The sequence below is a fragment of the Brevundimonas sp. genome (genome assembly GCF_016463485.1).
GTDB lineage: Bacteria > Pseudomonadota > Alphaproteobacteria > Caulobacterales > Caulobacteraceae > Brevundimonas.
Map to the genome: position 1 here is coordinate 110245 of NZ_JAEMRD010000001.1, position 45072 is coordinate 155316.

The window sequence follows — 45072 nt, forward strand, 5'->3', positions numbered from 1 at the left end:
CGCCTTCTCCAGGATCAGGACGGATTTTCCCGCCGCCCGCATGACGAGCGCCGCGCACATAGAGCCCCCACCGCTGCCGACCACCACGAAGTCGAACTGTTCGTCGAACGTGCTCATGTCTTGATCTCCAGACTGGGGGGCGGGCGAGGCTAGGCGCGGCTTCGCGGCAGACCGAGACGTCGCTCGGCGACCATGCTTCGCAGGACCTCACTGGTGCCGCCGTAGATCGACGTGGCTGTCGAATGGCGATAGCCCTTTTCGACCAGTCCCAGGCCAGAGTTGCCTCGTACCAGCGAGCCGGGGGCCGCGAGGTCCAGCAGGTCGGCCGACAGGTCGATGAAGGTCTGGGTTCCGAAAACCTTGGCGGCGGGTCCATAGGCCAGGTCCTGCTCGCCGGCGAGACGGGTCCAGAACGCGCGCGCCGTCAGTCCCTCAGCGATGCACGCCGCGCCATAAACGCGGGCCAGCCGCGCCAGGGTCGCAGGATGTTCGATGACGCATGAGCCATCGCGCTGTTCCTCGCGCGCCCAGGCCGTCACGGCGTCGATCATCTCGCGCATCTGAACGAAATAGTAGCTGCCGCCCTGTTCCATGGTCAGGGCGATGGACATGGCCTTCACACCGCCGCCGACTTCGCCGAGCCGGTAGCGATCGGGTGTCCGGACGTCGGCGTAGAAGGTCGCGTTGGTCAACTCGTCCATGAAGGTGTGAACCGGATGGATCTCCACGCCTGGTAGATCCAGCGGGACCAGGAACAGGGTCAGCCCCTTGTGCTTGGGGACGTCCGGGTCGGTCCGCGTCAGCAGGAGGACATAGTTGGAGATGTCCGCCCCCGAGGTGAACATCTTCTGGCCGTTGATGACCCAGTCGTCGCCGTCGCGCACCGCGCGGGTCTTGGCGGCGAAGACATCGGATCCGCCCGAAGGCTCGGTGAACCCCAGGCAGGACGTCGCCTCGCCTTTTGCAATCCGGAGCAGGACCTCGTCCTGCAACTCGGGCGAGCCCAGCTTCTGAACGAGGACGCCGGCCATGCTCGTCACGCCCCGGGAAAGCCCGGCGTAACCGAGCTCCGTCGATACAGCGTGGATGGCCCTTGTGGTGTCTGCATCGGCGTCATGCCCACCCCATCGGGCCGGCCAGTCGGGGAAGAGCAGACCTGCCTGGCCCATCGCGCGATGAACCGCCCAGTCGTGAGCCTCGAAATTCTGCTCGCCAAAATTCACGCGATCCGGGTCAAGCAATCCCGACAGGATTTCGCGGGCCTGGTCGGCGAGCGGGCTTTTGTGGTTCGGCGTTTCGAAATCGACTTCGACCGCGCCGGGATCGGGCAGGCTCGTCGTTTCGCCAAGAAACAGCCTTCTGCCGGCACGTTCCAGCTGGGCTTCGGGATCGCCCAACGCCTGGCTCCAGGACTTGGCGCGCCGGTGGTAGAGTTGGATATCGTATTCGTTGGTCAGGCCATAACCACCGAACGTATGGATCGCATGAGCGACACTGTTGCTCGCCGTCCTGCTCGCCCACCAGAGTGACAGGGCGATCAACGCGCCCGCGTCAGCCTTTTGATCCGCGACGCCTCGCAGCGTCCACCACAGCAACAACTGGGCTCCATCCGCGTCGATCGCGTCGACGGCCAGAGGATGGGCGATGCCCTGGTTGGCGCCGATCGGCTGTCCGAAGGCGATCCGCTCGCAGGCGTAGGCGGCGGCCATCGTCAGCGCCTCCTGGGACAGGCCGACCAGGGCCGCGGAGGTCAGAAGTTTCCATTCCTCGATCCCTGCGGCCCAGACGGCACCGGCGTCGGCATTGCTGGCGAGCACGATCCGGTCCCCGGAACCGGGGGTGAAGGTCGCCAGACCGGAACCTCCCAGAGTATGAGGGGCTTCAAGGGCCTGGGATGGCACCTCGATCGCCAGGGTCTGGCCATCGAATGTGAGGATACCGCTCGCCACAGCGGCACCCGGAACCAGCTGGGCCTTGCCAGGCTCGACCTGGTTGAGAGCCAATGTGAGGACGGTCTCGCCGTCACGCAGCTTCTCGATCCACTCCGAGGCTGTTTCGCCGCCGATTTCCCCAAGAATACGAAGGGCGACGACAGACTCAGCCAGCGGAGCGGGGGCCAGGCGTCGACCCGCCTGCTCCAGCATGAGGCATGCGTCGAACAAGCTCATGCCACCACCACCGGCTTCAGCGGACAGTCGCATAAAGGGCAGCTCGAGACTGATCAATTCCCGCCAGAAGTCAGGATCGAACCCGACCGGCTCTGAGGCGCGGACCCTCGCCACGGTCGACTCCGCAGCGAAGAATTTCTCGAACATCTCCTTCACGGGAACGCTGTCGGCCGGGAGGCTCAATTGCATGGTGTTACCCTTTCAAGCGCCCGTAAGGCCCGCGAGACGAGGCGCCGTTACACCCCTTTCGATGCCAGCACAGCTATCGCGCATGCACCGGGGCGACCAGACGCCGACAGAGACATCGTGGCGGCGATTGTGGCGAGCGCCGCGGCCCAGGAACGCGCTCTGACGGTCTTTCGTCTCGACCTCAAAGGCCGGCTGGGCGAGGTTTGACAAGGATGATTGCAGTGCGACGCCTTTCCGGCGCCGGCACAAGCAATGAGCCGCAAAGGTGTGAAACCATCTCCAGATCTCCCCCGACCGCGACGGAGCTTCTAGGCCTCGACATCGCTGGAGAGGACCGCTTTCGCGCGCGGGTGAACCTGGACAATCTTGCGGGCGTGACGTTCGGAGGGCAGGCTCTGGGCCAGGCGCTCGCAGCGGCCGGGCGTACCGCCCCCGACTGGCCGGCCTCCAGCCTGAGTGGCTACTTTCTGCGCGGCGGCGTCATTGATCTCCCGATTGAATTCGAGGTCAGGCGTCTGCACGATGGTCGGCGTTTCGCGTCCCGGTTCGTAGAGGCGAGCCAGCTGGGGCGGCCGATCTTCAGCATGTTGTGTTCATTCCACGACCCCGATGCCGGCGTATCGCACCAGACGGTCACGGCGCCGGACGTGGTCGGTCCCGCCGGCCTGGCGAACCTGCAACAGTTGGCCGTCAGCCAGTCAGACCTTCTGGCACCGGAGGTGGCAGGCATCTTTCAAAGGCCCTTTCCGATCGAAGTGCGCCTGATCGATCCGGGGTCGCTGCACCAGTCGACTGGCGAGCATCGACGCGATTTCTGGTTTCGGATGCCTTCGGCTCAAGATGTCGAGCTGCCGCGAGATCATCAGGCTCTGCTGGCGCTCATGTCCGACTACTGGTTGCCGGGCACGATCGCTATGGGCCATCAGGGCGTCCGGACGCTTCGTTCCGTGGCATCACTCAATCATTCCATCTGGTTTCATCGCCCGGCGCGCGCCGATGCGTGGCTCCTGTACACCACGGAGAGTCCCTGGGCCGACGAGGGGAGGGGATTGTCGCGCGGGCTGATCTTCGACCAGCAGAAGCGGCTTGTCGCGACGGTGACCCAAGAGGCGTCCCTGCGATGGATGTAGATTTCGACTCATGAACAAGGGGCTGGCCATGAACCGCCGAAAGATCGTCCTTGCCCTCGCGTTTGCCGCCTTGGCGGCCTCGGCGGGCCCTGTATTCGCAGTCGCACAAACGCCGGTGCCCGCCGGCGACAGCGCGATCTTTGCCCCGCGATTGGTACCGTTGGCGGGAGTCCAGAATTTTCGCGACATAGGAGGTTACCGCACCCTGGACGGACGCCATGTGGCCTGGGGTCGGATCTATCGGTCGGCCGAGCTATCGCATCTGACACCAGCCGATCTTACCGCTGTCGCAGGGCTGAATATCCACACCATCCATGACCTCCGCTCGGTATCGGAACGGCGAGCCGAGCCGACGGCCTGGGCCGGGTCCGGCGCACCCACCATCCTCACGCGAGACTATGACCTGGACCTTTCGGCCATGGCAGGTCTGTATCAGGGCACGCCCACGGTCGACGGCGCGCGCGCTGCGTTCGTCAATCTGTATGCGACATTCCTCGACACGCAGCGTCCACAGCAAGCGGCACTGTTTGACGTGCTACTGAGGAACGACGGCGCGAGCCTCTACCACTGCACGGCGGGAAAGGATCGCACTGGGCTTGCGACGGCCATGATCCTCTCCGCCCTGGGCGTGCCGCGTGAGACCATCCTCTACGACTATGAGCTGTCGAACCGCTATTTCTCGGGAGTGAGCCCGGCCGGTGCCTCCGATGCGAGTCAGGCGCGACGTCAGGCGGGGACCGGTCGTCTGCCGCCTGACGTCTCCGCCGTGTTCATGCGGGTGGATGCCGCCTATCTCCGCGCTGTCTTCGCGCAGATCGACCGGGACTACGGGTCTATCGAAAACTATCTGGACCAGAGACTGGGCGTCGATGCTGACGACATTCGTCGTTTGAAGGCACTCTACACCGAGTAGCCATCAGCCACTTGACTCCGTGACGGCCGGGCGCACACGAAAACGGGCGACCCTGGGGCCGCCCGTTCCTAAGTCGCTTGCCTTGATACCAGGTCTAGAAGTCGAAGATCAGGTCGAGACCGAAGGTCCGTGCGCGCTGGAACGCGGACGACACCAGGAAGTTGGAGAATCCCAGCGGGAAGGTCGGCGAGTCGTCGTCCGTCAGGTTGCGGGCCCACAGGGCGAGCTCAGCCGTGCCGCCGCCCAGCGAGATGTCCTTGATCGAGGCGCGAGCGTTCACGATCCAGGTGGCGTCCGAGTGGTCGATCAAACCAAAGACCGGAATGGCCGCGCTTTGCACTGGATTGGAGTAGGTGCGTTGTTCCGAGCGCCAGGCGGCGTCGGTCCGGAAGAACAGATACGCATTGCCCCAGATCGGCGCGGTTTCGTACTGGGCCGAAAGGTTCGCGGTGTAATCCGGGACCAGGGTCGGCAGGAACTGGCCGGCACCGACCGAGGCCTGCAGGATCGGGTTTACGGGGCCGAACTCGACGTCGGTGTAGCCGAAACTGCCGTTGAGGGTCAGACCGTTCGTAGGAACATAGGTCACTTCCAGTTCGACGCCCTTTGCTGTGGAATCGCCTTGCTGGATGACGAGCGTGCCCAGGTCCGGCCGCCCGACGTTCAGGCCGGCTGCTGCTGCCTGGAGGTTCTCGTAGTCCACGTGGAAGATGGCCAGGTTGGTTCTCAGGCTGCGATCGAGGAAGTCTGCTTTCAGCCCGGCTTCAAATCCCTTTGCGATCTCCGGCTCGAAGCCGACACCACCGACGGAACCCCCGGACACGAACGACCGGGAATACTTGCCGTAGATCAGGATGTCGTCGTTGGGCTTGTAGTTCGCGCCGATGGTGTACGACGGCTGGGTGTCTTCATAGTCGAACGGGGTGACCCGGATCCCGGTGAACGTTCCGGCCGTCACCGAACCCGGCGACGCGGGGGTGAAGACGCCACCGGCTTCATAGCTGCCCGACTTCTCGTCTTTGGTGATCCGATAGCCCGCAACGATGTCCAGTTTCGGCGTCAGATGAAAGTCGCCCTGTGCATAGGCGGCGATCGAGGTGGCCTCGTTGTACGAGACCGATTGGTTGCCGATCGGGATACGGCCGGTCGTCGGCAGTGTCGTGAAGCTGGCCGTTCCTGGAAGGCCGAGCGGGCTGCCTGAGCGGCCCTCCTGGTGGTAATACAGTGCGCCGACCGTCAGCGAGACGAAGTCGTTGTCGAAGTTGACCTGAAGCTCGTCACTCCACTGATCGCCGTCGTCCTGGGTATTGGCTCCGACAACCAGGAAGCGCGAACCCACGAGGGGGGCGAGGCCTGCTGCAAAGGCGCCGATGGTCGCGCCCTGAACCGCCGGCGAAGCCAGGGCCAGCGAGGGGTTCTGGGAGAAGGCCACGAAGGTGGCATAGGGCACCAGAGCCGCAGAGGTGAACGTCAGGCCGCCCAGTCCGTCCAGCTGAGTGGTCGCGTTCAGGTAGGACGAACGGTACGAAGCGATATTCTTGATCGTGATCGCTTCGTTGACCTGGAAGGTGCTGGTCAGGCTGTGGCCGCTGTTCCGCTGCTCGGCCGGAACCGTGAAAGAGTTGTTGACGACGTCCGGACGGACCATCGCAGTGTTTGCGATCACCGGTGTCGTCTGGCTGGTGAGCAGGGCGTTCAGGAACGACCCGATCAGCGGGGCGGCCGCATTGATCCCAACGAAGGACGTGGCGTCCGGCGTATAGTTGTCCTCGGTGTGGTCGAACTTGTAGACCGTGCTGAAACGCTCGTTCGGCTCGAACCTCACCGCCACGAAGAACGAGTTCTGGTCCTTGTCGCCGAGGGTCTGCGGCGAAGTCTGGAGACCCAGGCCGGATTCCGGAGCGGTACGATCCCAGACCGTGCCAGCTCCGAGGTTGCGGGCATCACCGCTACGCTCGTTGTGGACATAGCTGAAATAGGCGCTGAACGGGCCCCATGTCGGGGTGTCGATGCTGGTCCGTGAACGGCGCTGGTCGTAGTTGCCGATAGTGAATTCCTGACGGACGCCGAACACACCGTCGGGATCGCGTGTCGTAACGCTGACGGCACCCGCCGTCGCGTTACGACCGAACAGCGTGCCCTGGGGACCGCGCAGCACCTCGATGCGCGACACATCCGGCACGTCGAAAATCGAACCCTTCGGATTGCCGATATAGACGCCGTCCAGATAGATCGAGACCGCCTTGTCCGAGCCGGGAACCACGCCGTAGCTGACGGCGCCGCGCATCGAGAATGCGGGGGTCTGCGAGCCACCGGCCGCAGGGCGAACCGTAACGTTGGGGGCAAGACCGCTGAGGTCGGTCACATTGGTGATCCGGTTGGCTTCCAGCGCTTCGGAGGTGATCGCCGTTACGGCGATCGGCACGTCCTGAAGCCGCTGCTCGCGCTTCTGGGCGGTGACGATGATGTCGTCGACCTGATCCGACCGTTCGGAAAGTTGCGGATCAGGCGCGGTCTGCGCCTGGGCTGCGCCGACGAGGATCATACTCGTCACCAGGGCGGTGCCGATCATCAATCCTGTGCGCGTTCTCGTGTCTTGCCTCTGGTTCGTCATGCGTCTCTCCCTCGATGACTTTTGAAGTTGGCGTTTTTTAATCAATGCCTCACAGGCATTGTATTTATTCTGAGGCCCGATTTGCGCCTCGCTTCGCACACTACATTACATGGTTCGGCACCGGGAGGGATTCTCTTGCGCATCGGGGGGGCGATTTCTGGGGCCCCGGTCGAACTCCTGAATCCGTCAGGTTGGTTCAGGCGGGAAGGTAGCGATCCCACTCGAAGGGGACGATGACGAAGAAGGGGGCCGCCAGCAAGGGCTCCACCTCACCACTGGACCAGCGCTCCGTCACTTTGGCCCTCAAGGCCTCGCCAGTTGCAACAGGGTCGGCGTCGAGGAAGCAGTAGGTGATGCGAAGCCCTCGTGCGTCGGAGTTGTATGGCGCGGGTGCCTCCAGTCCGTCGAACCACCAGACGCCCGCGACGCCGGGGATATCGACGAGCGAAGCAGGAGAGGCCTGGCCGCGCTCGATAATCAGATAGACACCGAGCGCCGGTCTCCAGGGGATGACGTCCGCGCCGGCCACCGCCCTGGCGGCCGCAACCTTGCCGACGAGTTCAGAGGTCATGAAGCCGACGCTGGGAAGGCGGATCGGCATCCGTCCCCCTTCGTTCAAGGCATTACCCAGAACGTTGAATCCAGGAATGCCACCCTCGTCGGTGAACATATAGGTCATCACATGGTCAGCTGCGTCGTAAGGCTCTGCACTGGCAGCGCGAGCCGCGCGACAGGCCGGCGTCGAGACCAGGCGCAAGGCGTTGCGTATTTGCGGAAGCCGGTACTGCTCGGGCCGGTGATCCAGCGAGTGCCAGGCGATGTACTCCGCATCGCGGCCGTCTGGGTGTCTGGCCGACAACGAGAAGAAGACGAACCGGACGGCGGTCTCGCCGGTGCCGAGCACGTCGGGAAGCTGTTCGGATGGCGTGCCGTGAAGGATCATGACCGGGTTTCAATCTGCTTGGGTAAGGGGGCGTGATGCGCTGTCACTCGGGACGTGCGGGTACGTCCGTGGTCAGTGCCGTTGGGTCCAGGACGCCACCCGGCGAAGTCCGCACCTGCGTCCGCTGCAACCGGCGGCGGGTGAACACCCACTGACCATCACGTTTTTCATAGGTCTCGTGATAGAAGCCGAAGCCATGGAGCCAGTGGTCTTCGCCGTCCTGCTTCCAGAAGATGTTGTCCTCCATCGCCCAGATGCCTTTCGCGACGGTCGATCCGTCAAAGGTGATTTCCGGCGTGTGAGAGTGGTGGACGGTGATCCTCGTGTGGTCGAGGATGCGTTTCACGTTTGCGATCATCTCGTCAGCGGACGTCCATGATGGAAATCCGTCGTTGTGCGACTGATGATCAGGGGCGTGAAGGGACAGGTAGGTGCCCCAGTCCTTGGTGTCGACCGCACGATCGCGCCGGGCCTTCAGCAGCTTGATGTCTTCGATCGCCAACAGCCGTTCGATGTCGGTCATCTCTGTCATGATGACCGTCCTTGCCGCGCGCCCCACCGTTCGCTTGTCTGCTTTGCGGCAGTCATGTTTCGACCATCGGACGGGGCGGAAAGTCCGCGCCTGGTGACGACGCCGTGTGGAGATACTTCAGCAACCGGCTAGTGAATAGCCATTCGCCAGCACGCTTCTCATAGGTCTCGAAATAGTGGCCGAAGGCGAGAAACCAGTGATCAGTTTCGCCCTGCTTCCAGAGGGAGAGACCTTTCATCGCCCAGATCCCTCTAGCCCTACTCGCGGACTCGAAGGTGATTTCCGGTGTGTGGGAATGGTGAAGCGTAGTCAGGTTTTTCATGATCTCGCGGACGTTGGCGATCATTTCCGCAGCCGTGGTCCAAGCGGGATAGTCGCCGTTGTAGGAATGGTGGTCGACGGCGTGAAGGGACTCGTACAGAGCCCAATCCTTGGTGTCGGCCGCGCGATCGCGCCGGGCCTTCAGGAGATGGATCGCCTCTAGCGCCTTCAGCTTTTCCAGGACGGAAATTTGCAATACATCGCCCCCGTGTCATTGTATGATTACACCTGTTAGCTTTCGTGGCAAGCGGGGACAGGTGCAGTTGGGTTCGCTACTGTGACCACCGAGGTAACGCCTCGGCCTCGCGCAGATTGCACCGACGCCAGCTCATTTTAGGGATCCGTCATGGCTATGACCCTGGACCTGAACCGCTCAACGACGATCTCCGATGACGAGACTCTGCTGGCTGAAGTGCCGCTGCGTGTCGTTGATCAGGAGAAGATTCCGTCCCGGCGATACTACGATCAGGCCTTCTTCGATCTCGAGCGTGAAAAGCTCTGGCCGCACGTCTGGCAGGTGGCCTGCCGGCTCGAGGAGGTGGCTGAGGTCGGGGACTATGTCGAATACAAGATACTCGACCGATCGGTCATCGTGGTCCGCACCAAGACCGGGGTTAAGGCGTTCCACAATGCGTGTCGGCATCGTGGTCTCACGTTGGTCGAGGGCGCGGGCAACTGCAAGACCAAGGGCTTCGTATGCCCCTTCCATGGCTGGCGCTGGAACATGGAAGGCGAGAACACCTTCGTCTTCGGCAAGCAGATCTTTTCCGAGGAATTGCTGGACAAGGCCGAGCTCAGCCTGGTCCCCTGTCGCCTGGAGACCTGGGGCGGCCACGCCTTCATCAATTTCGACGACGACGCGCCGTCACTGCTCGATTCACTCGGGCCGGTGGCCGAGCGCCTGGGCATCCGCAATCCCGAAGGGTTGAGGATGGAATGGTGGTACGCGACCGAGCTTCCCACCAACTGGAAGCTCGCCATGGAGGCCTTCATGGAAGGTTACCACACGATGAAGACCCATCCGCAGCTGCAGGATCTGTCGGCGTTCAATCCGTATGGACCTGATGCGGACGGCCCGACGCTCATTCAGAAAGACCTGGATTCCCGCGGACATATCGACCTGTTCACGCGCTTCCTCGCGCGGTTGAGCAGCGGGATGGCGGGCATGGTCCATTCGAGTGAGGTCAAGATCGCCGAGAGCCTTGCGGACATGGAACTGCCTGAGGATCCCATGGCGGCCTATGGGGTCTTCCTCGATCGCCTGAAGACCGAGATCCATCAGCAGGGTGTAGCGAACGGCCTGCCCATCCCGGACCTTAACGCCGCCGACATCGCCAACCCTCACCGGACGGTCGAGTTTCTGTTCCCCCACTATTTCCTTCTGCCCTTCTACGGTTCGATGTCGGCCTATCGCATCCGTCCGCTGACCCCGGAGACCTGCCTCTTCGAAATCTGGTCTCTGGCCTTCCTGCCGGACGATCCTGCGCGTGAACCGGTAAAGGCCCCGATCGTACTTCCCTACGACAGCCCTGATTTCCCGGAGATCCCCCGTCAGGATTACGAAAATCTCCCGCGTCAGCAGCGCGGCCTTCATGCCGTCGGCTTCGACTACATGCGGCTGTCAAAGGAGGCCGAGGGGCTCATCAGCAACTACAATCGTCTGATTGACGGCTATCTGGCCGAACTGGATCCCGCGAAACTCGCCAAGGCCCAGCACCTCACCAACGATGGCTTTGAACACCCGATCGTCGACATCGGCTTTTAGGGCCTCAGGCGGAGAGGGAACAACCGGACTGGTGTTGGAATCGATGGCGACGCAGGATGTATTCGGTGGCCAAAGGGCCGCAGTTGGGCCGAAGACCACGATCAATGACCGAAGCAGGGCTCAAGCGACAGCGGAATCTTCGCGGTGAAGGGGGTCGCCTGAGGCAGGAGGTGGTCGAGGCCGCCATGCGGATTCTGGATCGATCTCCGGGGAGCCAGCTCAGTCTTCGCACCGTCGCCAAGGAGGCCGGCGTAGCGGCTCCTTCGCTCTATCGGCAGTTCGATGACGCTTCGGCCATGTTGAGCGAGGTGGAGCGCGAATGCTGGCGGCAGCTTGGCCTGGAAATGTCTGCAGCCGCCGAACAGGTCCAGGAGGAGCCGCCGCTTTCGCGCTTGCAGGAACAACTCGGCGCCTATGTCCGGTATGCGATGCAGCGGCCTTCTCGATATCAGCTGCTGTTCGCCACCCAGCTCTCCGGCGATACCGACGTCGACGGGCCAGTAAGACCCGCCTACCGTCCGGTCTTCGAGACCATCGAAAGTCACGCGCTTTTGGGCGGCAAGCTCCCCACGGCGGATACCGCCTCGTCCGCCATCCTGACGATCTCGCTGGCGCATGGCCGTATCGCTTTGGCCCATTTGGCCCCGGCGCGACCGGGCAACTCTGCCCCCTTGGTCGAGGGTTTCATACGCGAGACCCTTGGCCGGCTGTTCGCTGACTGACGGAATGGACCGCCTGCATTGCATTCCTCTAGCATCCGAGCTAACACCTGTTAGCTAAGAGGGCCGCGTAGCCCCGTGATGCGGTTGGGCAGGACCCGGGAGAGATCGATGACAGGACGCTTGGGCCGCCTCTCTGGCAAGGTCGCGATCATCACGGGCGCCAGCAAGGGTACGGGCGCCGTCATGGCCAGGCAGTTCGTGAACGAGGGCGCCAAGGTCGTCCTGGTGGCACGACGTGAAGCCGAGGTGCTCGCGGCCGCAAAAGAGGCGGGTGAGGGCGCGATCGGCGTGCGGGCCGACATCACCAACGAGGACGATATCCGCATCATGGTCGACCGGGCGCTCGATGCGTTCGGACAGGTCGATATCCTGCTCAACAACGCCGTCATTCCCGGGCAGGACAAGTTTGTCTGGGAACAGACGCTCGAGAACTGGAACGCTGTGATCAGCGTCGCCCTCACTGGCCCCATGCTGTGTGCGCGCGAGGTCTTGCAGCGCTCGATGTTGGAGCGGCGGACCGGGTCCATCATAAATTTCTCATCGACGGCCGGTTGGACCGGGATGCCGCGCAAGTCCCACTACGTTACGGCCAAGGCGGCCCTGCGCGCGCTTACGAAGGTGATTGCGACCGAGGCCGGCGAGTTCGGAATCCGCTGCAACTGCCTGGTCCCCGGGGGGATCGAGACCGACCTCTGGAAAAACTGGGGCGTCCGGATGGCGGCAGAACAGGGCATCAGTTTCGAGGACTGGAAAACCAAGGCCCTTTCCGAGGTGCCGTTGCGCACGATTTCCCAGCCGGAAGACATCGGCAACCTGGCCCTTTTCCTGGCCAGCGACGAAAGCCGAACCATCACCGGACAATCCATCAACTGTGACGCCGGTGGCGTCATGGTGGGCTGAGGGCAAACGTCATGACGAGTGAACATTCGACGCTAGAAGCCCGGCTGCAGAAGCTCGAGGACCAGCTTGCCATCTATCAGGTGGTCAATGGCTATGGGTATGCGGTCGACGGTCTGAATGCCGCAGCTGTCGGGGCCTGCTACACGGATGACGGCGTCTACGCTGTCGGCGACATCGGGGAGATGAAGGGGCGGGAGACCATCGAGGCCATCACGCGTGATCCGGGCCACCTCGCCTATGTCGGCGCCGGCTGCGCGCATATGTCGACCGTGCCGCATGTCCTGGTGGAGGGCGACAAGGCGATCGCCACCTGTCACACGATGGTGGCCAGGCACGGCGACGACGGCTTCTTCATCGGTCGGCTGAGCGCGTCGCGCCTTGAGCTCGCTCGGCAATCGGACGGCGCGTGGAAGATTGTCCATCGCCAGAACAACATGCTGGATGGCGATCCTGCCGCCTCCCGATTGCTCGGCCGCCTGAAGGAGGGCCCGGGGCAATGAGTGCACAACCGCCGATCCGTGTCGGAATAGTGGGGGCCAACGCGAAGCGGGGCTGGGCGCGTGACGCTCACATCCCCGCGCTCCGAGAACTCTTGGGGGATTTTGTCCTATCGGCCGTCTCGGCCCGGACTCAGGTCTTGGCCGAGGAAGCGCGCGAAGCCTACGGGGCCGAGGCAGCCTTTGGGGATTCACTCGAACTGGCCCGCAGCCCCTCGATCGATCTGGTTTGCGTGGTGGTCAAGGTGCCCGAACATCGCGCCGTCGTCCTCGCGGCCCTGGCGGCAGGCAAGCACGTCTATTGTGAATGGCCTCTGGGTTGCGACCTTGCAGAGGCGCAGGAGATGGCCGCAGCAGTCGGTCCAGGGAGCCATGTGATGATCGGCCTACAGGGCCTCTCGTCTCCTGCGGTGCGCGCGGCGATTGATCTTGTACAGAGCGGCTCCGTCGGGCGTCCGCTGGCGATGAGGGTGTATTCCCCCACGGCCGGATGGGGCACTCAAGCACCGCCGCACTACGCCTATCTTCAGGACAAGCGAAACGGCGCAACCCTGGAGACCATCGCGGGCGGTCACACCCTGGCAGTGATGGAGGCGCTCGTCGGTGCGTTCGTCGAGGTGGATGCGCGCAACAGCATACTACACAGTCAAATCGATGTGGTCGGGGAGGGGGCTGTCGAGCGGACCTGCGCCGATCACATGATGGTCCTGGGGCGTCATGCCGGGGGCTGTGTGTCGACCCTCGAAGTCGCGGGGGGCGTCACCGGAAAGCCCTTCCGGCTGGAGTTGGACGGCGACGCGGGATGGATTCGCATCACCGGGGATTTCGTCGGTGGGTTCCAGGGGGGCGTTCTGACGCTGGAGACCAGCGTGAACGATCCGCCGCCGGTCGTTGCGACTACAGACCTGACCGGGCCGCCGGCGAACCTAGCTGAGAGCTATGCGCGCCTGGCCTCGGACATCCGCGCCGGACAGCGAACAGTCCCCGACTTTGAACGCGCGGTTCGGCTGAGCCGACTGCTTGAGACCATCGACCTAGCATCGACGTCCGGCCACCGGACGACAGGAGCACCGACATGAAGTTCACCATGGCCATCCCCGTCGGCGATATCACGCCCGGCGAATTTCAGACCATAGAGGCGATGCGCGAGATGGCGGTCGCGCTTGAAGCGGCGAAGGTCGACGCCTGCTACCTCACCGACCATCCGGCCCCTTCAGCGGAGTGGCTGCACGCCAATGGCCATGACGCGGTCGATCCGTTCACGACATTCGGCTTCCTTGCGGCGATGACGACGCGGTTGAAGTTCCACACCAACATCTTGGTCATGCCGTACCGAAATCCATTCCTGACGGCGAAGGCCGCCGCCACCTTGCAGGTTCTGTCGGGTGGTCGGCTGATCCTCGGCCTGGGAGCCGGTTACCAGAAGATCGAGTTCGAGGCCCTGGGCGTGGACTTTCACAAGCGCGGCGCGATTTTCGACGAAGGCCTCGAAGTCCTGCGTCTGGCATGGGCCGGGGGCGCCGTGGTCAAGGAAGGCCGCAACTTCATTGCCCGAGGCAACGAGCCCCGGCCCACGCCCGACACCCAGCCGCCCGTCTGGATCGGCGGCGGCAGCGACAAGGCCGTGGAGCGCGCTGCCAAATGGGGGGACGGCTGGTCGCCGTTCTTTGCCGCGCCCGGCATGACTTCCCTCAATCAGGAGTCCGGCATCCATTCGGTCGAGCAACTGAGTGGCAAGATTTCGGATCTCCAGGAGATGAGGGCCGCCCAGAACAAGGCGGGGCAGTTCGATATCTGCATCGGACCGCAAGAGAAGCTGGTGTTCGGCGCGAAGGACGGAATCCAGAAATATATCGATGACATCGGCGAGCTCGCATCCGTGGGCGTAACCTGGGCCATGGTCGAGCCCCCACACCCGAGCCGACAGGCCTATATTGAACACGTGCAGTGGTTCGGCGAGGAGATCGTCGGTCGCCTATTCCCGTCCAGCCGGTCCGATACAGCGGCGTCGCCCGGAGAAGAGTGGTGACGACAGTCTTCTCGTTGCGCCAGCGGAGCATGTGAATGTCGGGCTTCGCGTCAGACCTGTCCGCCGGGGCGATCGCTGCAGTGTTGGAGGCCACACCGCTGCACAGCCTGGTCCGCGACGCCGAGGCCCTGACGCTGGCGCATCACGGAAGCATGGTCACCTATTCGCGCAAAGTGTTCATCCCGCTCACACGTCTCTGCCGAGACGTCTGTCACTACTGCACTTTCGCCACGACGCCGAGCCACGTCGAGAGCGCCTATCTGGATCGTGAAGCCGTGCTGACGATTGCGCGGGCGGGAGCCAAGGCCGGCTGCCGCGAAGCTCTGTTCACGCTCGGCGATGTCCCCGAGGCCCGCCATCCGGCCGCTCGCAAGGCGCTGGAAGCCCTTGGTCACGAGACGACGCTCTCCTATCTGCGCGAAGTGGCTCAACTGGTCCTCGACGAGACAGGGCTGTTGCCTCATCTCAATCCGGGCCTGATGAGCGATGCAGACTTTGCCGCGCTTCGGCCGGTCGCGGCGTCCATGGGCCTGATGCTGGAGTCCACGTCAGAACGCTTGGGTCAGCGCGGTGGCCCCCATTTTGGATCGCCCGACAAGGCGCCGGGCAATCGCCTCGCTTCGATCGAGGCGGCGGGCCGTGCGGCCGTGCCGTTCACCACCGGGTTGCTGATCGGCATCGGCGAAACCCGGGCCGAGCGGATCGAGACCCTGGTCGCGATCCGCGATCTGCATCTGCGTTACGGTCATATCCAGGAAGTCATCGTCCAGAATTTCCGGGCCAAGCCCGGTACGAAAATGGCGGATCATCCCGAGCCCTCGCTCGGCGATCACCTTTGGACGGTCGCGGCGGCCCGGTTGATCCTGGGCGGAGAGATGACGATCCAGGCTCCGCCCAACCTGCAGTCCGACGCTCTGCCGCAACTGCTCGCGGCCGGGGTCAACGACTGGGGCGGGGTGTCGCCCGTCACGCCTGATCACGTCAATCCTGAAGCGCCCTGGCCGCACCTGGATGCCCTCGCCAAGGTCACGGCCTCTGCCGGACGGGTCCTGGTCGAACGTCTCGCCGTTGCGCCCAAGTTTGCCCTTGAGGCGGGCCATTGGCTGGATCCGAAACTGGCCACCGGCGTCCGCCGCGCCGTGGATGCCCGAGGACTACCGTTGGTCGAAGCCTGGCGCGCGGGAGGCGTCGAGCCTGCGCCCTCGATCCTGCAGACAGGCATCACGACGTCGTCAAGGCGGATCGACGAACTCATTGCGCGGGCATCAGTCGGCGAACGGCTCGACGTGTCCGACATCACAACGCTGTTTCTGGCCGATGGACCTGACGTTGCGCGCCTGTGCGCCGCAGCGGACGAGCTTCGTCGTCAGGCGTCGGGCGATGCGATCACCTATGTGGTCAACCGCAACATCAACTACACCAACATCTGCCTGTACCGCTGCACCTTCTGTGCCTTCTCCAAGGGCGGCACACGGGACCTGCGAGGGCCGGCCTATCTGGTCGAGGATGCCGAGGTCGGGCAGCGCGCGGCAGAGGCGGTCGCCCGTGGCGCTACCGAGGTGTGCATGCAGGGCGGCATTCACCCGAAATTTGACGGGTACACCTACCACCGACTTCTGGGCGCCGTTCGCACCGCCGCCCCCGATGTGCATATCCACGCCTTCTCGCCGCTGGAGATCAGCCACGGGGCCAGCAGCCTCGGCATGCCTCTGGACGCCTATCTCGCCTGGCTGAAAGAGGCCGGTCTCTCGACCTTGCCGGGCACCGCCGCCGAGATCCTCGACGATGAGGTTCGCGCGCTCATCTGTCCGGACAAGGTCAACACCCAGGAGTGGCTGGACGTAATGCGGGCCGCCCACGAGGTGGGCCTGCGCTCGACCGCCACCATCATGTTCGGCCATGTCGACAGCTATCATCACTGGGCGAAGCATCTGTTGGCCATCCGCGATCTGCAGGAGCAGACGGGTGGATTCACCGAGTTCGTGCCTTTGCCGTTCGTGCATATGGAAGCGCCCATGTGGCGCAAGGGCGGCTCTCGTTCGGGCCCCAGTTTCCGCGAGGCCCTGCTGATGCACGCGGTCGCCCGGTTGGTGCTGCATTCCTTCATTCCGAACATCCAGGCCAGCTGGGTGAAGATGGGGCCGGATGGCGTGGTTGCGGCCTTGCGAGCCGGTGCCAACGATCTCGGCGGGACGCTGATGGATGAATCGATAACCCGGGCCGCCGGCGGCCGGCACGGCCAGCTTTGCGGTGCCGAACAGATGCATGCGTTGGCTATCAGGGCCGGTCGGCCCCTGGTTCAGCGCACCACGACCTACGGGAGCGTCGCCAGCCGCGCGCCCCTCACAACAGGAGCTTGACGTGAGCGAGACAGATATCGGCACAATCGCAGTCATCGGTGGAACGGGGGCTCTTGGTTCCGCCATTGCCCGACGACTCGCAAAGGCCGGCCGGACGGTCATCGTGGGGTCGCGGACGCTGGAAAGCGCTGCATCGGCCGCTGAAACCCTCGGGTTCGGAATCACCGGCCTTGCCAACGAAGACGCCGCCGCCGCTGCCGACATCGTGATCGTCACGGTCCCCTTCGCCGCCCAGGGCGATACGCTGCGCCAGATCGCGCCTCATCTGACCGGCAAGATCGTCGTCGACACCACGGTGCCCTTGGTCCCGCCAAAGGTCATGCGCGTCCAACTGCCGCCTGAGGGGAGCGCCGCCGTGCGGGCTCAGGGGATCCTCGGGGATGGCGTGACGGTTGTCTCCGCCTTCCACAATGTGGCGGCCCACAAGCTGATCAAGGATGAGGATGTCGCCTGCGACGTTCTGGTGTTCGGTGACGACAAGGCGGCGCGCACAAAGGTGATCGGTCTGGTCCGCGACTGCGCCCTGCGGGGGTTACATGGCGGGGCCCTGGTGAACTCGGCCGCCGCCGAGGCCATGACCTCGCTGCTCATCTTCATCAACAAGACCTATGCGGTCGACGGCGCCGGGTTGCAGATCACGGGAACCCTGACCGAGCCGGCCGACTGAGCATGGGCGCGCGGTCCGTCGAGATCCATCCGCTTGTCGGAATCGGGGAAGTCCGGCCGGGCGACATCCTCGAAGACCTGCTCGTCGCCGCCCTGGATGAGGCGGGCCTGACGGTGACAGGCCACGACATCCTCGTCGTAACCTCCAAGATCGTGTCCAAGGCCGAGGGCCGCCTTGTCGATCTTGTGACCGTTCGGCCGGGAGATGAAGCGCGTCGTCTGGCCGACATCACGCGAAAGGATGCGCGGCTTGTCGAAATGGTCCTCGGCGAGTCGGACTCGGTGGTTCGCGCCGTTCCCCACGTTTTGATTACTCGTCACCGCCTGGGATTGGTGATGGCCAATGCCGGGATAGACCAATCCAATCTCGGGAACGCCATGGCCGATCAGGTTCTGCTCCTGCCCCTCGATCCTGACCAGTCAGCGGATCGTTTGAGAACAGCCATGGCGAAACATTTTGGCGTCGCTCCGGCCATCGTCATCTCCGACAGTTTTGGCAGGCCTTGGCGACATGGCGTCGTCAATGTCGCCATCGGGGCAAGCGGACTTCCGGCGCTGCTGGACAAGCGTGGGGAACCGGATCGTGACGGACGCACACTGGAGGTGACCCAGATCGCCTTGGGCGACATGATCGCAACGGCGGCCGGACTGGTGTGCGGCGAGGGCGACGAGGGCATTCCTGCGGCCCTTGTCAGGGGCTATCGATGGAGCGGCCAGAGCTTTCCGGCGACTGCACTTGTCCGGCCTGCTGAACAGGACCTGTTTCGGTGAGCGGGCGCACCCTTGTCCTGACCGGCGGGGTCGGCGGCGCCAAGCTGGTGCTCGGACTTCAGCAGGTCGTGGAACCCTCCAGCATCACCGCCATCGTCAACACGGGCGACGATTTTCGCCACCTCGGCCTGTGGGTCTCACCCGATATCGACACCCTGCTGTACACCCTCAGTGGACAGGCCAATGCAGCTCAGGGGTGGGGACGCGAGGGCGAAACCTGGGCCTTCATGGACGCCCTTAGACTGTTGGGGGGCGAGGACTGGTTTGCCCTGGGGGACGGCGACCTGGCGCTTCATGTTCTGCGGTCGGCTCGGCTGGCGGCAGGAGACACCCTGACGACGATCACGGCCGATTTCGCAAGCGCCTGGGGCATCGGCGCGCGCATCCTGCCCATGAGCGATCAGCCGGTATCGACTCATCTCGATACCGAGGAGGGCGACCTGGCCTTTCAGACCTATTTCGTCGAGCAGCGGTGTCTTCCTGTCGTCCGTCGCATCAGTTTTCAGGGCGCGGCTGCCGCCCGGCCCGGGCCCGATGTTATCTCCACGATCCTGGCCGAAGACGTGCAGGCCATTCTGATCGCGCCGTCCAACCCCTATCTGAGCATTGACCCGATTCTGGCGGTTCCGGGCATCCGAGACGCCCTCCATTCAGCGCGGGCACCCGTGGTGGTGGTGTCGCCCGTCGTCGACGGTAATGCCGTCAAGGGGCCAACGGCCAAGCTCATGCGAGAACTCGGGAGTGCTGTGTCGCCCGAAGCCGTGCTCGCGCACTATGGGGATGTGGTTGACGCGATGCTGGTCGACGAGCGCGACGCCGTTCTTGACCTCGGCGTGCCCCATGATGTCTGCGACACCCTAATGCACACCCTGGCTGACCGCGCGCGGGTGGCCAGGGCGGCGCTGGCGTTGGCGGACCGGCTGCAATGACCGCCTGGACCGCTCTTGTGCCGATCAAGGCGGCAGGTCGGCGCAAGACCCGGCTGAGTCCGGTGTTGAGCGAGGATGCGCGAGACGAACTCGCGGATCGCATGCTGCACCGAGTGCTGGCTGCGCTGGCCGCCTCACCGTCGGTGAGGGAGGTCATCGTGCTTTCGTCGGTGCGCCCGAAGGGTTGGCGCGGGCGATTAAGCATCGATCATGGGCGCGGCCTCAACCCGGAACTGGCGGCTGTTGCCCGTGGCATTGCCGGCCGGTTGATGGTTGTCCACGCAGATCTGCCGACCCTCGCCCCGGATGACGTGGAAGCCCTGGTCGAGATGGGCGAGGGCGGCGTCGCCATCGCACCAGATCGTTGGTCACGCGGGACCAACGCCTTGGCCGCACGCGAAGCCGGCAACCTAAGGTTCGCCTTCGGTCCCGACAGTCTGGCGCTTCATAGGAGCCTAATGCCGAGCGCGGCGATCGTGCGCCGACCTGGCCTCGCTCTCGACCTCGACCTTCCACTCGATCTGGAGGACGCCGTTGAGCAAGGATTTCTTCCACCTACGTCGCCCGGGGCAAAGGCACCGACCGCGTTTGACATTTCACTTCAAGCTTTCACCTGTTAGCTTGATGGTTCTCGTAATGCTCGGGTTTGGTAGGTCGATAGTCCGGCCATTCGGCAACGGGCGAAGGAGCGGCCACGGGTTTCACATCACAGGAAGCGACCCGGCTGACCGGGTGTCTTCAGTCACAATCAAGGTCAGCAGGAGACGACGGACATGACGGACGCCACCCCCCCGATGCAGCATGTGCCGGCGCGGGATATTCCCATCCCTGCTTTTCTGAGCGACATCGCCCGCGCCTATCTGGGTCCGGGCATGCCTAGCCCACCCTATCCGCCGATCGAGGACAAGGCGGCTTGGCGGGCGCTGGTGTCGGCGACCGATGAGGCTGTGTTGCCCTTCCTGAGCGGCATGATGGCTCATTTTCAGGCTGAGGTGGAAACCCGGGACGCCGATGGTGTGCGCGTCTACGATATCCAACCGCAAGGCCTCGCGTCGGACAGTCGGGGCGTCGTCCTCGACCTGCATGGGGGCGGGCTGATCATGTGCGGCGGGGAGCTGTGCCGCATGATGGGTATCGGTTCCGCAGCGCGCCTCCAACGCAGGGTCTGGGCGGTCGACTACCGGATGCCGCCGGACCATCCCTATCCAGCCCCCCTAGACGACTGCATCTCAACCTATCGCGCGCTGTTGAGTGTGGTGCCCGCGACCGACATCATCGTCAGTGGAGGATCGGCCGGCGGCAACCTGGCTGCCGCTTTGATCCTGAGAGCCCGGGACGAAGGTCTGCCCCTGCCGGCCGGTCTGGTTCTGGCGACACCCGAGATCGATTTGACGGAATCTGGCGACAGCTTCCACACCAACAACGGCGTTGACCCGGGGCTCAGAAGCCTCATGCCGGTCAACCTTCTTTATGCCGACGGGCACGACCTGAACCATCCTTATCTGTCGCCATTGTTCGGCGATCTGACCAAGGGGTGGCCTCGGACCATCCTGACGACAGGCACGCGCGACCTCTACCTCTCGAATACGGTTCGGATGCACCGCGCCCTGCGGGCTGCGGGCGTGTCGGCGGAACTGCACGTCACCGAAGCCGGCCCGCACACTGGCTTCCCCGGGGCACCAGAAGGCCTGGCGATCGACGAGGAAGTCCGGCGGTTCATCGCAGAATGCCTCGGCTGAAGTCCAGATCTGCGGGCGGCCATCAAAAGCCGCCCGCTGGCCTAGAACAGCGACGTTGGCACGACATGGATGACCGAGGGCGTCTCGGTCATGAACGGTCCAGCCATCGCCACGAACTCTGCGAAATCTGCGGATTTGGTGAAGATCTCGGTGTGGTCCTCGACCGTGTTCCATCCGATCCTGAGTACATAGCGGCCGGGCGTCTCGACCATCCGCTCAAGCGCCAGGCTGGTGCAGCCCTGAGCTCTGCGGAAAAGCGGCGCGGTCGCTGCGATGGCGGCCTCGAACGCCACTGCTTTTTCGGGCGCGACCTGAATCGTGGCTTGTTCAAAGATCATCTGGGCGGCCTGTTCGCGAAAGGGGTTGAGAGTCGTTCAGCCCGTGAAGGCGGTGACGATCGTGCGGCAATCCGCCAGGGCGCGTTTGGCCCCACTGATCAGGAACAGGCCAGCCGCCGAGACCGGAATGAACCGGATGCCGCGGGCCAGCAGTTCCTCGACTTCGGACGCATCCATCGCCGCATTACCGGCGACCTTGCCGTGCTTGCGGCAGGCCTCCACGATCTTTTCCATCGCTTCCACCACCGGCGGAGGCGGCGAGGAGGCATAGATTTGTTCTTTGGGCAGCCCCATGCTGACGGCCAGGTCGGCCCCGCCCAGCAGGACTCCGTCCACGCCCGGCGTTGCGACAATGGCCTCCAGGTTCTGCATCCCCTCGACCGTTTCGATCATCACCATGCAAAACGGATCCTGGCTCAGCGGGTCGCCGCCCAGAGTATTTCGCGCCGCCCCAATCGATCGCGTGCCATGCGGAGGAAACCGGGTGGCGTCCGCCACAAACTTCGCCTGGTCTGCAGTGGACACCATCGGCACCACGACGCCGATCGCGCCGATATCCAATGCCCGCCCGATTTCCGCAGGATCATGCCCCGTGACGCGAACGAGCGAATGGGTTCCTCCCAGCTGCAGCGACTGGAGCAGGGACAACAGACCGTCCCAACTTGCCGTACCGTGCTGAAGATCGACGATGACCCAGTCGAAGCCGATCGCACCGCAACGCTCTGCAATAAGGTTGCACCGGATGCCGTACCACGTGCCGAGAGTGGCCGCCTCGTTCTCCAGCGCCCTGCGTATCGGGTTCATGCGCAACTCCTGCTGTGAGTTCGGTCCGCCTGCATAAGCGTCTTCCATCCCCGCGACCGCCGATCGTCCATCAGGGCCCGTACAGGTATCACGCCCGATCAGACCCGGCTCCGATATCGGCCGCAGCGGTGGCAAGGCATCGTACGGGCGGTAATCGCGGCGCGGTCGTTGCCGTCACTCGCAGGCCCGCAATAAAGGTCCAGTGCGGTCCGTCGGCCGGTTTTTAGGTCCTTGTCACCTGAGACTCGCGGTCAGGCCGAGCTCTCGAAGGACCTTGGACGCGCGCATCTCCCCTAGCGCCCTCGCACCCAGGATACGCCATGATCAACGATCCGCTGCTTCAGCCTTTCCAGACCAAGAACCTGAAGTTCAAGAACCGTATGGTCCATGCACCGACGACCATGAACATGTCGGATCCGACCGGACACGTCACCGGAAAGATCACCGGCGCTTATGAAAGCTTCGGGGCAGGCGGGTTCGGCGCGGTTTGCGTCGGTGCCACATGCGTTCGCCATGACGGGCTGATCAACGAACGGATGCTGGGGCTGTATGACGACACCTACATCATCGGACAGCGCGACCTGGTTGAGGTGATCCACAATAATGGTGCGCTTGCCGGTATCCAGCTGTTCTACGGTGGCCTGATCCCCGGCGTCGGCGCATCCTTCCCTATCGATCCCGGCAAGGGCTGGATCCCGGGCACCGTGGCCTGGGGGCCGACAGCGGCCTATGCGATTGGGAACCGGGAGCCGGGCGTGGTTCCCACCGAGGTCTATCGCAGCCTGGTCGAGGATTTCGCCCAGGCCGCCCGTCGGGCTCGCGAGGCCGGATACGACTACATCTCATACCATTTCTGCCACGGATCCTTGCCGCACGTGACGCTATCGCTGCTGGCCAACAACGGACGAAACGACGAGTATTCGGACCATTTCCTGTTCTGCGAGCAGATCATCGAGCGGACCCAGGAACTCTGCGGCAAGGATTTCCCCCAGTTCCCGCGCATGTGCTGCGACGAGAACTACGAGGGCGGCTACGACATCGATTATTTTGTCGAGCACTATGCGCCCCGTCTCCACGCCCTCGGCGTTGAGGGGATCGATGCGACCTTTGGCTCGATGTTGCCGGCCAAGGACCGCAACCCGGAATTGAGTTCGGGCGAGATGATCGGGGGGGGCTTCTACACCCCCAATCTTGTTACGCTTCCCAGCGTCGAAAAGCTCCGAGCCGGCCTTCAGGCCAAGGGCATCGATATGCCCCTGATGGGGTCGTGCAACATCAATACGCCCGACCAGATGCGCACGATGATCCGGCCGGGCGCCGCCGATCTGTTCGCCTCCTGCCGCCAGTCGCTCGACGATCCGGATTTTCCCCGCAAGATCGCCGAGGGGCGCGAGGAGGATATTCGGAGGTCGACCCGCACAGGTGCTTCGCTCCTTCAGGGCAACATCTTCAACAAGGGGTGGGCCGGTTCGGCCCAGAACGCGAACTTTGGACGCGATCGGGAATACAGGATCACGCCCACCCACAGGCCGCGAAAGGTCGCGATTGTCGGTGGTGGATCGGGCGGTATGGAATACGCGATCGTCGCTGACGCGATCGGTCATGACGTGATCCTGTTCGAGAAATCCGACAAGCTTGGCGGCGTGATGAACTGGGCCGGCAACTATCCTCATCTGCCCAACATGGAGCAGATCGCCTACCAGCCCGAGTGGCACCGCACCATGATCGCAAAGAGCAGCGTCGAGGTCCGGCTGGGCCAGGACGTCGATGCCGAACAACTGATTGCCGAAAGACCCGACGTGGTCGTGATCGCGACCGGGGCTCGACCCATGCAAGTGCAAGCTGAAGGTCTCGACGAAGCCCTGGAGGGCGGGTTCGCGCTCCTGATCGATGACGTTCTCAAAGACAGGTCGGTCCTGCCCGCAGGCCCCATTGTCATCTGGGGTGCGGGCGAAGGGATCGAGCTCGCACTGGACTTGGCGCGGGCGGGTCATGACGTTCGGCTGCTCGACCCCAAGGCGACGCTGGCTCCGGCTCCCTATATCGGTTCGCGGTCCAAGGCTGTGATGCGTTGGGCGGGGCAGGCCGGACTGACGTCCGAGCCAGGCATGACTCTGACGTCGGTTGGCGGCGGGTCGGTCCGCGTCGCTCACCCGGATGGGCGGACGGAAGACATCTCCTGCTCCGCGCTCATAATCGCCCCGGGCCGCACGGCGTATGATCCGCTGTCCATGGCCTTGTACGGCACAGGGATCACCGTTCAGGTGATCGGCGACGCCCGCTCGCCACGATCCTATGGCAATGCGATCCACGAAGCGGCCTATCTCGCCCGAAATATCTAAATTGATGATTGATCCTGTCTCCGCCGCCGAGGCCGAAGCCGCCGTCCGCACCCTGATCCGGTGGGCCGGGGACAATCCAGACCGCGAAGGCCTGCTCGACACCCCCGCCCGCGTCGCTCGGAGCTAGAGGGAGCTTTTCGAGGGCTACGAAGGCGACCCTAGGGCTTATCTGGAACGTACCTTCGAGGAAGTCGGAGGCTACGACCAGCTCGTCGTCTTGAAGAATATCCGCTTCGTCAGCTTCTGCGAGCATCACATGCTGCCGGTCGTCGAGGTTGCCCATGTCGGCTACCTGCCCACGGATCGGGTAGTCGGCATCTCCAAGCTGGCGCGCGTCGTGCGCGGCTATGCGAAACGACTACAAATTCAGGAGAAGATGACGGCCGAGATCGCCACGGCCATCGAGGAGGTCCTTCATCCCGCCGGCGTCGGTGTGGTCATCGAGGCTGAGCACAGCTGCATGACACTGCGCGGGATCAATGCTCCCGGTGCCAAGCTGACCACCTCCAGCCTGCGGGGCGTGGTGCGCGATGATCCGCGCACGCGCGAGGAGTTCCTGCGTCTGACGCGGTGACACCGTATTCCGGCGTCCAAGCGATCCTCTTTACCCAGAGAACCCCAACACCGGCCCCGCTGCAGGAGTGCATCTGTTCAGGATCACCGGCGGCTAGAGGCGAAAGAGCGGCCAGATCGCCATGCCGAGGCCGACCAGGCTTGTCAGAAAAATGAGCGTGCGAACCTTGGGGATTCCAGCCGCATAGACGGGGAGGTATACGAGCCGCGCACCGAGCCAGATCCAGCCGCCGATCGCAGTCCAAAGATCGCCACGGCCGCTGACGACCACGCCGAGCAGAGCGATGACGGCAATCGGCAACGTCTCCAGGTAATTCGATTGAGCGCGCACGAGACGTCCGGCACCGGGATCGAGCGGGGCGAGGACATCATCACGAGCCCCCATATTCCAGTCGACGCCGTACTGTTTTGTTTTCAGGTGAGCGGCTGCGAAGATGTGAACCATCAGCAGAACGGCAGCCAGCGCCAAGATGAGGAGTTCAGAATTCATGGCGTCGCCCTTCGATAGGATCAGATTGGAAGATCGTCCGGGCAAGCTGTCAATCCAGGCCAAGTCGTTTATCGGGGCGGCGATGGGCACATCCGGCTTGACCGAGGCGCGGGTTCGGGAGCGCGCTCCACAGGGCTGGAGACGACCATGACGCCACAGTGCGCGATGACGCCAGAGATGACGCTGGGCATCGACTTCGGCACGACCAATACGGTGGTCGCCCTGACGGGCGTGGACGGTGCGGTCGCGGTGTTACGGTTCGCAGCTCCGGACGGCGATCTGACCGCCTTCCGCTCGACCTTGAGCTTCCAGATCCATGAGGACGCCGACGGCGTGGCCGAACGGGTGGTGGAGGCCGGTCCCTGGGCCATAGACGCCTACGTCGAGGATCCGCTCGACACCCGTTTCATTCAGTCATTCAAGACCTTCGCCGCCAGTCCAGCCTTCACGGAGACCGTCATCGACAACCGCCGATACGGCTTCGAGGACCTGCTATCGTCCTTCCTGCTCCGGTTGCGTCAGCGTGGTGGGCCGGCAATGTCCGTGCTCCCAGCGCGGGTTATCGTTGGACGGCCGGTGACCTTCGCCGGTGGATCGGACGAGCAGCTGGCGCTGGATCGTTACGAGACCGCCTTCGCCCGGCTGGGGTTCACCGACATCCGCTATGCCTATGAACCGGTTGGAGCCGCCTTCTTCTTCGCGCGTCAACTCACGAAAGCAGCCACGGTCTTGGTCGCCGACTTTGGAGGAGGCACCAGCGACTTCTCCATCGTGAGATTCGAACCGTCGGCCTCTGGCCCGAGCTCTACCGCTCTGGCGCGCGCAGGGGTGGGAGTGGCTGGGGACGCCTTCGACTACAGGATCATTGACCAGCTGGTATCGCCGGAGCTGGGCAAGGGCGGCGAGTACCGCAGCTTCGAAAAGGTGCTGCCCATTCCCCAGCGGTACTACGCCGCCTTTGCCCGCTGGGATCAGCTCGCCCTTTTGCGGGCGTCTCGGGACATGAAAGATATCCGCGATATCGCACGTAACGCCCTGCAGCCTGAAAGGCTGTTTCGACTGATCGAGGTACTGGACGATAATCACGGCTACGCCCTCTACCAGGCTGTATCCCGTCTGAAGATGGATCTGTCACGCAACGAGGTGGCGACGTTCCGCTTCGAGGCCGGCACGATCCGGATCGAGACGCCCGTCGCCCGATCGGACTTCGAGGGCTGGATCGCTCCAGAGCTCGCGGCCATCGAACGCGCCGTCGACCAGGCCATCGCCATGTCACATCTGGAGCCACACCAGATCGATCGCATCTTCTTGACCGGCGGATCCTCTTTTGTACCGGCCGTACGCGACATCTTCCGACGCCGCTTTGATCCCAATAGGATCGAAACTGGCGGCGAGTTCGAGTCGATCGCGGTGGGCTTGGCCCTGATCGGTCGCGAGCCGGAACTCGAGCTGTGGACCGAGCGGCAAGAGAGGGGCGGACAGGTCGCCTAATCCTGTCACGGGGTCGTTCTCGTCGGAGGTGGTCTGATGGCCATGGGGGCGACGTCACGCTCGTCCTCGATCGTAAAGGCCCCGGCCGGCGCGAGATCTTCGAACCAGGCAATGGCTCTGGCGCGGGTTCGCGCGCCGTCATCGTGGTCGATCAGGACGGGATGGCTGGGATGATCGTCTTCGACCAGGGACGCCGCGCCAGGCGGCACGTGCAGGGTGGGCATGGGTCGCTCTATCTCGGGGGTGAAGGACAACGCGCGGAACGGCGCTGCGGTCAGGGACGCGACACTTTCTCCGATCTCTGACGTTGGCCCCGGATGAGCAAGGCCGACATCCCGCGAAACGACCAGCAACCGTCTGTGACGTTGGACGGTCGTTACCTGATCCGCGGCGGTCTGTGGCGCCGCGCCGATCCCGCCCTCACGCCCGACCAGCGCGGGGCACGGGTGCATGAGCTCTTGGCGGCCCGCCGCGCGGTTCGGGATGCCCTGGGGTATCCAGACGCCGATGCGCTTGCGGCCGCACGCGGGCGCGTCGACGCGGCCAAGACACCGCTGGGCGAGCGTGGGCCGGTGTGGTGGAGCGACGGCGCGCCGGACCTCAATCGCAACATGGCGAGAACGACGCACTATGCGGCCTGGTTCGAAGCAGTCGAGGACAGGCGCGCGAACTGGGCGCGAGCGCGGGCTTCGTCGTAGATAACCTCGGCCTGACGGGGCTGGGCGATCAGGTTAGAACTGGGTGACGGAAAACCGGTCGGACCGCACCCGTCGCCACAGGTCTATGGGTTCAGCGGCTTCTAGCCGCGTCCATTTTCCCGGTTCGTTCGGATGCTCTGGTTTGCGCATTGTCGAACGATAGCCAAAAGATGGCCATGGGCGGAGGGGACGCGACGAGCCCGGGACACGGTGGGCTCCCGGTGATGTTCCTTTTACGTTCGCTGCCCGGGCGTTGATGCCGGCAGGCGTGCCTGGAGGTTGGATAAATGTGCCTCGGTGTACATCGCTTTGATAGGGTCGGGCATGTTCAGACCTTGAGCGCGGCAGCGGCTAGCGCCTCTGCCAAGCGAGTTAAGCGGCCGAACGGAAGGCGATCTTCGTGCAGAGCCAAAAGCTCGAACACCGGTGAAACGAGCCGGGACACGCTAAGGGTTGGGGCACCCCATTCTGAAAAAACGTTCGGTGTTTCTCCAGCGTCCGATAGCGCGTCCTCAGACTGCTTACAGACTGCACACATGTCGGCGGCGTCGCTTAAAACTCAACTAAAACAATGGCCACTGCTAGGTAGTAGGCGGCCCGTCGCCGCCTACCGTCAGAACCGGAAGCTGGCCCGCAGCAGCAGGGTGTAGCGGACGTAGTCCTCGATCATCTCGGCATCGGCGCTCACCGTCAGCATCCCCAGGTCGTTGCCGACCGCCAGACGGATGCCCGCCAGGGGACCGCCACCTTCGATCGAGGCCGGCGACAGGGTGTATTTCGAGGTGCCGGAGGTGAAGCGCGCGATCGTCTCACCCGCATCGACCGAGACGTTCTGACGCCAGCCGAGGCGCAGCTCGGGCCGGATCCAGCCGTTTTCGCCGAAGCCATAGCCGACGTTGACCGCCGCAACGGTCGAGAAGATGTGCCCCGTCCGCTCGTCGATCTCCAGATCGAACCCGGAGCCCCCGCCGGTCTCGGTATGGGCGTCCTCGCTCAGGCCGAAATACTCGGCATAGACCTCGGGCCGGATATTCAGGCGACCGAAGTTCCGCTCGTAGGAGGCACCGCCGGCCAGGGCCAGGGTGAAGCCGTTCCAGCTCGACTGGTTGTTCAGGTACAGGTTCTCGGCGACCAGCGACCGCGTTGAATCGAAGGTGGCGTAACCGCCCGCCGCCCGCGCCCAGGTCGTCCAGTTGCGACCCTGGGCCCGCCAGTAGAGGCCCAGTTCGACCAGGCTGGCAGACAGGACTTCCTCGGCCTCGGACTCGGGATCCTCAATGTCGGAGGAGGTGAAGGCCAGGGAAACGCCCAAGGCACCGAACCCGGTGCCATGCTCGATCCCGCCGGCGACGCCGAAGCCCTCGGAGCGGAAGCCGTAGGTGTCGGTCTTGTCCTTGTCGGCGTAGAAATTGATTTCCTGCAGCCAGGCGCTGGTTTCGCCGACGCCGGCCGAGGCGTTGCGCCCCGTCAGCGCCCGCGTCACCGCATCGACGCCCGAGGCCAGCGACAGCAGCGGTCCGCCCGAGTGATCGGGCAGCATCTGCTCGTACAGATCGATGAAGCCCTCGCGTGTCGTCTGTCCGAGGAAGGCGCTCAGCAAGGTGCTGTTGTCGTCGATCGAGGCATAGATGACGTCAAAGGCCGAGGCTTCGACCGGGATCAGTCCGGCCTCGGAGGCAGTGCGACGGCGCGCATCAATATAGACATCGGCGGCCGCGATATCCGCGCCGGCGCTGACCACATAGAGATACGGCGAGTTGGCCTGAATGCCGGTCTGGTTCAGTGTGCCGATGGTCAGGGTGTTGGCGTCGATGATGGTGAAACGTTGCGGCGACTGCAGCAGCGAGGTGAAGCGGATGCCCAGGCTGGCCCCGTTGGCCAGATTGGCGGCACCGTTGACGCGGAAGCCGCCGCTGGCCCCGGTGCCGGCATTGAGCCCCACCAGAAGGGTGCCGGTCGCGCCGACATTCAGACTGGTCACATTCGTTCGCGACGCCTGTTGAGCCTCAAGCGTACCGTTGGCGATGTCGATGGCGAGCCGGCCGTCGCTGTCGGTGATGGCGCCGCGAACAATGGCACCGCCCGAGATGTTCAGCTGGTCCGCGCCGGCTCCGAATGAGATGTCGCTGTTGACCTGGCCGTTCTTGATATTGACGCCGTCGTCCCCGGATCCGAGCAGAATGGCACCGAGGGTGAAGGGCTCATCGACGTCATCGACGCCGTCATTATCGGTGTCGTCTTCGGTGCTGGCCGTGGGGCTGAGCACGCCCGTCTGGGTGAAGTTGACCCCGGTCGTATTGGCGCGGGCATCTAGCGCGATCGCCGTGCCGGTGAGGGGCGCGCCGGCGGCGTTGGCGACCAGGTTGGCCTGGAGCGAGCCGGTGTTGAGCACCGCAGTCAGGGTGCCGCTGAGATCCTGGATTGCGGTCAGGTTGGCGGTCCCGCCGCCCGCCGTGGCCAGGATGTTGCCGTTGTTGGTCAGGGTCGCCACGTTGGCACCGCTTTCGATGCGGATGGCGTTGACGCTGTTAGCCAGCTCGGTCGCCGCCGCGGCGGTGATGAAGCCGTTGTTCAGGATGGTCGGCGTTGTGACGCCCGACCCGACGCGCAGGGTCGTGGCATTGGCTGCATTGGCCAAGGTGCCCAGGGTTCCGTCGTTGCGCACGCCACCGGCGATCGACACGGCCTGGCCACCGGTGACGCCCAGTCGAACCGCGTTGGAATCGATGTTGGCGTAGACGCCGTTGCCGACGATGGAGCCGCGGTTGATGAAGCCATAGGCAGCCTCGCCCGTGCCGACGGCACCCAGAGTGACCGTCTGGGTCGTCGAACCGACCGTTACGGCCGGTGCGGAGCCGAAGCTGGTGATCGAGGCGGAGCCCTCGCTGCTGTCGAGGCGGCCGTCGGCATCGTCGTCATTCGACGTGCTGTCGGACTCGGTGGGTTGGGTGTCGAACACCACGCCGCCGCCGACGTTGCCGGCCACGATCACCGTCGATCCGCCCTGCAGCAGGTCGTCGGCGTCCAGCTTGGCGACAAAGGCGTCCGTACCGAGCGACCTGTAGCGATAGCCTGACGAGGTGATCGCGCCCTGGAGCGTCAGACGGCCGCTGACATTGCCCTGAATGGCGACCGCACTGGTGCCGCCGCCGTTGGAACTGATGGTGCCGTCGAGTGTGACCGAGCCAGTGATCGGGGCCGTCGTCCGAACGCCGAACGAGTTGTCGCCGAACGTGGTCAGCGTGCCGTAGCTGTTCAGATTGCCGATCAGGGCGGTGTCCACGGCGATACCGGCGGAATTGTTGCCCTCGACCTGCAGCGTGCCGCTGGTGTCCAGCAGGATGTTTCCGGTTACTGCGCCGGTTCCGGCCAGGCGGATGCCGTAACGGCCTGTACCGGTGGCCCAGGGCCCGTCGACGTCGCCGTCCGTGTCGGTATCCGGGTAGTCGCCCAGGCTGTCGCTGACCAGGATCTGGCCGCCGATGGTCACGCCCGTGGTCACGCCGCCGTTGACCAGAACACCGATCGAGCCGTCGGCCGAGTTCTGAATGTTGATGTTGGTGCCGGAATCGACCGTCAGCGTATTGTTGGAATCGATCGTGACGCCGGTTCCGGACGTCAGGTTCAGACCGCCGCCCGTGCTGAAACGAATGTTGTCCGCCGCAGTGCCGGTGGCGTTGGAAGTCAGGATGGGCGTGGTGCGCACGGTCGAGATGACGACGTCCGCGCTGGCCCCGGAAGCGACCAGCAGCGGAGCGATCGCTGCGGCGGTCGCGAGCAGTTTACGCATTCGGAAAAAGACCCCTGTGGACACGACGCGCGCAAACGCTGTGGCCCCTCTAACAGGGGTCGCGTCGGCATGCTTCAAGTTTCGCGAATTTGAGGCGATTGCAAGGCCTGAACACTGTGTTTCAAAGCGCCACGCCGGGGCGCGGCCGAATGCATCGTCTCAAGACACACCCTCTTGAGCTTGACCGTGGCTGGGTCTAGGGGCGCTTATGGTCACGCGTAAATCATCCGGACGCATCCAAACTCGAAGGTCAGGCGTTGCCCGGCCGACACCTTCGGAGACCTCCCCTGTGAGCATGATCGACCACGACGTGCAGGAAAGCGAACTGCGTCTGATTCCAGGCTTCGACGACGAGGTCGCCGATACCTTGCGGGCCTTGAAGGCGTCCAGCAACGATCCGCGTCCGCGTCTCGTCGACACTACCATGCTGTACGCGCCGCGCTCCGGAGGCGTGAAGCGCTATCTGCTGTCCAAGAAATCGTGGCTGGAAGCGAACCGTCCGGGCATCGCCCATTCCCTGGTCGTGCCGGGCGCGACCCACTCGGCGGGTGACGATGGCATCGTCAAGCTGCACGCGACGAAACTGCCGTTCGGAGACGGTTATCGCTGGCCGACGTCGGTCAAGCGCTGGGGGGCCTGGGTTGCCTCGCTGAAACCGTCGATCATCGAGGCGGGCGATCCCTATACGCCGGGGCAGGGCGCGCTTGAGGCTGGCCAGCGTGCCGGGTGCCCCGTGGTGGGCTTCTGCCACTCCGACCCGGCGGGACTTGCCGCACTGCATTTCGGCGAGTGGGCCAAGAAGCCGGTCGAGCGGCGCTGGGCCAGGCTGTTCGGCCAGTTCGACCGGGTCATATCGCCCAGCAAATTCATCGCCGAGCGGCTGATCGAGGCCGGCGTCGGCAACATCGTCATCCGGCCGCTTGGCGTCGAGATCGACACCTTCCGCCCTGACCGGCGCGACCGCGACTGGCTGCTGAAGCGGCTGGGGCTCGGCGCGGATGCCAGACTGCTGTGCTTCGCGGGCCGGCCGGCCAAGGAAAAAAACATCGATGTCCTGATCGAGGCGGTCCAGAAGCTGGGTGCGCCCTATCATCTGGTCCTGGTCGGTGCCGGCACCGGGATGCCGCCCGAGGACCGGGTCATCGCCCTGCCTTATGAGCGCGACCCGCGAGCGGTCGCACGGATCATCGCCAGCTGCGACGCCTTCGTCCACGCCAACGACAAGGAGCCGTTCGGCCTTATCGTGCTGGAGGCCATGGCCTGTGGCCGGCCGGTCGTGGGGGTCAATGCGGGCGGGGTCGCGGAGACCGTGGACGACAGCGTCGGCCAGCTTGCGACCTCCGCTGATCCCACCGAATACGCCGCCGCCATTGAGGCTCTGTTTGAGCGGGACATCGAGGCGATCGGTGCGGCGGCGCGCGTCCGAACGGTCGAGCGTTTCGCCTGGAACCGCGTCTTCGAGGATCTGTGCATGGTCTATGGCGACGTGAGCGGGCAGAGCGCCTTCGTCCAGCCGGCGGAGACCTGGGCGGTTCACTGAGCGCTGACAAAGTTCGGCGCGCCGCCAGCAGGGGGTGGCGCGCCACTTCTCGTTTCGATTTTCATGAGAAGTGGCGCGAGTGACGGGACTCGAACCCGCGACCTCCGGCGTGACAGGCCGGCACTCTAACCAACTGAGCTACACCCGCATTCCTCGCCGCGAAGACAGTGCGTCGCGGCGAGGGGCGTCGTTTAGGCGGGGGGTGCTTGCACTGTCAAGCGACCCCTCGTCATAAAATCGCGATCAGCGTTGTGCGGTCGCGATCGAGGGTGCCGCAGCGGGTTGAGGCGGGCTTTCGGGCCCCAAAATTCCGCCGTCCACAGGGGGCTGCGCGGCGATGGCAGCGGCCGGCACGTCGTAGTGGACGCCGACGCCCGGCCCCAGGGGCAGATCCAGCGCAACCCAGGCCGCCACCATGATCAGACCTGCCACCAGGAAGGACCCCGCATAGGGCAGCATGGTGGCCATCAGCGAGCCCAGGCCAAACCGGGGATCCCAACGCTGGGCGAAAGCGAGGATCAGCGGGAAGTAGCTCATCAGGGGTGTGGCGATGTTGGTGACCGAATCGCCCATCCGATAGGCGGCGGTGGTCATTTCCGGGCTGATCCCCAGCAGCATGAACATGGGCACCACGATCGGGGCCAGCGCCGACCATTTGGCCGAGGCCGAGCCGATGAACAGGTCGAAGAAGCACGACACCAGCACCACCGAGATCAGCAGCAGCGGCGTCGGCATGGCCAGTTCGCGCAAGGACGCGGCGGCGTTGACGGCCAGGATGGGGCCCAGACCCGACCAGTTGAACATGGCCACGAAATGGGCGGCGAAGAAGGCGAGCACGATGTAGGGGGCGAGCACCGCTATGCCTTCGCCCATCATCCGCACCAGATCGCGGTGGCTGCGGATCGTGCCCGCACCGGCGCCGAAGGCCGCGCCGGTGACGAAGAAGGTGACCGCAAAGAATGCGGCCAACGAGCGGTACAGGGGATTGAATTTCTGGGCCGGCTCCGCCTCCGGGTCGATGAAGGGCGAGCCGGGCAGGGCGGTGATCAGGGCCCACAGGGCGATCATGGCTAGAAGCGCGAGGCCAGCGAACAGCAGGCCGCGCTTCTGTAGCGCCGTCAACGGCTCTCGCTCTTCCTGGGCGGGGGGCGCGACGCCCGCGGGCGGAAGCCACCGGCCGAGGCGCGGCTCGATCACACGATCGGTGATGAACCAGACGATCGGTGTGAAGACGATCACGACCCCGATGATGAAGAACCAGTTGCCCGCGATGCTGACCTGATAGGACGGATCGATCAGATGGGCAGCGGGCTCGGTGATCCCTAGGATCAGGGCGTCCGATGCTCCGGGAAACAGATTGCCCGCATAGCCCCCGGAGACGGCCGCGAACCCGGCAGCCAGCCCCGCCAGCGGATGCCGACCGGCGGCGGCGAAGATTACGGCGGCCAGCGGGATCACGACGACATAGGAGGCGTCCGAGGCATGGTGCGAGACCATGCCGACGATCACGACGACGGGAGTCAGGATCAGTTTTGGCGCATTCAACAACGCACCGCGAATGGCGGTCGTGAACAGGGCGGTGCGCTCCGCCACCGCCGCGCCGTAGATGATGGTGATCACGATCCCCAGCGGGGGAAAGTCCGCCAGCGTCCGGGGCATGCCGATAATCAGCTTCTCCAGGTTCTCCGACGACAACAGGCTCTGGGCGATCAGCGTGTCGCCCGTCACCGGATTGACCGCCTGCCAGCCCAGCCCGGCTCCGACGATGCTAAGCGCCATCAGCCCCACGATGAGCCACAGGAACAGGAAGACGGGATCCGGCAGCCGGTTTCCTGTGCGCTCGACAAAGCCGAGAAAACCCTTGTTGGGCGGCAGGACGTCGGTGGGGGTCTCGCTCATCAGGCGGGCTCGAATAGTTGATCCGTGAAGCGCTGGCGCGGCTCGCGCGGCATCGACGCCTGGGCACTATTCACGATCGGGCCGATCCGATCCAGTCGCAGCATAGGGCCTGTCGCCGCAGGGTCTTGATCGCCAATCGGGAGCGCCCGGACGGCGATTCAAGGCCGTCAATTTCTGCGAACCATTCTCAAGAAAATCCCTTTTGCCGCATGGGTTTGAATGGCGACGATCTTGGGTCTAGAAAGCGCCGATTCCGCCGTCCTCCCCAGCCTGCGGATCGCCGCACGAGGCCCCGTCGTCCATGAATGCTTTTCTACTCCAGTACCTGCCGATCGTGATCTTCATCGGGATCGCGGCGATCGTCGGCGTCCTGTTCATCGTCGCCGCCCTGGTCATGGCGCCGTCCAGCCCCGATTCCGAAAAGCTGTCGGCCTATGAGTGCGGGTTCAACGCGTTCGACGACGCGCGGATGAAGTTCGACGTGCGGTTCTACTTGGTGTCGATCCTGTTCATCATCTTCGATCTTGAGGTCGCATTCCTGTTCCCCTGGGCCGTGTCGATCTTTGATCTGTCCAAGGGCGGGATGATCTTCGCCTTCTGGTCGATGATGGTCTTCCTGGGCGTGCTGACCGTGGGCTTCGTCTACGAATGGAAGAAGGGCGCGCTGGAGTGGGAATAGTGGACAACAAGCTGCCCATAATCGGCCGTGGCAACACCGGCGCGTCGCCGGTGCTGAGCCCGTATGGCCAGGGCGCGCGCTCGACCGTCGAGGGCTATGACCCCAAGCTGCACGACAAGTTCTTCGAGGCGGTCAATACCGAGGTCACCGAGCAGGGCTTCCTGACGGCACCGCTCGATGATGTGATCCAGTGGGCCCGCACCGGCTCGCTGATGTGGATGACCTTCGGCCTGGCCTGCTGCGCCGTGGAGATGATCCAGGCCTCGATGCCGCGCTATGACCTGGAGCGGTTCGGCATGGCCCCGCGCGGCAGCCCGCGCCAGTCGGACCTGATGATCGTCGCCGGCACCCTGACCAACAAGATGGCCCCGGCCCTGCGCAAGGTCTACGACCAGATGCCGGACCCGCGGTATGTCCTGTCGATGGGCAGCTGCGCCAACGGTGGCGGATATTATCACTACAGCTACAGCGTCGTTCGCGGCTGCGACCGGGTTGTGCCGGTCGACGTCTATGTGCCGGGGTGCCCGCCGACGGCGGAGGCGCTGCTGTACGGCCTGTTGCAGCTGCAGAAGAAGATCCGGCGCACGGGGACGATCGAGCGATGAACGCGCTGGCGAAACTGCAGGAGATCGAGACCACCCTGACGCCGCTGGGCGCGGAGATGGTCGGCGAGCTGGGCGTTCAGGCCCAGGTGGCGTTCGGCGAGTTGACTTTGATCGCCGAGCGCGATGCGATCGTGAATGTGTTGACGGTGCTGAAGGACCGGTTCGGCTTTCATCAGCTGTTGGACATCTGCGGCGTGGATTTCCCGGATCGCGAGGAACGGTTCGAGGTCGTCTATCACCTGCTGTCGATGACGCGGAATGCGCGGGTGCGGGTCAAGGTGACGACCGACGAGGTCCAGCCGGTGCCTAGCGTCATCTCCGTCTTCCCTTGCGCCGACTGGTTCGAGCGCGAGGCGTTCGACATGTACGGCATGCTGTTTTCGGGTCACCCCGATCTGCGTCGCCTGCTGACCGACTATGGCTTTCAGGGGCATCCGCTGCGCAAGGACTTCCCCATGACGGGCTATGTCGAGGTCCGGTACGACGAGGAGCAGAAGCGGGTGGTCTATGAGCCCGTCAAGCTGACGCAGGAATACCGCAACTTCGATTTCCTGAGCCCCTGGGAAGGTGCCGACTATCCGGCCCCCGTCCTGCCAGGCGACGAGAAGGCGGTCGGTTCGGCGGGATCGCCGTCGGGAGGCAAGGTCTGATGGCCGACGGTCACGCTATCCAGAACGCCACGCCCGACCTCGCCTCGCTAGACGTGTTCGAGGACGACCTGGGCCGTATCGACGGCCGGACCGCGCACGCGCGTGAGATGGACGATCGCAAGTTCACGATCAATTTCGGCCCGCAACATCCGGCCGCCCACGGCGTGCTGCGCCTGGTGCTGGAGCTGGACGGCGAGATCGTCGAGCGCGTCGATCCGCATATCGGCCTGCTGCATCGCGGCACCGAAAAGCTGATGGAGGCCCGAACCTACCTTCAGAACGTGCCCTATCTGGACCGGCTTGATTACGTCGCGCCGATGAACCAGGAGCACGCCTTCTGCCTGGCCATCGAGCGGCTGCTGGAGCTGGAGGTGCCGTATCGCGCCCAGCTGATCCGGGTGCTGTACTCGGAAATCGGCCGGATTCTGTCGCACCTGCTGAACGTGACGACCCAGGCGCTGGACGTCGGTGCCCTGACCCCGCCGCTGTGGGGCTTCGAGCAGCGCGAACAGCTGATGGTCTTCTACGAGCGGGCCTCGGGATCGCGACTGCACGCCAACTATTTCCGGCCCGGCGGGGTCCATCAGGACCTGCCGATGGCCCTGATCGACGACATCGCGGCCTGGTGCGCCCAGTTCCCGCAGAAGCTCAAGGACATCGAGGATCTCGTCACCGAGAACCGGATCTACAAGCAGCGCAACGTGGAAATCGGCGTGGTGTCCAAGCAGCAGGCGCTGGATTGGGGGTTCACCGGCGTCATGCTGCGCGGCTCGGACATCCCGTGGGACCTGCGCAAGTCGCAGCCTTACGAATGCTATGCCGATCTGGAATTCGACATCGTCGTCGGCAAGAACGGCGACTGCTGGGATCGGTACCTGTGCCGCGTCGAGGAGATGAAGCAGTCGATCCACATCATGGAGCAGTGCATCCACAAACTGCGCAACTGCCCCGGCGAACCGGTCATGAGTGAGGACAACAAGGTCGTTCCGCCGCGTCGTGGCGAGATGAAGCGGTCGATGGAATCCCTGATCCACCACTTCAAACTCTACACCGAAGGCTTCAAGACCCCCCCGGGCGAGGTCTATGCCGCCGTCGAGGCGCCCAAGGGCGAGTTCGGCGTCTATGTCGTATCCGACGGCACCAACAAACCCTACCGCGTCAAGATCTCCGCGCCCGGCTTCCGCCACCTCCAGGCGATGGACTGGATGAACCGCGGCCACCAGCTGGCCGACGTATCTGCGATCCTGGGTTCCCTCGACATCGTGTTCGGCGAGGTCGATCGGTAATGTCGGTGTCCGCCTTCCTCATCGTGATCTGCGTTGTCCTGGCCGGAGCGGCACTGCTCGGCGTCGTCATCCTGGCTGTTGCGACGGACAGCAAGATCTCGCGTCACCCCGGTGGACGCAGAGGGTTCGTGCAGGACCAGTTTCTGATCTTGAGCCCGCTGCTGTCCCTCGGAGTGATGATGAGCCTGAAGGCGTTCACGACCCTGGATGAATCTCCGTTCTGGCTAGGAGCCTGGGGTCTGATTCTGGTGGCGACGTTCGCGGTGCTCTGCCTTCCGGTCGTGAAGCGGGCGCGTGAGCGGCTGTCGGCTGCGAACCGGTTTCCGCCCCGATGAGCGCCTTCGCCGTGACCCCCGATTTTACCCTGTTGCAAGCCATGGTCTTCGCGGTGCTGCTGACGCTCGGCGTCGCCGTGCAGTTCTTCTTCTCGCCGCGTCGCCGTGAACTGATGGGCAACGCCAAGTTCTCCCTGGCGTCCGCTGTGATCGCCACCCCCGGGGTCGCGGGGGTCACGCTCGTGCGTGGGGCCTATCGCGCCGGCTATCTGGCGGAGGGCAGGGGCTTTCTGGAGGCGAACCTGCGCTCGATCGTCTGGATGAGCGGCTTCATCTTTCTCAGCCAGATGGCCGTGCGGTTCCTGCCGCCGCTGTCCTGGCTTTCCCGCGACCTCTCGAAAGCCGGAAAGGCTGTCTGGGGCGCGCGCCTGAACCGTTGGATGGGTAGAGCATGAGCGTGCGTCGTCTCGCAAAGGTCCAGCCGGCCTCCTTCGCCTTCTCCAAGGCGACGAAGGCCAAGTGTGACTGGTGGATACAGAAATACCCCGCCGACCGGAAACAGTCGGCGGTGATCCCGATCCTGTGGCTGGTGCAGAAGCAGGAGGGCTGGGTCTCGGAACCTGCCCTTCGCGCCATCGCCGACCTGTTGGGCATGGCCTACATTCGGGTGCTCGAGGTCGCGACCTTCTACACGATGTTCATGCTGGAGCCGGTCGGATCGGCCGCCCTGATCCAGGTCTGCGGCACCACGCCCTGCATGCTGCGTGGCTCGGGCGAGCTGATGAAGGTCTGCAAGGACCGGATCGGGCCGAAACAGACCCTGTCGGCCGACGGTAAGTTCTATTGGGAAGAGGTCGAATGCCTGGGCGCCTGCGTAAACGCGCCGATGGCCATGGTGAACGACTACTATTTCGAGGACCTGACGGCCTTGGACATGAACGCCATCATTGACGGGTTCGCGGCGGGCAAGCCGCTGAAACCCGGCCCCCGCGTCGACCGGGTCAACTCGGCACCTGAGGGCGGGGCGCTGACCCTGACCGATCCCAAACTTTACGACGGTTCGGCGGCCAAGCCGATCAAGACGCTGCCGAACAGCGATCCGGTGCCGGCATGACGTCGTCCGACACAGAAACCGCAGCACGCGTCGCCACCTACCGAGCGGAACTGCGCACGGTCGGCCGGACCCAGCGCCTCGCGGGCTTTGGGCTGGTGCTGCTGGGTGCCATCCTGGTCTGGCTGGCTACGCGCGCAGGCGACCTCGCCGGCATGGTGCAACTGTCCGGCTATGGCGCGCTTGCCGCCGGTTGGGCCTTGATGCTGACCGCCATCTTCCTGCGCACCCGCTATCACCGCCGTCGTCTGCGGGAGTTGAATTGAACATGGTCGGTATTCTCGAAGACAAGGATCGCATCTTCACCAACCTGTACGGGCTCCAGGACTGGGGTCTCGAAGGGGCGAAGAACCGCGGCTGCTGGAACGCCACGGCCGATATGCTGGCCATGGGCCGCGACTGGCTGATCACCAACGTCAAGAATTCGGGCCTGCGCGGGCGCGGCGGTGCCGGCTTTTCGACGGGTCTGAAATGGTCCTTCATGCCCAAGGAGCTGAAGGATCGTCCTCATTACCTGGTCGTCAATGCCGACGAGTCCGAGCCCGGCACCTGTAAGGACCGGGAGATCATGCGTCATGATCCTCACCTGCTGATTGAAGGGTGTCTGATCGCGTCGTTCGCGATGCAGGCCCACGCCTGCTACATCTATCTGCGCGGGGAATATGTGCTCGAGCGCGAGCGCATGGAGGCTGCGGTCAAGCAGGCCTATGAGGCGAACCTCATCGGCAAGAACAACGTCCACGGCTGGGATTTCGACGTCTACATCCACCACGGCGCGGGCGCTTACATCTGCGGCGAAGAGACGGCCCTGCTGGAGAGCCTGGAGGGCAAGAAGGGCCAGCCGCGCCTGAAGCCGCCGTTCCCGGCCGGTGCCGGCCTGTACGGCTGTCCGACGACGGTGAACAACGTCGAGTCGATCGCGGTGGTGGGCACGATCCTGCGCCGCGGGGCCGACTGGTTCGCGGGCTTCGGCCGGGCGAACAACACCGGCACCAAGCTGATGTCGATCAGCGGCCACGTGAACAAGCCGTGCAACGTCGAAGAGGCCATGTCGATCCCGCTGCGTCAGCTGCTGGAAGAGCATTGCGGCGGCGTTCGCGGCGGCTGGGGCAACCTGAAGGCCGTGATCCCGGGCGGGGTCTCCGTGCCCCTGATCACGCGCGAGATGTCCGAGACGGCGCTGATGGACTTCGATTCCCTGCGCGACATGAAGTCGGGCCTTGGGACCGCCGCCGTCATCGTCATGGACAACGACACCGACCTGGTGAAGGCGATCGCCCGCATCAGCTATTTCTACAAGCATGAGAGCTGCGGCCAGTGCACGCCGTGCCGCGAAGGCACCGGCTGGATGTGGCGGGTGCTGGAGCGGATGGCGGTGGGCGAGGCCGATCCGTCCGAAATCGACCTGTTGCTCGACGTCGCGTCCCAGGTCGAGGGTCACACCATCTGCGCCCTCGGCGATGCGGCTGCCTGGCCGGTCCAGGGCCTGATCCGGCATTTCCGCCACGAGATCGAGGACCGCATCCAGACCTATCGCACCCGCCGCGCGAACTTCGCCGGCCACGCGATCGCGGCGGAGTAGGGGCTTGGGTTCGATCCTCGGACGGCTGGCTGTGACGGGGTGCCTGATCGCCCTGTTGAGCGCGTGCGCCACCAGCGCACCGCCCGCGGCCGCTGCCGTTCAGGTCGTCGATCCCTTCGCCACGCAACGGCCAACCGCCGCCGCCGTCGGCGTGAGCCAGCCCAGCCAGTTCGCGCCCGGTAGCTGGATAAACGGCTCCTATGTCGATCATGTCACCCAGTTCGCCATCCTGCCGTCTCAGCCCGGCGGCATCGCCATGGTGGGCGACAGCATCACCGACGGCTTCCGCTGGAGCGAGGCCTTCCCGGGTCGCAACATCCGCAACTGGGGCATCGGCGGCGACACCAGCTTTGGCCTTCTGGGTCGGGCCGGCCAGATCATCGCCACGCGGCCGGCCAAGGTCTTTATCCTCATCGGGACCAACGATCTGGCCAGCTATGAGCAGACGCCGGACGACATCGCCGCCAACGTCGACACCCTGGTCGCGCGCTTCAAGGCCGAGCTGCCGACCGCAGAAATCTACGTTCAGTCCGTGATGCCGCGACAGCCCGAGTTCCGTGAGCGGATCGAGGCTCTGAATACGCAACTGTCGGCGAACGCGACGGCGCGCGGGGCTCGCTACATCGATGTCTATGCGCCCCTGCTGACCGGCGACCGGCTCAACCCGGCCTATACGATCGACGACCTGCACCTGACCGGCCAGGGCTATCAACGCTGGCTGTCGGTCATCGGCGGTTGCCTGACGGGCGAGGGGCGATGCGGATGATGCGCGCCCACGCCATGGTGTTGCCGGTCGGTCTGGTTCTCGCGGCCTGCGAGGCTGCGCCCGAGCCCGCGCCGACGCCGTCCGAGCGGGTATCGGCCACGGTTCCGGTCAGCGACGCGGTGGTCAAATCCTCGCAGGCTCCGCTGTCCGCGGCCGACCTGCGTCGTGTGTGCCGTGCCGGGCTGGCGTCAGTCCATGGTCAGGATGTAGATGCGGTCCAGGTCGACAGCCTGGAAGGCGTTATCGTCAACGCCTCGTGGCGCGCGCCGGTCGACGGCGGCCGGATGCGCGCGCAGTGCCGGGTCGACGGCGACCTGATCACCTGGAAACCGGTCGATCGACCGGTGGCCGAACAGAACCGCTGGATGAACCAGTCCGGCGACCCCGTGGTCCGCTTCGTCCTCGACGACGCAGCGGTCACAGTCATGACAACCCTCCCGGATGGGACGATCTCGACGGACGAATACGCCGTCGCGGTTCAGGAAGAGGCTCGCTGATGCCCGTCGCCAAGGTCAACGGCGTAGACGTCGAATTCGAAGCCGGCATGACCGTGCTCCAGGTCGCCGAGCGCGCGGGTGCCGAGATTCCGCGCTTCTGCTATCATGAGCGGCTGTCGATCGCCGGCAACTGCCGCATGTGCCTGGTCGAGGTGAAGCCCGGACCGCCCAAGCCTCAGGCCTCGTGCGCCCTGCCGGCCGCCGAAGGCCAGATGATCTTCACCGACACACCGATGGTAAAGAAGGCGCGCGAAGGGGTGATGGAGTTCCTGCTCATCAACCATCCGCTCGACTGCCCGATCTGCGACCAGGGCGGCGAATGCGACCTGCAGGACCAGTCGGTCGGCTACGGCCGCGACGGGTCGCGCTATTCCGAGAACAAGCGCGCGGTCGAGGAAAAGGCCATGGGCCCGACCGTCAAGACCTTCATGACGCGCTGCATCCAGTGCACCCGGTGCGTTCGGTTCATCAGCGAAGTGGCGGGCGTGCCGGACATCGGCATGATCTCACGCGGCGAGGACGCCGAGATCACCACCTACCTTGAAAAGAACATCGACAGCGAGCTATCGGGCAACGTCAACGACCTGTGCCCCGTCGGTGCCCTGACCCACCGGCCGTGGCAGTTCCACTATCGTCCGTGGGAGCTCAAGAAGACCGAGACCATCGACGTCATGGACGCCCTGGGCGCCAACATCCGCGCCGATGCCAAGGGTGCCGAGGTGATGCGCATCCTGCCGCGCGTCAACGAAGGCATCAACGAGGAGTGGCTGACGGACAAGAGCCGCTATGTCGTCGACGGCCTGCAGAAGCGCCGCCTGGACCGCCCTTACGTGCGTGAGAACGGTAAGCTGCGCGCCGCGTCCTGGGATGAGGCGCTGTCGGTTGTCGCTGCGAAGCTGAAGGCGGCTCCGGCGAACCGGATCGGCGCGATCGCGGGGGACCTTCAGGACGCGGAGTCGATGAAAGCGACGCTGGACCTGTTCCGCGCGCTGGGCTCGTCCAACACGGATTGTCGTCAGGACGGGTCGTCGCTGGGTGATGGTGCGCGCGAAAGCTGGCTGTTCAACTCGGGTCTGCGCGGGATCGAGGCGGCGGACTATGTGCTGCTGGTCGGGGTCAACCCGCGGACCGAAGCTGCGCTGCTGAACACCCGCCTGCGCAAGATCTGGCTGTCGGGCCAGGCCGAGATCGCCCTGATCGGTGAACAGGCCGACCTGACCTATCCGTATTCGTATCTGGGCGCCGGGTCCAAGACCTTGGCGAAACTGCCCAAGGCGGCGCTCGACGCGCTGACGAAGGCCGAGCGCCCGGCAATCATCGTCGGCGGCGGGGCCCTGGCCGGTAAGGGCGGGGCGGCGGTACTGAACGCGCTCGGTGCACTGGCCAAGAAGGTCGGCGTGATCGGCGAAGGCTGGAACGGGTTTAACGTCCTGCACCATGCCGCGTCGCGGGTGGCGGGTCTCGACATGGGCTTCGTGCCTGCGGACGGCGGCCTGACGGTCGCCGAGATGCTCAAGCCCGACGCTCTGGACGTGCTGTTCCTGCTGGGCGCCGACGAGGTCAATGCGACGGCGTCGAACGCGTTTCGCGTCTATCTGGGCAGCCACGGCGACAACGGTGCCCACGGCGCCGACGTGATCCTGCCGGGCGCGGCCTATACCGAAAAGTCGGGAATCTACGTCAACACCGAGGGCCGGGTACAGATGGCCGAACGGGTCGTCTTCCCCAAGGGCGACGCCAAGGAAGACTGGGCCATTCTCCGCGCCCTGTCCGAGCGGGTGGGCCACAAGCTGCCGTTCGACACCCTCGACCAGTTGCGCACCAAGCTGATGGCCGACCACCCGACCTTCGGACGTATCGATTATCTGCCGACGCCCGCCGCCTTCGATCCGTCGAAGCTGGGCGTGAAGGGCGACCTGGGCGACGCCGCCTTCGTTTCTGCGGTGATCGACCCCTACCTCAACAACCCGATCGCGCGCGCCAGCGCGACGATGGCCGAGCTGTCCGCGCTGCGGATCGCGCCGGCCACGGCGATGGCGGCGGAGTAAGTCATGGATTTCTGGTCCTCCCCCCTCGGCTGGTTCCTGATGACCACCGGTGCCGTGCTGCTGGTGACGGTCGGCGTGCTGATCGCCGTGGCCTTCCTGCTGCTCGCCGACCGCAAGATCTGGGCGGGCATCCAGATGCGCAAAGGGCCCAATGTCGTGGGTCCGTTCGGCCTGCTGCAGTCCTTCGCCGACATGATCAAGTTCGTGCTTAAGGAGGTCGTCGTGCCGGCCGGGGCCGACAAGGGCGTCTTCCTGCTGGCCCCGGTCATCACCGTGATCACGGCCTTCATCGTCTGGGCGGTGATCCCGTTCGCGCCGGGCTGGGTCATCTCCGACCTGAACGTCGGCATCCTTTACGTCTTCGCGATCTCGTCCCTTGGCGTCTACGGCATCATCATGGGCGGCTGGGCGTCGAACTCG

General features: G+C 64.5%; 43 protein-coding genes, 1 tRNA gene and 1 pseudogene. 32 read left to right on the plus strand and 13 right to left on the minus strand.

The features are described from left to right. Nucleotides 1–117 (minus strand): FAD-binding protein (locus JHC99_RS18710; RefSeq protein ID WP_366927695.1); only part of this gene is annotated, 117 nt, incomplete at its 3' end. Nucleotides 118–149: 32 nt separating this feature from the next. Next, nucleotides 150–2357: an acyl-CoA dehydrogenase family protein gene (locus JHC99_RS00570; RefSeq protein WP_292151522.1), complete on the minus strand. Its 2208-nt coding sequence runs from the start codon at nucleotides 2355–2357 to the stop codon at nucleotides 150–152. A gap of 221 nt (nucleotides 2358–2578) precedes the next feature. On the opposite strand from JHC99_RS00570, the gene JHC99_RS00575 reads away from it, so the two are divergent. After that, complete coding sequence (locus JHC99_RS00575) at nucleotides 2579–3487, plus strand: acyl-CoA thioesterase II (RefSeq protein WP_292151523.1); 909 nt, start codon at nucleotides 2579–2581, stop codon at nucleotides 3485–3487. A 28-nt stretch (nucleotides 3488–3515) separates the two neighbouring features. Further along, a complete protein-coding gene (locus tag JHC99_RS00580; RefSeq protein WP_292151524.1) occupies nucleotides 3516–4400 on the plus strand; it encodes a tyrosine-protein phosphatase in 885 nt (294 codons plus the stop codon). 94 nt (nucleotides 4401–4494) lie between these two features. Here JHC99_RS00580 and JHC99_RS00585 read toward each other — a convergent pair whose 3' ends face one another. The 4 genes from JHC99_RS00585 to JHC99_RS00600 form a co-directional block, all read right to left on the minus strand. After that, on the minus strand, nucleotides 4495–6972 hold the full coding sequence (locus tag JHC99_RS00585) for a TonB-dependent receptor (RefSeq protein ID WP_292151525.1): 2478 nt from the start codon (nucleotides 6970–6972) through the stop codon (nucleotides 4495–4497). 238 nt (nucleotides 6973–7210) lie between these two features. Beyond that, entirely contained in the window at nucleotides 7211–7957 is a 747-nt protein-coding gene (locus tag JHC99_RS00590) for a hypothetical protein (protein WP_292151526.1), read from the minus strand. Between the two features lie 43 nt (nucleotides 7958–8000). Beyond that, entirely contained in the window at nucleotides 8001–8489 is a 489-nt protein-coding gene (locus JHC99_RS00595; protein ID WP_292151527.1) for a nuclear transport factor 2 family protein, read from the minus strand. Between the two features lie 52 nt (nucleotides 8490–8541). Continuing rightward, nucleotides 8542–9006, minus strand: coding sequence for a nuclear transport factor 2 family protein (locus JHC99_RS00600; protein ID WP_292151528.1), 465 nt, complete (start codon nucleotides 9004–9006; stop codon nucleotides 8542–8544). A 150-nt stretch (nucleotides 9007–9156) separates the two neighbouring features. On the opposite strand from JHC99_RS00600, the gene JHC99_RS00605 reads away from it, so the two are divergent. The 12 genes from JHC99_RS00605 (at nucleotide 9157) to JHC99_RS00660 (ending at nucleotide 21188) form a co-directional block, all read left to right on the plus strand. Further along, the gene (locus JHC99_RS00605) at nucleotides 9157–10575 is read left to right on the plus strand and encodes an aromatic ring-hydroxylating dioxygenase subunit alpha (RefSeq protein WP_292151529.1); all 1419 of its coding nucleotides are present in this window, start codon (nucleotides 9157–9159) and stop codon (nucleotides 10573–10575) included. 170 nt (nucleotides 10576–10745) lie between these two features. Next, nucleotides 10746–11297, plus strand: a complete 552-nt coding sequence (locus tag JHC99_RS00610) for a TetR/AcrR family transcriptional regulator (protein ID WP_292151530.1) — start codon at nucleotides 10746–10748, stop codon at nucleotides 11295–11297. Nucleotides 11298–11375: 78 nt separating this feature from the next. After that, the gene (locus JHC99_RS00615) at nucleotides 11376–12197 is read left to right on the plus strand and encodes an SDR family oxidoreductase (protein WP_292151531.1); all 822 of its coding nucleotides are present in this window, start codon (nucleotides 11376–11378) and stop codon (nucleotides 12195–12197) included. Nucleotides 12198–12208: 11 nt separating this feature from the next. Next, the gene (locus tag JHC99_RS00620; RefSeq protein ID WP_292151532.1) at nucleotides 12209–12697 is read left to right on the plus strand and encodes a nuclear transport factor 2 family protein; all 489 of its coding nucleotides are present in this window, start codon (nucleotides 12209–12211) and stop codon (nucleotides 12695–12697) included. Continuing rightward, nucleotides 12694–13773 carry a Gfo/Idh/MocA family oxidoreductase gene (locus tag JHC99_RS00625; protein WP_292151533.1) on the plus strand — a complete coding sequence of 360 codons (1080 nt, stop codon included), beginning with the start codon at nucleotides 12694–12696 and terminating at the stop codon, nucleotides 13771–13773. Before JHC99_RS00620 ends, JHC99_RS00625 begins: the two co-directional genes overlap by 4 nt. Nucleotides 13774–13781: 8 nt before the next feature. Continuing rightward, entirely contained in the window at nucleotides 13782–14723 is a 942-nt protein-coding gene (locus JHC99_RS00630; protein WP_292151534.1) for a TIGR03619 family F420-dependent LLM class oxidoreductase, read from the plus strand. Between the two features lie 35 nt (nucleotides 14724–14758). Then, nucleotides 14759–17083, plus strand: a complete 2325-nt coding sequence (cofH, locus tag JHC99_RS00635; RefSeq protein ID WP_292151535.1) for a 5-amino-6-(D-ribitylamino)uracil--L-tyrosine 4-hydroxyphenyl transferase CofH — start codon at nucleotides 14759–14761, stop codon at nucleotides 17081–17083. Nucleotide 17084: 1 nt separating this feature from the next. Continuing rightward, a complete protein-coding gene (gene npdG / locus JHC99_RS00640) occupies nucleotides 17085–17750 on the plus strand; it encodes an NADPH-dependent F420 reductase (RefSeq protein ID WP_292151536.1) in 666 nt (221 codons plus the stop codon). Between the two features lie 2 nt (nucleotides 17751–17752). After that, nucleotides 17753–18520: a coenzyme F420-0:L-glutamate ligase gene (gene cofE / locus JHC99_RS00645; RefSeq protein WP_292151537.1), complete on the plus strand. Its 768-nt coding sequence runs from the start codon at nucleotides 17753–17755 to the stop codon at nucleotides 18518–18520. Next, nucleotides 18517–19449 carry a 2-phospho-L-lactate transferase gene (cofD, locus tag JHC99_RS00650; protein ID WP_292151538.1) on the plus strand — a complete coding sequence of 311 codons (933 nt, stop codon included), beginning with the start codon at nucleotides 18517–18519 and terminating at the stop codon, nucleotides 19447–19449. The genes cofE and cofD overlap by 4 nt, the downstream gene beginning before the upstream one ends. Further along, nucleotides 19446–20069 (plus strand): 2-phospho-L-lactate guanylyltransferase, encoded by a 624-nt coding sequence (gene cofC / locus JHC99_RS00655; protein ID WP_292151539.1) that lies wholly within the window; start codon nucleotides 19446–19448, stop codon nucleotides 20067–20069. Before cofD ends, cofC begins: the two co-directional genes overlap by 4 nt. Before the next feature lie 153 nt (nucleotides 20070–20222). Beyond that, nucleotides 20223–21188 (plus strand): alpha/beta hydrolase, encoded by a 966-nt coding sequence (locus JHC99_RS00660; RefSeq protein ID WP_292151540.1) that lies wholly within the window; start codon nucleotides 20223–20225, stop codon nucleotides 21186–21188. A gap of 41 nt (nucleotides 21189–21229) precedes the next feature. On the opposite strand, the gene JHC99_RS00665 is transcribed toward JHC99_RS00660, so the two are convergent. Both JHC99_RS00665 and JHC99_RS00670 read right to left on the minus strand, forming a co-directional pair. Then, on the minus strand, nucleotides 21230–21526 hold the full coding sequence (locus JHC99_RS00665; protein ID WP_292151541.1) for an antibiotic biosynthesis monooxygenase: 297 nt from the start codon (nucleotides 21524–21526) through the stop codon (nucleotides 21230–21232). Between the two features lie 36 nt (nucleotides 21527–21562). Next, nucleotides 21563–22330: an aldolase/citrate lyase family protein gene (locus JHC99_RS00670; protein ID WP_292151542.1), complete on the minus strand. Its 768-nt coding sequence runs from the start codon at nucleotides 22328–22330 to the stop codon at nucleotides 21563–21565. A gap of 320 nt (nucleotides 22331–22650) precedes the next feature. Between JHC99_RS00670 and JHC99_RS00675 the strand changes: the two genes are divergently transcribed. Together JHC99_RS00675 and folE are read left to right on the plus strand one after the other, a co-directional pair. Then, nucleotides 22651–24672 (plus strand): FAD-dependent oxidoreductase, encoded by a 2022-nt coding sequence (locus JHC99_RS00675; RefSeq protein WP_292151543.1) that lies wholly within the window; start codon nucleotides 22651–22653, stop codon nucleotides 24670–24672. Between the two features lie 4 nt (nucleotides 24673–24676). After that, a pseudogene (folE, locus tag JHC99_RS00680) lies at nucleotides 24677–25246 on the plus strand (GTP cyclohydrolase I FolE). Between the two features lie 93 nt (nucleotides 25247–25339). On the opposite strand, the gene JHC99_RS00685 reads toward folE, so the two are convergent. Then, entirely contained in the window at nucleotides 25340–25798 is a 459-nt protein-coding gene (locus tag JHC99_RS00685) for an MAPEG family protein (RefSeq protein ID WP_292151544.1), read from the minus strand. A gap of 84 nt (nucleotides 25799–25882) precedes the next feature. Between JHC99_RS00685 and JHC99_RS00690 the strand changes: the two genes are divergently transcribed. Continuing rightward, complete coding sequence (locus JHC99_RS00690; protein WP_292151545.1) at nucleotides 25883–27226, plus strand: Hsp70 family protein; 1344 nt, start codon at nucleotides 25883–25885, stop codon at nucleotides 27224–27226. A gap of 5 nt (nucleotides 27227–27231) precedes the next feature. Here the strand turns inward: JHC99_RS00690 and JHC99_RS00695 are convergent, their stop codons facing one another. After that, a complete protein-coding gene (locus JHC99_RS00695; protein ID WP_292151546.1) occupies nucleotides 27232–27450 on the minus strand; it encodes a hypothetical protein in 219 nt (72 codons plus the stop codon). 93 nt (nucleotides 27451–27543) lie between these two features. Here JHC99_RS00695 and JHC99_RS00700 point away from each other — a divergent pair, with 93 nt between their 5' ends. Beyond that, the gene (locus JHC99_RS00700) at nucleotides 27544–27924 is read left to right on the plus strand and encodes a hypothetical protein (RefSeq protein ID WP_292151547.1); all 381 of its coding nucleotides are present in this window, start codon (nucleotides 27544–27546) and stop codon (nucleotides 27922–27924) included. Nucleotides 27925–28537: 613 nt separating this feature from the next. Here JHC99_RS00700 and JHC99_RS00705 read toward each other — a convergent pair. Further along, a complete protein-coding gene (locus tag JHC99_RS00705) occupies nucleotides 28538–31714 on the minus strand; it encodes an autotransporter domain-containing protein (protein WP_292151548.1) in 3177 nt (1058 codons plus the stop codon). Nucleotides 31715–32003: 289 nt separating this feature from the next. On the opposite strand from JHC99_RS00705, the gene JHC99_RS00710 reads away from it, so the two are divergent. Continuing rightward, nucleotides 32004–33254 (plus strand): glycosyltransferase, encoded by a 1251-nt coding sequence (locus tag JHC99_RS00710; RefSeq protein WP_292151549.1) that lies wholly within the window; start codon nucleotides 32004–32006, stop codon nucleotides 33252–33254. 71 nt (nucleotides 33255–33325) lie between these two features. Here the strand turns inward: JHC99_RS00710 and JHC99_RS00715 are convergent. After that, nucleotides 33326–33402, minus strand: a tRNA-Asp gene (locus JHC99_RS00715). 95 nt (nucleotides 33403–33497) lie between these two features. Beyond that, nucleotides 33498–35153 (minus strand): AbgT family transporter, encoded by a 1656-nt coding sequence (locus JHC99_RS00720; RefSeq protein ID WP_292151550.1) that lies wholly within the window; start codon nucleotides 35151–35153, stop codon nucleotides 33498–33500. Between the two features lie 301 nt (nucleotides 35154–35454). On the opposite strand from JHC99_RS00720, the gene JHC99_RS00725 reads away from it, so the two are divergent. From JHC99_RS00725 to JHC99_RS00785, 13 genes are all read left to right on the plus strand, one after another. Beyond that, a complete protein-coding gene (locus JHC99_RS00725; RefSeq protein WP_292151551.1) occupies nucleotides 35455–35832 on the plus strand; it encodes an NADH-quinone oxidoreductase subunit A in 378 nt (125 codons plus the stop codon). Next, nucleotides 35802–36437 carry an NADH-quinone oxidoreductase subunit B family protein gene (locus JHC99_RS00730; protein WP_292151552.1) on the plus strand — a complete coding sequence of 212 codons (636 nt, stop codon included), beginning with the start codon at nucleotides 35802–35804 and terminating at the stop codon, nucleotides 36435–36437. The genes JHC99_RS00725 and JHC99_RS00730 overlap by 31 nt, the downstream gene beginning before the upstream one ends. Nucleotides 36438–36493: 56 nt before the next feature. Continuing rightward, nucleotides 36494–37087, plus strand: a complete 594-nt coding sequence (locus tag JHC99_RS00735; protein WP_292151564.1) for an NADH-quinone oxidoreductase subunit C — start codon at nucleotides 36494–36496, stop codon at nucleotides 37085–37087. A 107-nt stretch (nucleotides 37088–37194) separates the two neighbouring features. After that, nucleotides 37195–38373 carry an NADH-quinone oxidoreductase subunit D gene (locus JHC99_RS00740; protein WP_292151565.1) on the plus strand — a complete coding sequence of 393 codons (1179 nt, stop codon included), beginning with the start codon at nucleotides 37195–37197 and terminating at the stop codon, nucleotides 38371–38373. Nucleotides 38374–38378: 5 nt separating this feature from the next. Continuing rightward, nucleotides 38379–38708, plus strand: a complete 330-nt coding sequence (locus JHC99_RS00745; RefSeq protein WP_292151553.1) for a hypothetical protein — start codon at nucleotides 38379–38381, stop codon at nucleotides 38706–38708. Further along, nucleotides 38705–39103 (plus strand): hypothetical protein, encoded by a 399-nt coding sequence (locus JHC99_RS00750; RefSeq protein ID WP_292151554.1) that lies wholly within the window; start codon nucleotides 38705–38707, stop codon nucleotides 39101–39103. The genes JHC99_RS00745 and JHC99_RS00750 overlap by 4 nt, the downstream gene beginning before the upstream one ends. Continuing rightward, a complete protein-coding gene (gene nuoE, locus JHC99_RS00755; protein WP_292151555.1) occupies nucleotides 39100–39762 on the plus strand; it encodes an NADH-quinone oxidoreductase subunit NuoE in 663 nt (220 codons plus the stop codon). Before JHC99_RS00750 ends, nuoE begins: the two co-directional genes overlap by 4 nt. Beyond that, on the plus strand, nucleotides 39759–40025 hold the full coding sequence (locus JHC99_RS00760; RefSeq protein WP_292151556.1) for a hypothetical protein: 267 nt from the start codon (nucleotides 39759–39761) through the stop codon (nucleotides 40023–40025). Before nuoE ends, JHC99_RS00760 begins: the two co-directional genes overlap by 4 nt. Before the next feature lie 2 nt (nucleotides 40026–40027). Then, nucleotides 40028–41341 carry an NADH-quinone oxidoreductase subunit NuoF gene (gene nuoF, locus JHC99_RS00765; RefSeq protein ID WP_292151557.1) on the plus strand — a complete coding sequence of 438 codons (1314 nt, stop codon included), beginning with the start codon at nucleotides 40028–40030 and terminating at the stop codon, nucleotides 41339–41341. 4 nt (nucleotides 41342–41345) lie between these two features. Further along, nucleotides 41346–42107: a GDSL-type esterase/lipase family protein gene (locus tag JHC99_RS00770; protein WP_292151558.1), complete on the plus strand. Its 762-nt coding sequence runs from the start codon at nucleotides 41346–41348 to the stop codon at nucleotides 42105–42107. Next, nucleotides 42104–42604 carry a hypothetical protein gene (locus JHC99_RS00775; RefSeq protein WP_292151559.1) on the plus strand — a complete coding sequence of 167 codons (501 nt, stop codon included), beginning with the start codon at nucleotides 42104–42106 and terminating at the stop codon, nucleotides 42602–42604. The genes JHC99_RS00770 and JHC99_RS00775 overlap by 4 nt, the downstream gene beginning before the upstream one ends. Further along, a complete protein-coding gene (gene nuoG, locus JHC99_RS00780; protein WP_292151560.1) occupies nucleotides 42604–44652 on the plus strand; it encodes an NADH-quinone oxidoreductase subunit NuoG in 2049 nt (682 codons plus the stop codon). Before JHC99_RS00775 ends, nuoG begins: the two co-directional genes overlap by 1 nt. Before the next feature lie 3 nt (nucleotides 44653–44655). Continuing rightward, a partial coding sequence (locus tag JHC99_RS00785) for an NADH-quinone oxidoreductase subunit H (protein ID WP_292151561.1) occupies nucleotides 44656–45072 on the plus strand: 417 nt, incomplete at its 3' end.

What these genes read in the sequence shown, in the direction of transcription:
- JHC99_RS00615 (WP_292151531.1), top strand. Translation starts at nt 11,376, where the DNA reads ATGCGGTTGGGCAGGACCCGGGAGAGATCGATGACAGGACGCTTGGGC.
- JHC99_RS00695 (WP_292151546.1), bottom strand. Translation starts at nt 27,450, where the DNA reads ATGCCCACCCTGCACGTGCCGCCTGGCGCGGCGTCCCTGGTCGAAGAC.
- JHC99_RS00705 (WP_292151548.1), bottom strand. Translation starts at nt 31,714, where the DNA reads ATGCGTAAACTGCTCGCGACCGCCGCAGCGATCGCTCCGCTGCTGGTC.
- JHC99_RS00740 (WP_292151565.1), top strand. Translation starts at nt 37,195, where the DNA reads ATGGACGATCGCAAGTTCACGATCAATTTCGGCCCGCAACATCCGGCC.
- JHC99_RS00665 (WP_292151541.1), bottom strand. Translation starts at nt 21,526, where the DNA reads ATGATCTTTGAACAAGCCACGATTCAGGTCGCGCCCGAAAAAGCAGTG.
- cofH (WP_292151535.1), top strand. Translation starts at nt 14,759, where the DNA reads ATGTCGGGCTTCGCGTCAGACCTGTCCGCCGGGGCGATCGCTGCAGTG.
- JHC99_RS00620 (WP_292151532.1), top strand. Translation starts at nt 12,209, where the DNA reads ATGACGAGTGAACATTCGACGCTAGAAGCCCGGCTGCAGAAGCTCGAG.
- JHC99_RS00690 (WP_292151545.1), top strand. Translation starts at nt 25,883, where the DNA reads ATGACGCCACAGTGCGCGATGACGCCAGAGATGACGCTGGGCATCGAC.
- JHC99_RS00670 (WP_292151542.1), bottom strand. Translation starts at nt 22,330, where the DNA reads ATGAACCCGATACGCAGGGCGCTGGAGAACGAGGCGGCCACTCTCGGC.
- JHC99_RS00760 (WP_292151556.1), top strand. Translation starts at nt 39,759, where the DNA reads ATGACGTCGTCCGACACAGAAACCGCAGCACGCGTCGCCACCTACCGA.
- nuoE (WP_292151555.1), top strand. Translation starts at nt 39,100, where the DNA reads ATGAGCGTGCGTCGTCTCGCAAAGGTCCAGCCGGCCTCCTTCGCCTTC.
- nuoG (WP_292151560.1), top strand. Translation starts at nt 42,604, where the DNA reads ATGCCCGTCGCCAAGGTCAACGGCGTAGACGTCGAATTCGAAGCCGGC.
- JHC99_RS00630 (WP_292151534.1), top strand. Translation starts at nt 13,782, where the DNA reads ATGGCCATCCCCGTCGGCGATATCACGCCCGGCGAATTTCAGACCATA.
- JHC99_RS00660 (WP_292151540.1), top strand. Translation starts at nt 20,223, where the DNA reads ATGACGGACGCCACCCCCCCGATGCAGCATGTGCCGGCGCGGGATATT.
- JHC99_RS00675 (WP_292151543.1), top strand. Translation starts at nt 22,651, where the DNA reads ATGATCAACGATCCGCTGCTTCAGCCTTTCCAGACCAAGAACCTGAAG.
- JHC99_RS00730 (WP_292151552.1), top strand. Translation starts at nt 35,802, where the DNA reads ATGGAAGAAGGGCGCGCTGGAGTGGGAATAGTGGACAACAAGCTGCCC.
- JHC99_RS00570 (WP_292151522.1), bottom strand. Translation starts at nt 2,357, where the DNA reads ATGCAATTGAGCCTCCCGGCCGACAGCGTTCCCGTGAAGGAGATGTTC.
- JHC99_RS00625 (WP_292151533.1), top strand. Translation starts at nt 12,694, where the DNA reads ATGAGTGCACAACCGCCGATCCGTGTCGGAATAGTGGGGGCCAACGCG.
- JHC99_RS00720 (WP_292151550.1), bottom strand. Translation starts at nt 35,153, where the DNA reads ATGAGCGAGACCCCCACCGACGTCCTGCCGCCCAACAAGGGTTTTCTC.
- JHC99_RS00595 (WP_292151527.1), bottom strand. Translation starts at nt 8,489, where the DNA reads ATGACAGAGATGACCGACATCGAACGGCTGTTGGCGATCGAAGACATC.
- JHC99_RS00585 (WP_292151525.1), bottom strand. Translation starts at nt 6,972, where the DNA reads ATGATCGGCACCGCCCTGGTGACGAGTATGATCCTCGTCGGCGCAGCC.
- JHC99_RS00590 (WP_292151526.1), bottom strand. Translation starts at nt 7,957, where the DNA reads ATGATCCTTCACGGCACGCCATCCGAACAGCTTCCCGACGTGCTCGGC.
- JHC99_RS00735 (WP_292151564.1), top strand. Translation starts at nt 36,494, where the DNA reads ATGGTCGGCGAGCTGGGCGTTCAGGCCCAGGTGGCGTTCGGCGAGTTG.
- JHC99_RS00750 (WP_292151554.1), top strand. Translation starts at nt 38,705, where the DNA reads ATGAGCGCCTTCGCCGTGACCCCCGATTTTACCCTGTTGCAAGCCATG.
- JHC99_RS00700 (WP_292151547.1), top strand. Translation starts at nt 27,544, where the DNA reads ATGAGCAAGGCCGACATCCCGCGAAACGACCAGCAACCGTCTGTGACG.
- JHC99_RS00725 (WP_292151551.1), top strand. Translation starts at nt 35,455, where the DNA reads ATGAATGCTTTTCTACTCCAGTACCTGCCGATCGTGATCTTCATCGGG.
- cofE (WP_292151537.1), top strand. Translation starts at nt 17,753, where the DNA reads ATGGGCGCGCGGTCCGTCGAGATCCATCCGCTTGTCGGAATCGGGGAA.
- JHC99_RS00775 (WP_292151559.1), top strand. Translation starts at nt 42,104, where the DNA reads ATGATGCGCGCCCACGCCATGGTGTTGCCGGTCGGTCTGGTTCTCGCG.
- nuoF (WP_292151557.1), top strand. Translation starts at nt 40,028, where the DNA reads ATGGTCGGTATTCTCGAAGACAAGGATCGCATCTTCACCAACCTGTAC.
- JHC99_RS00605 (WP_292151529.1), top strand. Translation starts at nt 9,157, where the DNA reads ATGGCTATGACCCTGGACCTGAACCGCTCAACGACGATCTCCGATGAC.
- JHC99_RS00580 (WP_292151524.1), top strand. Translation starts at nt 3,516, where the DNA reads ATGAACCGCCGAAAGATCGTCCTTGCCCTCGCGTTTGCCGCCTTGGCG.
- cofC (WP_292151539.1), top strand. Translation starts at nt 19,446, where the DNA reads ATGACCGCCTGGACCGCTCTTGTGCCGATCAAGGCGGCAGGTCGGCGC.